This is a genomic window from Saccharothrix deserti, from assembly GCF_009769385.1.
GTDB lineage: Bacteria > Actinomycetota > Actinomycetes > Mycobacteriales > Pseudonocardiaceae > Actinosynnema > Actinosynnema deserti.
Genome location: NZ_VKAB01000008.1, coordinates 1 through 57,551 on the forward strand (window position 1 = coordinate 1; position 57,551 = coordinate 57,551).

At 71.4% G+C, this 57,551-nt stretch carries 56 protein-coding genes and 2 pseudogenes (1 of these 58 running past the window's edge); 27 read left to right on the forward strand and 31 right to left on the reverse strand.

Going from position 1 to position 57,551, the window contains the following annotated elements:
- The coding region (locus FM051_RS17295) for an adenosylhomocysteinase (protein ID WP_162470722.1) at positions 1-148 on the reverse strand (148 nt) is incomplete at its 3' end.
- 81 nt (positions 149-229) lie between these two features.
- Here FM051_RS17295 and FM051_RS17300 point away from each other — a divergent pair.
- Positions 230-2,704: a hypothetical protein gene (locus FM051_RS17300; protein WP_158844237.1), complete on the forward strand. Its 2,475-nt coding sequence runs from the start codon at positions 230-232 to the stop codon at positions 2,702-2,704.
- On the opposite strand, the gene FM051_RS17305 is transcribed toward FM051_RS17300, so the two are convergent.
- Positions 2,607-3,950: a glutamate mutase L gene (locus FM051_RS17305; RefSeq protein ID WP_158844239.1), complete on the reverse strand. Its 1,344-nt coding sequence runs from the start codon at positions 3,948-3,950 to the stop codon at positions 2,607-2,609. The genes FM051_RS17300 and FM051_RS17305 overlap by 98 nt on opposite strands.
- Before the next feature lie 77 nt (positions 3,951-4,027).
- Between FM051_RS17305 and FM051_RS17310 the strand changes: the two genes are divergently transcribed.
- Positions 4,028-5,548 carry an amino acid permease gene (locus tag FM051_RS17310; RefSeq protein ID WP_158844241.1) on the forward strand — a complete coding sequence of 507 codons (1,521 nt, stop codon included), beginning with the start codon at positions 4,028-4,030 and terminating at the stop codon, positions 5,546-5,548.
- A gap of 118 nt (positions 5,549-5,666) precedes the next feature.
- Here the strand turns inward: FM051_RS17310 and FM051_RS17315 are convergent, their stop codons facing one another.
- The 6 genes from FM051_RS17315 to FM051_RS17340 form a co-directional block, all read right to left on the reverse strand.
- The gene (locus FM051_RS17315; RefSeq protein WP_158844244.1) at positions 5,667-6,587 is read right to left on the reverse strand and encodes a cation diffusion facilitator family transporter; all 921 of its coding nucleotides are present in this window, start codon (positions 6,585-6,587) and stop codon (positions 5,667-5,669) included.
- A 43-nt stretch (positions 6,588-6,630) separates the two neighbouring features.
- Positions 6,631-7,848, reverse strand: coding sequence for a mannose-6-phosphate isomerase, class I (gene manA, locus FM051_RS17320; RefSeq protein ID WP_202918913.1), 1,218 nt, complete (start codon positions 7,846-7,848; stop codon positions 6,631-6,633).
- Between the two features lie 10 nt (positions 7,849-7,858).
- Positions 7,859-8,935: an SIS domain-containing protein gene (locus tag FM051_RS17325; RefSeq protein WP_158844247.1), complete on the reverse strand. Its 1,077-nt coding sequence runs from the start codon at positions 8,933-8,935 to the stop codon at positions 7,859-7,861.
- A 6-nt stretch (positions 8,936-8,941) separates the two neighbouring features.
- Complete coding sequence (locus FM051_RS17330) at positions 8,942-9,139, reverse strand: Trm112 family protein (protein WP_073886315.1); 198 nt, start codon at positions 9,137-9,139, stop codon at positions 8,942-8,944.
- Between the two features lie 5 nt (positions 9,140-9,144).
- Positions 9,145-10,497, reverse strand: a complete 1,353-nt coding sequence (locus tag FM051_RS17335) for a phosphomannomutase/phosphoglucomutase (RefSeq protein WP_158845268.1) — start codon at positions 10,495-10,497, stop codon at positions 9,145-9,147.
- A 78-nt stretch (positions 10,498-10,575) separates the two neighbouring features.
- Positions 10,576-10,935, reverse strand: coding sequence for a DUF3499 domain-containing protein (locus FM051_RS17340; protein ID WP_158844249.1), 360 nt, complete (start codon positions 10,933-10,935; stop codon positions 10,576-10,578).
- 164 nt (positions 10,936-11,099) lie between these two features.
- Between FM051_RS17340 and FM051_RS17345 the strand changes: the two genes are divergently transcribed.
- Positions 11,100-11,546 carry a metallopeptidase family protein gene (locus FM051_RS17345; protein ID WP_158844251.1) on the forward strand — a complete coding sequence of 149 codons (447 nt, stop codon included), beginning with the start codon at positions 11,100-11,102 and terminating at the stop codon, positions 11,544-11,546.
- Between the two features lie 149 nt (positions 11,547-11,695).
- Here FM051_RS17345 and FM051_RS17350 read toward each other — a convergent pair whose 3' ends face one another.
- The gene (locus FM051_RS17350) at positions 11,696-14,980 is read right to left on the reverse strand and encodes a glycosyltransferase family 2 protein (RefSeq protein ID WP_158844253.1); all 3,285 of its coding nucleotides are present in this window, start codon (positions 14,978-14,980) and stop codon (positions 11,696-11,698) included.
- A 117-nt stretch (positions 14,981-15,097) separates the two neighbouring features.
- Entirely contained in the window at positions 15,098-15,403 is a 306-nt protein-coding gene (locus FM051_RS17355) for a WhiB family transcriptional regulator (protein ID WP_053723270.1), read from the reverse strand.
- 280 nt (positions 15,404-15,683) lie between these two features.
- Between FM051_RS17355 and FM051_RS17360 the strand changes: the two genes are divergently transcribed.
- From FM051_RS17360 to FM051_RS17375, 4 genes are read left to right on the forward strand one after another with little or no spacing between them, the layout of a single operon-like run.
- Positions 15,684-16,436 carry a site-2 protease family protein gene (locus FM051_RS17360; RefSeq protein WP_158844255.1) on the forward strand — a complete coding sequence of 251 codons (753 nt, stop codon included), beginning with the start codon at positions 15,684-15,686 and terminating at the stop codon, positions 16,434-16,436.
- Between the two features lie 24 nt (positions 16,437-16,460).
- Positions 16,461-17,426 carry a 2-phospho-L-lactate transferase gene (cofD, locus tag FM051_RS17365; RefSeq protein ID WP_158844257.1) on the forward strand — a complete coding sequence of 322 codons (966 nt, stop codon included), beginning with the start codon at positions 16,461-16,463 and terminating at the stop codon, positions 17,424-17,426.
- Positions 17,419-18,753 (forward strand): coenzyme F420-0:L-glutamate ligase, encoded by a 1,335-nt coding sequence (locus FM051_RS17370; RefSeq protein ID WP_158845272.1) that lies wholly within the window; start codon positions 17,419-17,421, stop codon positions 18,751-18,753. Before cofD ends, FM051_RS17370 begins: the two co-directional genes overlap by 8 nt.
- The gene (locus FM051_RS17375) at positions 18,750-19,289 is read left to right on the forward strand and encodes an NUDIX hydrolase (RefSeq protein WP_158844259.1); all 540 of its coding nucleotides are present in this window, start codon (positions 18,750-18,752) and stop codon (positions 19,287-19,289) included. The genes FM051_RS17370 and FM051_RS17375 overlap by 4 nt, the downstream gene beginning before the upstream one ends.
- Before the next feature lie 174 nt (positions 19,290-19,463).
- On the opposite strand, the gene FM051_RS17380 is transcribed toward FM051_RS17375, so the two are convergent.
- The gene (locus tag FM051_RS17380) at positions 19,464-19,850 is read right to left on the reverse strand and encodes a hypothetical protein (protein ID WP_158844261.1); all 387 of its coding nucleotides are present in this window, start codon (positions 19,848-19,850) and stop codon (positions 19,464-19,466) included.
- Between the two features lie 157 nt (positions 19,851-20,007).
- On the opposite strand from FM051_RS17380, the gene manB reads away from it, so the two are divergent.
- Positions 20,008-21,084: a mannose-1-phosphate guanylyltransferase gene (gene manB, locus FM051_RS17385; protein WP_158844263.1), complete on the forward strand. Its 1,077-nt coding sequence runs from the start codon at positions 20,008-20,010 to the stop codon at positions 21,082-21,084.
- Between the two features lie 31 nt (positions 21,085-21,115).
- Positions 21,116-22,000, forward strand: a complete 885-nt coding sequence (locus tag FM051_RS17390) for a DNA-3-methyladenine glycosylase family protein (RefSeq protein WP_158844265.1) — start codon at positions 21,116-21,118, stop codon at positions 21,998-22,000.
- Here FM051_RS17390 and FM051_RS17395 read toward each other — a convergent pair.
- The 5 genes from FM051_RS17395 to FM051_RS17415 all read right to left on the reverse strand — a co-directional run bounded on the left by FM051_RS17395 (position 21,985) and on the right by FM051_RS17415 (position 26,039).
- On the reverse strand, positions 21,985-22,401 hold the full coding sequence (locus FM051_RS17395; RefSeq protein WP_158844267.1) for an NACHT N-terminal helical domain 7-containing protein: 417 nt from the start codon (positions 22,399-22,401) through the stop codon (positions 21,985-21,987). The two genes, FM051_RS17390 and FM051_RS17395, sit on opposite strands and share 16 nt — an antisense overlap.
- A 25-nt stretch (positions 22,402-22,426) precedes the next feature.
- Entirely contained in the window at positions 22,427-23,320 is an 894-nt protein-coding gene (locus tag FM051_RS17400) for a glycosyltransferase family 2 protein (protein ID WP_158844269.1), read from the reverse strand.
- Positions 23,289-23,714 carry a DUF4396 domain-containing protein gene (locus FM051_RS17405; protein ID WP_158844271.1) on the reverse strand — a complete coding sequence of 142 codons (426 nt, stop codon included), beginning with the start codon at positions 23,712-23,714 and terminating at the stop codon, positions 23,289-23,291. The genes FM051_RS17400 and FM051_RS17405 overlap by 32 nt, the downstream gene beginning before the upstream one ends.
- Before the next feature lie 85 nt (positions 23,715-23,799).
- Positions 23,800-24,924, reverse strand: a complete 1,125-nt coding sequence (locus FM051_RS17410) for a glycosyltransferase family 4 protein (RefSeq protein ID WP_158845275.1) — start codon at positions 24,922-24,924, stop codon at positions 23,800-23,802.
- 80 nt (positions 24,925-25,004) lie between these two features.
- Complete coding sequence (locus tag FM051_RS17415; protein ID WP_158844273.1) at positions 25,005-26,039, reverse strand: glycosyltransferase family 4 protein; 1,035 nt, start codon at positions 26,037-26,039, stop codon at positions 25,005-25,007.
- 26 nt (positions 26,040-26,065) lie between these two features.
- On the opposite strand from FM051_RS17415, the gene FM051_RS17420 reads away from it, so the two are divergent.
- From FM051_RS17420 to FM051_RS17435, 4 genes are read left to right on the forward strand one after another with little or no spacing between them, the layout of a single operon-like run.
- Entirely contained in the window at positions 26,066-26,980 is a 915-nt protein-coding gene (locus tag FM051_RS17420) for a glycosyltransferase family 2 protein (RefSeq protein ID WP_238412492.1), read from the forward strand.
- A gap of 58 nt (positions 26,981-27,038) precedes the next feature.
- On the forward strand, positions 27,039-27,443 hold the full coding sequence (locus FM051_RS17425; RefSeq protein WP_158844275.1) for a CU044_2847 family protein: 405 nt from the start codon (positions 27,039-27,041) through the stop codon (positions 27,441-27,443).
- A 47-nt stretch (positions 27,444-27,490) separates the two neighbouring features.
- Positions 27,491-29,983, forward strand: coding sequence for a glycosyltransferase (locus FM051_RS17430; protein ID WP_158844277.1), 2,493 nt, complete (start codon positions 27,491-27,493; stop codon positions 29,981-29,983).
- Positions 29,976-31,061 carry a glycosyltransferase family 4 protein gene (locus tag FM051_RS17435; protein WP_238412458.1) on the forward strand — a complete coding sequence of 362 codons (1,086 nt, stop codon included), beginning with the start codon at positions 29,976-29,978 and terminating at the stop codon, positions 31,059-31,061. Before FM051_RS17430 ends, FM051_RS17435 begins: the two co-directional genes overlap by 8 nt.
- On the opposite strand, the gene FM051_RS17440 is transcribed toward FM051_RS17435, so the two are convergent.
- A complete protein-coding gene (locus FM051_RS17440) occupies positions 31,037-31,327 on the reverse strand; it encodes a hypothetical protein (RefSeq protein WP_158844279.1) in 291 nt (96 codons plus the stop codon). The genes FM051_RS17435 and FM051_RS17440 overlap by 25 nt on opposite strands.
- Before the next feature lie 114 nt (positions 31,328-31,441).
- On the opposite strand from FM051_RS17440, the gene FM051_RS17445 reads away from it, so the two are divergent.
- From FM051_RS17445 to FM051_RS17460, 4 genes are all read left to right on the forward strand, one after another.
- A complete protein-coding gene (locus FM051_RS17445; RefSeq protein ID WP_158844281.1) occupies positions 31,442-32,293 on the forward strand; it encodes a DUF5753 domain-containing protein in 852 nt (283 codons plus the stop codon).
- A complete protein-coding gene (locus FM051_RS17450; protein ID WP_158844283.1) occupies positions 32,275-32,463 on the forward strand; it encodes a DUF397 domain-containing protein in 189 nt (62 codons plus the stop codon). The genes FM051_RS17445 and FM051_RS17450 overlap by 19 nt, the downstream gene beginning before the upstream one ends.
- Before the next feature lie 278 nt (positions 32,464-32,741).
- Positions 32,742-33,182, forward strand: coding sequence for an Imm1 family immunity protein (locus FM051_RS17455; protein WP_158844285.1), 441 nt, complete (start codon positions 32,742-32,744; stop codon positions 33,180-33,182).
- 285 nt (positions 33,183-33,467) lie between these two features.
- Positions 33,468-33,683, forward strand: coding sequence for a GNAT family N-acetyltransferase (locus FM051_RS17460; protein WP_274383638.1), 216 nt, complete (start codon positions 33,468-33,470; stop codon positions 33,681-33,683).
- Between the two features lie 5 nt (positions 33,684-33,688).
- Here FM051_RS17460 and FM051_RS17465 read toward each other — a convergent pair whose 3' ends face one another.
- The 3 genes from FM051_RS17465 to rfbB all read right to left on the reverse strand — a co-directional run bounded on the left by FM051_RS17465 (position 33,689) and on the right by rfbB (position 36,829).
- Complete coding sequence (locus FM051_RS17465) at positions 33,689-34,840, reverse strand: pyridoxal phosphate-dependent aminotransferase (protein WP_238412459.1); 1,152 nt, start codon at positions 34,838-34,840, stop codon at positions 33,689-33,691.
- 103 nt (positions 34,841-34,943) lie between these two features.
- Positions 34,944-35,837: a dTDP-4-dehydrorhamnose reductase gene (rfbD, locus tag FM051_RS17470; RefSeq protein WP_158844289.1), complete on the reverse strand. Its 894-nt coding sequence runs from the start codon at positions 35,835-35,837 to the stop codon at positions 34,944-34,946.
- Positions 35,837-36,829 carry a dTDP-glucose 4,6-dehydratase gene (rfbB, locus tag FM051_RS17475; RefSeq protein ID WP_158844291.1) on the reverse strand — a complete coding sequence of 331 codons (993 nt, stop codon included), beginning with the start codon at positions 36,827-36,829 and terminating at the stop codon, positions 35,837-35,839. Before rfbB ends, rfbD begins: the two co-directional genes overlap by 1 nt.
- A 253-nt stretch (positions 36,830-37,082) precedes the next feature.
- Here rfbB and FM051_RS17480 point away from each other — a divergent pair, with 253 nt between their 5' ends.
- The 3 genes from FM051_RS17480 (at position 37,083) to FM051_RS17490 (ending at position 40,722) form a co-directional block, all read left to right on the forward strand.
- On the forward strand, positions 37,083-38,528 hold the full coding sequence (locus FM051_RS17480) for an LCP family protein (RefSeq protein ID WP_238412460.1): 1,446 nt from the start codon (positions 37,083-37,085) through the stop codon (positions 38,526-38,528).
- A gap of 88 nt (positions 38,529-38,616) precedes the next feature.
- A complete protein-coding gene (locus FM051_RS17485) occupies positions 38,617-39,813 on the forward strand; it encodes an LCP family protein (protein WP_158844295.1) in 1,197 nt (398 codons plus the stop codon).
- A 213-nt stretch (positions 39,814-40,026) separates the two neighbouring features.
- Positions 40,027-40,722 (forward strand): TIGR03089 family protein, encoded by a 696-nt coding sequence (locus tag FM051_RS17490; protein ID WP_158844297.1) that lies wholly within the window; start codon positions 40,027-40,029, stop codon positions 40,720-40,722.
- Between the two features lie 211 nt (positions 40,723-40,933).
- On the opposite strand, the pseudogene FM051_RS53690 reads toward FM051_RS17490, so the two are convergent.
- Positions 40,934-41,020: pseudogene (locus tag FM051_RS53690) on the reverse strand (DoxX family membrane protein); the annotation flags it as partial.
- Positions 41,021-41,286: 266 nt separating this feature from the next.
- Here FM051_RS53690 and FM051_RS17500 point away from each other — a divergent pair.
- Together FM051_RS17500 and FM051_RS17505 are read left to right on the forward strand one after the other, a co-directional pair.
- Positions 41,287-41,619 carry an ArsR/SmtB family transcription factor gene (locus tag FM051_RS17500; RefSeq protein ID WP_158844299.1) on the forward strand — a complete coding sequence of 111 codons (333 nt, stop codon included), beginning with the start codon at positions 41,287-41,289 and terminating at the stop codon, positions 41,617-41,619.
- The gene (locus FM051_RS17505; RefSeq protein ID WP_158844301.1) at positions 41,616-42,092 is read left to right on the forward strand and encodes an SRPBCC family protein; all 477 of its coding nucleotides are present in this window, start codon (positions 41,616-41,618) and stop codon (positions 42,090-42,092) included. Before FM051_RS17500 ends, FM051_RS17505 begins: the two co-directional genes overlap by 4 nt.
- A 67-nt stretch (positions 42,093-42,159) precedes the next feature.
- Here FM051_RS17505 and FM051_RS17510 read toward each other — a convergent pair whose 3' ends face one another.
- From FM051_RS17510 to FM051_RS17540, 7 genes are all read right to left on the reverse strand, one after another.
- On the reverse strand, positions 42,160-43,320 hold the full coding sequence (locus tag FM051_RS17510) for an acyl-CoA dehydrogenase (RefSeq protein WP_158844303.1): 1,161 nt from the start codon (positions 43,318-43,320) through the stop codon (positions 42,160-42,162).
- A 52-nt stretch (positions 43,321-43,372) separates the two neighbouring features.
- A complete protein-coding gene (gene purE, locus FM051_RS17515; protein WP_274383613.1) occupies positions 43,373-43,879 on the reverse strand; it encodes a 5-(carboxyamino)imidazole ribonucleotide mutase in 507 nt (168 codons plus the stop codon).
- On the reverse strand, positions 43,876-45,063 hold the full coding sequence (locus FM051_RS17520) for a 5-(carboxyamino)imidazole ribonucleotide synthase (RefSeq protein WP_158844305.1): 1,188 nt from the start codon (positions 45,061-45,063) through the stop codon (positions 43,876-43,878). The genes purE and FM051_RS17520 overlap by 4 nt, the downstream gene beginning before the upstream one ends.
- Positions 45,064-45,211: 148 nt before the next feature.
- On the reverse strand, positions 45,212-46,210 hold the full coding sequence (locus tag FM051_RS17525) for an ABC transporter permease (protein WP_158844307.1): 999 nt from the start codon (positions 46,208-46,210) through the stop codon (positions 45,212-45,214).
- Positions 46,207-47,079, reverse strand: a complete 873-nt coding sequence (locus FM051_RS17530; RefSeq protein ID WP_238412461.1) for an ATP-binding cassette domain-containing protein — start codon at positions 47,077-47,079, stop codon at positions 46,207-46,209. Before FM051_RS17530 ends, FM051_RS17525 begins: the two co-directional genes overlap by 4 nt.
- Positions 47,076-47,492: a GntR family transcriptional regulator gene (locus FM051_RS17535; protein ID WP_158844309.1), complete on the reverse strand. Its 417-nt coding sequence runs from the start codon at positions 47,490-47,492 to the stop codon at positions 47,076-47,078. The genes FM051_RS17530 and FM051_RS17535 overlap by 4 nt, the downstream gene beginning before the upstream one ends.
- 224 nt (positions 47,493-47,716) lie before the next feature.
- A complete protein-coding gene (locus tag FM051_RS17540) occupies positions 47,717-48,523 on the reverse strand; it encodes a GGDEF domain-containing protein (protein ID WP_158844311.1) in 807 nt (268 codons plus the stop codon).
- Positions 48,524-48,669: 146 nt separating this feature from the next.
- Here FM051_RS17540 and FM051_RS17545 point away from each other — a divergent pair, with 146 nt between their 5' ends.
- Genes FM051_RS17545 through FM051_RS17555 form a run of 3 tightly spaced genes read left to right on the forward strand, consistent with a single transcriptional unit; the run spans position 48,670 to position 52,162 of the window.
- Positions 48,670-51,024 carry a sigma-70 family RNA polymerase sigma factor gene (locus FM051_RS17545; RefSeq protein WP_158844313.1) on the forward strand — a complete coding sequence of 785 codons (2,355 nt, stop codon included), beginning with the start codon at positions 48,670-48,672 and terminating at the stop codon, positions 51,022-51,024.
- Positions 51,025-51,059: 35 nt separating this feature from the next.
- The gene (locus FM051_RS17550) at positions 51,060-51,575 is read left to right on the forward strand and encodes a GtrA family protein (RefSeq protein ID WP_202918914.1); all 516 of its coding nucleotides are present in this window, start codon (positions 51,060-51,062) and stop codon (positions 51,573-51,575) included.
- Positions 51,576-51,610: 35 nt separating this feature from the next.
- Entirely contained in the window at positions 51,611-52,162 is a 552-nt protein-coding gene (locus FM051_RS17555; RefSeq protein ID WP_158844315.1) for a GtrA family protein, read from the forward strand.
- A 6-nt stretch (positions 52,163-52,168) separates the two neighbouring features.
- On the opposite strand, the gene hisN is transcribed toward FM051_RS17555, so the two are convergent.
- Positions 52,169-52,954, reverse strand: a complete 786-nt coding sequence (gene hisN / locus FM051_RS17560) for a histidinol-phosphatase (protein ID WP_158844317.1) — start codon at positions 52,952-52,954, stop codon at positions 52,169-52,171.
- A 33-nt stretch (positions 52,955-52,987) separates the two neighbouring features.
- Between hisN and FM051_RS17565 the strand changes: the two genes are divergently transcribed.
- Complete coding sequence (locus FM051_RS17565) at positions 52,988-53,659, forward strand: response regulator transcription factor (protein WP_158844319.1); 672 nt, start codon at positions 52,988-52,990, stop codon at positions 53,657-53,659.
- Positions 53,659-54,933, forward strand: a complete 1,275-nt coding sequence (locus FM051_RS17570; RefSeq protein ID WP_158844321.1) for an ATP-binding protein — start codon at positions 53,659-53,661, stop codon at positions 54,931-54,933. The genes FM051_RS17565 and FM051_RS17570 overlap by 1 nt, the downstream gene beginning before the upstream one ends.
- A gap of 91 nt (positions 54,934-55,024) precedes the next feature.
- Here FM051_RS17570 and FM051_RS17575 read toward each other — a convergent pair.
- A pseudogene (locus FM051_RS17575) lies at positions 55,025-55,273 on the reverse strand (hypothetical protein); the annotation flags it as partial.
- On the reverse strand, positions 55,270-57,551 hold the 3' portion of the coding sequence (locus tag FM051_RS53180) for a TNT domain-containing protein (RefSeq protein WP_158844323.1). It continues 412 nt past the right edge of the window; only the last 2,282 of its 2,694 coding nucleotides appear in the window; the start codon falls outside the window, past its right edge; the stop codon is at positions 55,270-55,272. The pseudogene FM051_RS17575 and the gene FM051_RS53180, both read right to left, overlap by 4 nt.

A 57,551-nucleotide genomic window follows, 5' to 3' on the forward strand; every position in this document is an offset into this window, starting at 1 on the left:
AGACCTCCGAGTACTCGCGGCGCAACGCCATCAGGCCGGGCATCTCGTGCTCGGCCAGGCGGATCTCCTTGCGGCCGAACTCGGCCAGGGACAGGTCCGCCACGGCGAAGTCGATGCCGTTGCGGGTCTGGAGCCTCTCGGCGGTCATCGCGGGTTCCTCCATCTCGGGTTCGCCCGACCCTACCGCCCGCCACGCCGGTCCACGGACGTCGCCTGCATGTGGCTTCGGATGGACCACTATGACGAGGCTGACGTGAGGTTCGCGGGAGGTTTTGTGCTGATTCCCGGCCCCGACACACGGGTGGTCGAACTGCGGGTGCACGGTGTGCAGGGCACCACTCCGCAGTCGCTGGTCGACGCGGTGGCGGCGGTGGACGTGGCGGGCGACGGGCTCGGCCGCGTCGTGCGCCCGGCCGACCGCCTGCGGAGACCCGCACCGGGCCCGGTGTTGCAGGCCGCTGGTCGCCCGGTGACGCGGGTCGTCGAGGGCTACGTGTGGGGCGGGATGACGTCCGGCGGCTGGGCCAAGGCGACGTGGGCGCTGCTGTTCCCGTTCTCGCTGGCGAACGTGGCGCACTGGATGCTGCCGCCGACGCCCACCGGGTCCGTGCCCGCCCACCTGCTGGGGATCGGGCTGCGCGCACTGCTGCGGCTGGCGGCTCTGCTGCTGACCGTGCTGCTCGTGGCGCAGCTGGAAGTGATCAGCCTGGACCTGGTGGCGGCGCAGTGCCTCGCGCCCGGTGCGGCGTGCCTGTGGGGTCCGTCCTGGCTGAGCACGACGCCGTGGGTGCGTGCCGTGGTGGGTCTGGCGCCGATCGCGCTGGCCGTGCTGGTGCTGCACCGGATGTCCAGCGTCGACTGGCGGATCGAGCGCAAGGAGGTGCCCGCCTCGGAGAACGGGCCGTCCGGGCTGCCCGGCGCGCACGTGGCCACGGACCCGGACACGCCGGCGTTGCGGGTGCTGCACATCGTGGCGGGGTTGGGCACGGCCGTGGTGATCGCGTTGGGCGGACCGCCGGGTCCGCTGCTCGCGCCCGGCTGGCACGGGGTCGCGATCACGGTGTGCTGGACGTTGGGTGTCGCCCTGGTGGGGGTGGCCGCGTTGGGCGCGATGCTGCTGGACGACCCGACGGGCGGCGCGCCGCACCGGGGTGGGCGGTGGCTGCGGGCGGCGTTGGGGCGTGGGCCGCGGCGGGTGCTGCAGGTGGTGTCGTGGCTGTCGTTGCTGGTCGCGACCGGGTTGCTGGTCCGGTTGCCGGTGCGGCTGCCGGGCGCGGACCTGGCCGTGCAGATGGTGGCCGCGCTGGTGGCGCTGGTGTGCGTGCTGATCGCGTTGCTGCTGGTGCCCGCCGCGTTGCTGGCCCGGCGCACGTGGTCCGCCCAGCCGCGTGACCTGCGGCCGTGGGCCGGTGGCTGGATGGCCGCACCGGTGGTGGCGCTGGCCGCGCTGCTCGGCGGCGGGTTCGGCGCGGGCGTGGCGCTGACCGTGCAGCGGGTGCTCGGGCACGGTGTGCTGCCGCGCGGGTACGACTACATCGCGCTGCTGTGGGGCGTGGCCGGGGTGCTGGCGTTCCTCGCCGGGGTGGCGATGGCGGTGACCACCGGGATGATGCGGTGGAGTTCGCTGCGGCGGAACAAGGAGTGGGCGCGTGAGGCGTCCCTGTTGCACGCGGGGCGCGCACGGGACGTGAAGCGCGCTGCGCGGGCGTGGTGGTGGGCGCGGTGGCAACGGCGGCACAGCCACCACGTGGTGCTGATCATGTCGTCGGTGCTGGCGGTCGGCGCGGTGCCGGCGGCGGTGCTGCGGCTGCGCGAGGTCGACCCGCCGGGGTGGACGCGGCCGATCTCCGGGTTCGGCGTGGTCGTGCTGGCCGTGTTGGCGTTGTCGCTGCTGCGGGCGGTGTACCTGGCGGCACGGCAGCCGGACAAGGCCAGGCAGGTCGGGGTGTTGGCCGACCTGGCGGCGTTCTGGCCGCGCGAGGCGCACCCCGTGGTGCCGCCGTGCTACGCGTTGAAGGTGGTGCCGGAGCTCGTGGCGCGGGTGCGTGAGCACCTGGCCGATCCCGGCACGCGGGTGGTGCTGGCCGGGCACAGCCAGGGCAGCCTGCTCGCGGCGGTGGCGGCGGCCCGGCTGCTGGAGGAGCTGCCCGCTGCCCAGGCGGAACGGGTGGGTCTCGTCACAGCGGGGTCGCAGCTGCAGTGGGCGTACCCGCGGGCGTTCCCGGCGGTCGTGCCGCACAGCTCGTTGGAGTCGCTGGCCGGCGGGTTGGCGGGTCGGTGGCGCGCGCTGTGCCGGGGCACGGACGCGTTGGGCGGCGCGGTGATGACGTGGAACCGGCAGGTGTTCGACGGGATGCTGCTCGGCGCGGGCTTCCGGCCGGACGGCACGTCGGGCGCGCTGCCGCCGGCGTTGCGCGGTCCGACGGGCGCGCTGGTGCTGGGCGGTGACCACTGGCTGCCGGACCCGCAGCGCGGGCCGTTCCCCGGTCGGCGGTGGGCGGCGGGCGTGAACCGGCACGCCGACTACACGTCCGATCCCGAGTGGGACCGGGCGGTCGCCATCGCGGCCGGTCTGGAGACGACCGACCCGCCGCCGCCCGTGCTGCCTATCGCGCGGCAGGCGCCTCCGATGAGGCTGCCCTCGCCCTCGCCCTCGCCCTCGCCCTCGCCGTCGCCGTCGCCGGAACCGAAGCGAGGTGGTTGAGCAGGCGGTCGGCCGCTGACGTGCGACCGGTCTCGGCCAGGAGTCCGGCCGGAGCCAGCACGTAGTCGCGGTCGACCGTGATGGCCGCCGTGCGCAGGATCGGGCGCAGCACCGGGTCCGCGCGCAGCGCGCGTTCGACGTCCACAGTGGACTCGGCGTGCCGGAAGACGCCGCCGGACAGCACCAGCAGGCCCGCGCCCCGCGGTCCGAGTTGGCCGTCGACCAGCCTGAGGTGGCGGCGGATCGCGAGCACGGCGGCGAGGGCGGCGAGCCTGAGGTCCACGGTCGGGTCGTCGGGCAACCACGTCACGTCGGCGGCCCGTGCGGCGGCTTCCCCTTGCAGAACAGCGGCTTCCGCCTTGTCGATCAGCTTCTCCGCCACCGCCTCGGCCACCACGCCGGGCGCGGACCAGCGCATACCCAGATCGCCCTCGACGGTGCGGCGGTCGGGCGGCAGCGCCACCGTCCGCTCCGGGCCGTCTGCAGTGGACACGGCAGAGTAGACGTCGGTGGTCGCGCCGCCGACGTCCACGACCAGGACCGCGCCTTCCCGGTCCCGCATGGCCAGCCGGGAGACGCCCTGGAGGACCGCGTCCGGCGTGACGGCGCGGACGAGTTTGCGGAACCTCGGCCCGCGTGACAGGCCCTTGCCGCCGATCACGTGCTCCAGGAACACCTCGCGGATCGCGGCACGCGCCGGGCCCGGTGCGAGTTCGCCGACATCCGGCAGCACGTTCGCGGTCGGCACGACGGTCCGGCCGCCGAGCAGGTCCAGCGCCTCCGGTCGCGCCTCGACGTTGCCCGCCAGCACGATCGGGCAGGCGATCCGGTTCGCGCCGAGCTTGCGGGCGTTGTGCAGGAGCACCGACGTGTCGCCGCCGTCCGTGCCGCCGACCAGCAGCACCAGGTCCGGTCCGGCCGCGCGCAACGCCCGGATGCCCGCGCCGTCGAGCGGGCCGGCCGAGACGTGCACCACCCTCGCGCCCGCCGACAACGCCACCCGGTACCCGGCCTCGGCGCTGACCAGCCGTTCCTGCCCGACAACAGCCAATCGGAGGCCGCCACCGGCGGAAGAACACGCGATGGTGTTCCCGGCGGGACCGAGGGCTTGTGTGACGACGTCGACGCCTTGAAGCACCTCCGGCGGGGTAGTCGTGTGCTGCGCGGTACCCAGCAGGTCACCGGCTTCCGACACCAGGGCGCCCTTGGTCCAGGTCGAGCCGATGTCCAGGCAAAGCACCGTCATGCAGGCAAAACTACCGGTGGCGCCGATTGTCGGACCCCACCTCTAGGCTGATCGGACCAATCAACGCAGGAGGAGCTGTGCCGGGGAACGGGCTGTGGCGCACGAAGTCGATCGAGCAGTCGATCGCCGACACCGACGAGCCGGAGACCAGACTGCGCAAGGACCTCACCGCGTGGGACCTGACGGTGTTCGGTGTCGCGGTGGTGATCGGCGCGGGCATCTTCACGCTCACCGCGTCCACCGCGGGCAACCTCGCCGGACCGTCGGTGTCGTTGGCGTTCGTGCTGGCCGCCGTGGCGTGCGCGCTGGCCGCGTTGTGCTACGCGGAGTTCGCCTCGACCGTGCCGGTGGCCGGCAGCGCGTACACGTTCTCGTACGCCACGTTCGGCGAGTTCATGGCGTGGATCATCGGCTGGGACCTGGTGCTGGAGTTCGCGGTCGGCGCGGCGGCGGTGGCCAAGGGCTGGTCGGTGTACCTCCAGACGGTGCTCGGGCAGCTCGGCGTGACGGTGAAGACCACCGCGTCGGTCGGCGGGCTCGACGTCGACTGGGGCTCGCTGCTGCTGATCGCCGTGCTGACCGTGCTGCTCGTGGTCGGCACGAAGCTGTCGTCGCGGGTCAGCGCGGTGATCACGGCGGTGAAGGTGGCCGTGGTGCTGCTGGTGATCGTGCTCGGCATCGGGTACATCAAGGCGGCGAACTACACCCCGTACATCCCGCCCGCCGAGTCCGGCGGCACGACCGGGTCCGGCTTGGAGCAGTCGCTGTTCTCGCTGGTCACGGGCTTCGAAGGCAGCACGTACGGTGTGCTGGGGCTGCTGGCCGCCGCGTCGCTGGTGTTCTTCGCGTTCATCGGCTTCGACGTGGTCGCGACGACCGCCGAGGAGACGCGCAACCCCCAGCGCGCCGTGCCGCGCGGCATCCTCGGGTCGCTGGCGATCGTGACGGTGCTGTACGTGGCGGTGTCGCTGGTGATCACCGGGATGCTGCCGTACGACCAGCTCAAGACCCAGCCGGACGGCACCCGGGCCACGTTGGCCACGGCGTTCTCGCAGAACGGCGTGGACTGGGCGGCCACCGTCATCTCGGTCGGCGCGCTGGCGGGCCTGACCACCGTCGTGATGGTGCTGATGCTGGGCCAGTCGCGGGTGCTGTTCGCGATGTCCCGTGACGGTCTGCTGCCGCGCGGCCTGGCCCGCACGGGTCAGCACGGCACGCCGTTCCGGATCACCATCGCCATCGGCGTCCTGGTCGCCATCGCGGCCGGTTTCTTCCCGGCGGGCAAGCTGGAGGAGATGGTGAACGTCGGCACGCTGTTCGCGTTCATCCTGGTCTCCGCCGGTGTCCTGGTGCTCCGCAAGACCCGCCCCGACCTGCCGCGCGGCTTCCGCGTGCCGTGGGTGCCGGTGGTGCCGATCCTCGCGATCCTGGCCTGCCTGTGGCTGATGCTGAACCTGACCGCGCTCACCTGGGTCCGGTTCCTGGTGTGGATGGCCCTGGGCGTCGTCGTGTACTTCGCATACAGCCGACGGCACTCCCTGCTGGGCCAGAAGGGCGCCACCGCCGTGCCCGTGGTGAAGCACGACGAGATCCCGTAACACCTCCGCAAACGCCGAAGGGCGACGAGCGCAACGGCTCGTCGCCCTTCGACGTCGACTGTGTCTTTGAAGACCGTGTCTTTGAAGGTCTTTGAAGGTCTTTGAAGGAGGGGAGGAACTACGACTTGGCCAGCGACCGGTCCAGGTCGGGCTCCAGGTAGATCAGCCGGGCGGCGGGCACCTTGTTGCGCACGCGCTGCTCGGCGTCGTCGATGGCCTCGGCCACCTCGGTGATGCTCAGGCCCGGGTTCAGTGCGATCTTCGCCGCCACCAGCAGCTCGTCCGGCCCGATGTACTGGGTCCGGATGTGGATGACGCGCTGCACCTTGCCCGCCGCCAGCTCGCCCACGATCACGTCCAGCTCCGCCGGCACCGCGCCCTCGCCGATCAGCAGCGACTTCATCTCCACGATCAGGATGACCGCGATCACGCCGAGCAGCACACCGATGCAGATGGTGCCGATCGCGTCCCACACCGGGTCACCGGTGATGGTCGACAGCCCCACCCCGAACAGGGCCAGGACCAGGCCGAACAGCGCGCCGGCGTCCTCCAGCAGCACGACCGGCAGCTCGGGCACCTTCGACTGGCGGATGAACTGCCACCACGTGGCGTCACCCCTGATCTTGTTCGACTCGACGATCGCGGTGCGGAAGCTGTAGATCTCCAGGCCGATCGCGACGACCAGGATGATCACCGCGACGATCGGGCTGCTCAGCTGCTCGTGGGACTCCAGCTTGTGGATGCCCTCGTACAGGGCGAACACCGAGCCCAGGCTGAACAGCATCAGCGCCACGATGAACGAGTAGAAGTACCGGTCCCGACCGAACCCGAACGGGTGGTTGAGGGTGGCCTTGCGCTGCGAGGTCTTCTGCCCCAGCAGCAGCAGGCCCTGGTTGGACGTGTCCGCCACCGAGTGCACCGACTCGGCGAGCATGGACGACGATCCGGTGATCAGGAAGCCGACGAACTTCGCCACGGCAATCCCGGCGTTGGCCACCAGTGCGGCGATGATCGCCTTGGTCCCGCCCCCTGCTGACACGGTTGCTCCCTAAGCGCCCAAGTCCGATTGGTCGGGTGTGACCCTACTCAACCCCGGGGGTGGCGCGGAAAAGCTGGGTGTCGACGTCCGCCGTGACGACCACGGCCGGGTCCTGCGCGGGCAGCCACACGGACTGGCCGCGTTCCAGCACCAGCGACTCGCGCCCGGTCGACAACCGCGCCCGGCCACGCGTGCAGAGCAGGATCTGCGGCCCGCTGTGGTCGACCCGGACCTCGGCCGAAGCCGAAGGCCCGACCTCGATCCGCGACAGCTCGAACTCCGGGCACCCCGTCCGGTACGCCCACAGCCCCGGTGACGTCCGCACACCGCTCTGCACCGGCATGTCGCCGCACCGGAAGTCGAGCACGCGCATCAGCTCGGGCACGTCCACGTGCTTGGGCGTCAGCCCGCACCGCAGCACGTTGTCCGAGTTCGCCAGGATCTCCACCCCGGTGCCGTGCAGGTAGGCGTGCAGGTTGCCGGCGGGCAGGTAGATCGCCTCGCCGGGCTGGAGCACGAGCCGGTTGAGCAGCAGCGCGGCCAGCACGCCCGCGTCACCGGGGTACGCCTCGCCCAGCTCCAGGATCGTCCGGCACTCCAGGTCGAACTCGCCGTGCTCCTTCACGTGCAGCACGCACGCGTCCAGCACCTGCGGCAGGAGCATGCCCAGCGCGGTCTGCGGCAGCGTGATGAGGGTCGTGAACAGCGCCCGCAGCCCGCTCGCGTCCGGCTGGGCGGCCAGCAGCTCGGCGTACGGGGCGAAGTCCGGCGCGTCCAACGACCGCAGCAACGCCACCGTGCGCTCCGGCTCGCGGAACCCCGCCAACGCGTGGAACTCGGTCAACGCGCAGATCAGCTCGGGCTTCGCGGACGGGTCCTTGTAGTTGCGCACCGGCGAGTCCATCGGCACGCCCGCCGCGTCCTCGGCGGCGAACCCGTTCGCGGCCTGCTCGGCCGACGGGTGCGCCTGCAGGCTCAACGGCTCGTCCGCGGCCAGCACCTTGAGCAGGAACGGCAACCGGCTGCCCCAGCGGTCGGCGTGCCGGGTGCCCAGCTGCCCCTCCGGGTCGTCGGTGAGCATGTCGAGCAGCGAGCGGTACTCGCCGTCCGGGCCCACCACCCGCGACGGGTCACCGGGGTGGGCGCCCATCCACAGCTCGGCCTCGGGGTGCGGCGTCGGCACCTCCCTCCCGAGCAGCTCTGCGATGGCGGTGCGCGATCCCCACGCGTACGCGCGCACCGCGTTGTGCAGCAGGTCCACAGTCATCCCTTCACATGGCCGGCGCGTACAGGCCGGGCCCGCCCAGCGTGCCCGCCGCCAGGCCCAGGTACAACGCGGCCAACTCGAACCGCAAGGCGAGCAGCGCGGCGCACACGGCGTCCCCGCCGCTCACCTCCTCGGCCGGTTCGAGCACGTCGGCTCCGGACAAGGTCTCCATCGCGACCCGCCGGGCGAACTCGGCCTGCGGGCCCTGGCGCACGGCCAGCAGCATCACGCGGACCATGCCTTCCGACTCGTCGTCCGGGTCGGCGAACAGGTCGTCGCCGGACGTGCCGCGCACCGCCCGGCGGTGCAGCACCGACCGGGTCAGTGCCTGAGGATAGCCGGCCACGTCGCTCACCACGCCCGCGTAACCGGCCAACGCGCCCGCGCCGTGCACGGCGACGGCCGTCGCCAGGTCGTCCAGACCCCACAGCAGCGGGGTGCGCTCGGCGACCCGCAGCGCGAGCGTCTTGGCCGGGTTCACGAACGACTCGTGCATCGGGTGGCACCGCTCGGCCTCCCGGTCCAGCTCGTCCGCGATGGCCTGCACGTCCACGTCGAGCAGGCCCAACGCCTTCAACGCGACCAGCCACGCGGCGAGGCAGCGGGGGAAGCCGAAGCCCGCCGGCACCGGCACCCGCGGCGGGATCAGCAGCGCGTGCTGCGCGGCGGACGCGGCCACCGGGCCGTCCGGCTCGGCGGTCAGCAGCACCCGCGCGCCACGGCGGGCCGCCCGGTGCACCGACTCGGCCAGCTGCACGTCACCGGGGTCTTCGGTGTGCGCGAGGACCACGTCCAGCGCGCCCACCCACGTCGGCACGTCGTCGGTGACCACGACCGGCACCGGGCAGCGCGGCCCGAGCAGAGCCGTCACCAGACCGGCCACCGCCGTGCCCACGCCGGGCCGGGTGACCAGCACCAACGCCCGCGGGCGTTCCTGGAACACCCTGGTGACGCCGAGGTCTTCCGCCGCCTCGGCGGTCGCGCGGACCTGCGCGCCCGCACGTGCGGCCGCGCGCAGCAGACCCTCCCGGTCAGCTTCGCTGAGCCGGGACTGGTCGTCGAGGAGGCTGTCGTCGAGCACTCGGCATCACCCTGCCGTCGGCTCGACAGCTTCGTCGAGCAGCAACACCGGGATGCCGTCCCGAACCGGGAACGACCGGCCGCACGAGGTGCAGGTCAGGTAGTCCGCCAGCGGGTCGGACGCGGTGCCGACCTTCAGCGGCGCGTGCTCCGGGCACGGGCACGCCAGGATCTCCAGCAACTGCGCGTCGAGTTGGACAGCCACGGTGCTCATCCCCTCACGATCGACAGGACCTCGTCGCGCAACGCCGCGACCGAGGCCGCGTCGGCGGCTTCGACGTTGAGCCGGAGCAGCGGCTCGGTGTTGGACGCACGGAGGTTGAACCAGGAGCCGTCCGGCAGGTTCACCGTGAGGCCGTCCAGCTCGTCCAGCTCGACGCCCTCGCGCCCGCCGAACTCGGCCTTGATGGCGGCCAGCCTGCCCTTCTGGTCGTCCACCGTGGAGTTGATCTCACCGGACGCGGCGTAGCGGGAGTAGTCGCTGGTCAGAGCGGACAGCGTACCGTCCTGCTCGCCGAGTGCGGCCAGCACGTGCAGCGCGGCCAGCATGCCCGTGTCGGCACGCCAGAAGTCGCGGAAGTAGTAGTGCGCGGAGTGCTCGCCGCCGAAGATGGCGCCGGTCTTGGCCATCTCCTCCTTGATGAAGGAGTGGCCGACGCGGGTGCGCACCGGGACGCCGCCGTGCTCGCGGACGATCTCCGGCACGCCGTGCGAGGTGATCAGGTTGTGGATGATCGTGCCGCCCGGGTCCTTGGCCAGCTCGCGCACCGCGACCAGGGCGGTGATGGCGGACGGGGACACCGGCTCGCCGCGCTCGTCCACCACGAAGCAGCGGTCCGCGTCGCCGTCGAACGCCACGCCCGCGTCGGCCTGCTCCTCGCGGACCCTGGCCTGGAGGTCGACGATGTTCTTCGGGTCGAGCGGGTTGGCCTCGTGGTTCGGGAAGTTGCCGTCCAGCTCGAAGTACATCGGGACGATGTCGATGGGCAGGCCCTCGAAGACCTTCGGCACGGTGTGGCCGCCCATGCCGTTGCCCGCGTCCACCACGACCTTCAGCGGCCGACTGGAGCTCAGGTCCACCAGTTCGCGCAGGTAGGCGGCGTAATCGGTGAGCATGTCCTGCTCGGTGACCGTGCCCTTGGTGACGCCCTCGGCGTCCGGGACGCCCTGCTCGGCGTCCGCTCGGATCTGCCCGAGGCCGCTGTCCTGGCCGACCGGGGCGGCGCCCGCGCGGCACAGCTTGATGCCGTTGTACTTCGCCGGGTTGTGGCTCGCGGTGAACATCGCGCCGGGCAGGTCCAGCTTGCCGGAGGCGAAGTACAGCATGTCGGTGCTGGCCAGACCGATGCTGATGACGTCGACGCCCTGCGCGGTGACGCCCTCGGCGAACGCCGCGGCCAGGCCCGGCGAGGAGTCGCGCATGTCGTGGCCGATCACCACGGCGGGGCCGCCGACCAGGCGGGCGAACGCCGCGCCGAAGTCGCGTACGACGTCCGCGTCGAGCTGTTCCCCGACGACACCGCGGATGTCGTAAGCCTTGACGATGCCGGACAGATCGCGCACGGCCACACTCCCAAGTTGGCTCTTGACACTGCCTTGGGAAGCCTACCGGCGCGCGCCTGAGCGTCGTGTCCGGTCCGTTCAGTCGTCGTTGGGATCCGGGAGTACACGCAGGTGGCCGCGCCTGATGGTGCCCGCGGGCATCTCCGGCACCTCGATCGGCGGGGTGGCCCGGCCGGCCTCGCGGACCGCCTCGGCCAACGCGGTCAGGTCGTCCACGGTCGGCTCGGGCGCCCGGAACTCGCCCTGGTGCCGCACGACCTCCCAGCCGCGCGGCGCGGTGAGGCGCAGGGCGTGCTCTTCGCAGAGGTCGTAGGAGTGCGGTTCGGAGTACGTCGCCAGGGGTCCGACCACCGCGGTCGAGTCCGCATAGGCGTACGTGAGCGTGGCGACTGCCGGGTTCGCGCACCCGGTTCGCGAGCACCGTCTCACGCTCCGCACGGCGGGGACGATATCGCGTCCCGCACGGCGTGTGTTGGATTACCTCCGGCGCGGCGCTGGAGGTGGTGCCGGACTTCGGCAAGTTGCCTGGTCGCGGAGGTACCCCGTGCGGTCGGGCGGCGTACGTGGCCCGGCGGCGGACAACTACCCTCTACCCCGTGGTGATGGCTCGGGGTTCACGGCGGCAGGGCACTCCGCGACGACGCAACCGCGACCGGCACGGGCGGGGGTTGCGCGGTCCGCTGTACCCGGCCACGTTGCCCGCGGCCCGGAGCCGGGCGGAGAAGTTCGACGCGCTGGTGCTGGAGGCGTTGGAGCCGATCGAGGCCCGGTGGCGGACGGAGCTCACGCAGCTGGACGTCGCGGTGGACGACGTGCCGGACATCGAGCCGCCCGGCGACGACGGTGACGTGGTGGAAGACGGCAACGTGCCGTTGGCGCGCCTGGTCCCGGCCGGCGCGGACCGCCGTGCCCGCATCGTCCTGTACCGGCGGCCGCTCGAAGCGCGTGCCAAGGACGGCGCCGACCTGTCCGACCTGGTCCACGACGTCCTCGTCGAACAGGTGGCCAACTACCTGGGCCTGGACCCCGACGTGATCGACGGCGACTGACCCTCACCCCGCCCGTCCTGAACGTAGGACACACCCATCCCGAACGTAGGACACGCGCAACCTGAGTGTTCGACTCTCGCGAGAGTCCTACGTTCAGGACGCGAGAGTCCTACGTGCAGGAGGCCTGAGTTCTACGTTCAGGTTGAGCGTCAGGTGCGGCGGCGGGAGGGGATGGCCGTCAGGAGGGTGAAGAGGGCGGCGGCGGCCTGGAGGACCAGGAGGAGTTCGCGCAGGGTTGAGGAGGCTTCTACGCGGACCTCCGAGGCTGTTGTGGGGACCGTCACACCGACCAGGTGGCCCCACGCTCGGACGACGGTCACCTCGCGGCCGTCGACCCACGCCCGCCAGGTTGGTTCCTCCTCCGCGGCCAGGACGAGGAGCCGTCCTTCGGGGCCCTCGGAGACGCGGACTCCCACCTCGGGCGGTGCGGCTTCGACGGGGGCGATGCCGGGCGCGCCCAGCTCCACCGGCGGGTTGCCGCCGGTCCGGGCACGCCGCGCCAGCTCCGGTGACAGCAGCACGGCGTTCCCCGCCGCCAACTGCACCCGCAGCACCGGCCGCCCGTCCGACATCGCTGGCGTCACCCCCACCAGGTCACCGACGGCATCACGCAGCCGCTGAGCCGTCCTCAGGTCCGGCACCACGATGAACGCCACCCCGGACGCCGCCGCCTGCGCCAACGCGATCCGCGCGGCCTGCGAAGAACCGCCGGTCAGGTCACGCGTCCACCGCTCCAACCGCGTGGTGGCCGTCGGCACGGGCACGTAATCGTCATCCCCGAACGCCGGCAGCCGCCCCGCCACCAACCGCGTCGGCGTACCCAGGACCAGCACCGACCGCCCGGTCCGCGGCACCTCCTGCGCCAGCGTCGACGGCAACCGCACCGCGTCCGCCGTCAACTCCCCCGACCGCAACCCGACGAACCCGGCACCGGCCATCCCGACGACCGACAACACCCCGAGCACCGACATCACCCGCTGGAACGGCACCGGAGCCGAGTCACGCCGGAACGCCGACAGCACCACCCACAGCAGACCCCACCCGACCACCACCAACGGCGCACCGGTCCACCCCGGCGACGACGTCCCGCCGGGCAACGGCGTCACCGACACGGTCCGCAGCACGATCACCGTGAACCCGCCCAGCACCACCAGCCCCAGCCCGGCCAGCATCGACCGGGACGTCCGCAGCACCAGCGCCGCCAGCGCGAACCCGACCACCAGGAGCCCGACGAACGGCAACGCCCCCGTCCCACCGGGCCGCAGCGACAGCAGGTCCACCAACCCGACCGCGGGCGACTCCACGAACGCGCCCACCCCGTGCAGCACGACAGACGGGTTCTGCAACACCACCGCGGGCCACGGCAGCAGCAGCGCCATCGGCAGCAGCACGATCATGAACAACGACGCCACCCGCCGCCGCCCGTCACCGGGCCGTCCGGGCACCGCCACGAACCCGACCAGCGCCGTCAACGCCACCAGCCCGTGCACCAACGGCGAGAACGCGCCGACCACCGCCATCGCCAACGCCGTCCCAGACGCCACCGGCAGCCACGACGCACCCGCCACACCCCGCAGCACGGACGCCACCCCGGCGAACACCACCGGCGCCATCACGTGCACCACGACGACGTCCAGCCGCCCCTGGCTCACCGCCGACGTCGCCGCCGGCAGCAACGCGTACGCCGCCGCCACCACCGCGCGCACCGGCCGCGCCACCGGCATCCGCCGGGACGCCACGTACGCGAACAACCCGGCCAACGGCGCGTCACCGATGAACAGCACCGCCACCAGCACGGCAGGCGACCCGAACAGCACACCGAGCGTCCCCAGCACGGCCAACGCCGCCGGTGCCGGCGCCGTCGTCCCACCCGCGACCGGATGCCAAGTGGCCAGGTACGACGACCAGGTAGCCGCGAGATCACCCACCGGCAGCAGCCGCCCACCGGCCAGATCAAGCCCGATCCGCGACGCGTTGGCCAGAATCCCGAACACGGCGAGCCCGAGGACCAGCAGCAACGGCGGTCCGACCACCACCGACCGCAGCACCCGAGCCCGGTCGACCTCCAAGAACACGACCCCCGGCGCGGTCGAGCCACGCGGCACCGGTGAAGGCTGCCCCGGTGAAAGACGTGGCCGGGGCGAGGGCCGCAGCGCGGACGGCGACGCCTCCACCGGCACGGTCACCGCGGGCCGTCGCAACCCACCGGTCGCCCGCACGGGCCGACGCCGTGACAGCACACCGGCGGGCAGCGCCGCCGGACCCACCCGACGCTCCACTTCGGACGGAAGCGACCACGCGCCCGGCCGCGCGTCGTCCTCCGGCAACCGGCCCAACGCCAGGTCGGCCTCGACGCGTCGCCTGATCAACGCCGCCGACGCACCCCGGATCGCGTTGCGGAACCGGGTGATCCTGCTGGTGAACAGGCCGCGCACGACCCCGTGCACCGGCCGCTCGGCACGTCCGGCCAGCAACCGCGCCCGCCCGCTCAGCAGGTACCGCAGCGCGCCGATCTCGGCGTGCGCGTCGGAAAACCGCCGCAGCAACAAAAACCCGCAAGAACGCAAGAAAGCGAGCACCGCGATCCGCGGCAGCCCCAAAACGAACGAGAACGTCCCGCAGTTGACCAGGAAAGTCCGCAGCCCGTGCGCCCGATCCACGCCCCGCAACGCGGGCCCCGGCCTTGCCGCCACCGCGTCCAACCGCCGCGCACCCCGGCCGGCCGCGCGCGCGTGCCGCATCCGCGCCACCGGAACCGACAACACGAGATGACCGGCGAGATTCACGCGCCAGCCGAAATCGATGTCGTCGCGCAACAACGGCATCGTCCGGTCGTAACCGTCGAGCGATTCCCACACCGCGCGGCGGATCAGCGACCCCGCCGACGACACCGCCAACGCCTCGGTGCTCTGCTCGAACGACCCGGCCAACTCGACCCGACCCATACCGGTCTGCCGGTGGCCGGACGCGTCGGTCGACAGCCCCGCCTCCACCACCAGGCGCGGGTCGGTCCAGTCGAGGCTCAACGGTCCCAGCACGGCCGCCGAGGGCGAGACCTCGGCCGCGGTCAGCAGAGCGGACAGGCAATCCGATTCCGGTGCGCAGTCGTCGTGCAGCAACCACAGCCAGGCACCCGGATCGCCCCACCGCTGCACGGCGTGCTCGACGGCGGCGTGCACGGCCGCGCCGAACCCCGTGCCCCGAGGCAGGGTGAGCACACCGTCGACCACCTGGTCCGGACCAACGGCGGCCTCCGCGAGCAGCTTCGCCGTGCCGTCCACCGAACCCGTGTCGACCGCGATCACGTGCCGCGGGCGCGGCTGTTGACGGCGCAGCGCGGACAGCGCCGTGCCCAGCCACCGGTCGCCGTCGTGGCACACCAGCACCGCCAACACCGGCGCGGTGCGCAGCCGCGGAGTGGCCCCGCTCGTCAAGTGCCGCTCCTAGTTGCTCCGACTACGCCGTGGGACGACCACGGTAAGCCAGAGCGGCTCGCCCACGAGGTCGGACTCCGCCGATCACACCTCGCGGACGATCACCCGCGCTGACGGTCACACCGCGCGCTTCTTGAGCTTCCTCCGCTCGCGTTCGGACAACCCGCCCCAAATGCCGAAGCGCTCGTCGTGCTGCAAGGCGTACTCCAGGCATTCGGAGCGCACCTCGCAGCCGAGGCAGATCCGCTTGGCCTCCCTGGTCGAGCCGCCCTTCTCCGGGAAGAACGCCTCCGGGTCGGTCTGCGCGCACAGGGCGCGCTCCTGCCAGTCCTGCTCATCGGCCGCGTCGAACAGGTCGAGTACGACCGGCTCCGGTGCCGGGACGTCCCCGTCCACGATGCGACCCCCGTCGAATTCCTGCATAGTCCGCCTCCTCGCCTTCCGCTCTCCCCGGTTGGCGGACACCACTCGCCGTCCCCACAACGATGAATGACACCGATGTGATTACACCTGTGTCACAACACGCGGTCAAGCCGAGTCCACAGGTCGGGGGATATTCGCGCGAATGGCCGGAAAAGCCTTGACTAGCAGTACAGACGGTGAGTACACGACCGCCTTGAGCGATAACCGCTGCGCGGATCGCCTACAGGGCTGGGTGACGGCGGCCTGTGGAGCACCGGTTCGGGGAGGCCACACTGGAAGGGTGAAGCGATCAGCGGTGCGTCCGAGTCCACTGTTCCTCAGCCTGCTCGCGGTGACGGTGGCAGGCGCCGTGTTGACCCTGTTCGACGGCTCCAGCGCCGCGGTGACCGCGGGCACGGTGCTGTTCGTGCTGGGCGGCTGGGCGGTTTCCCTGTGCCTGCACGAGTTCGGCCACGCCGTCGTCGCGTACCGCGGCGGCGACTACGCGGTGAAGGCGAAGGGTTATCTGACCCTGGACATCCGCCGGTACACCGACCCCGTGTTCAGCATCGTGCTGCCGTTGGTGCTGTTGGCGTTCGGCGGCATCCCGCTGCCCGGCGGCGCGGTGTGGATCAACCACCACGCGCTGCGCGACAAGCGGGTGGAGTCGATGGTGTCGCTGGCCGGGCCGCTGAGCAACCTCGTGCTCGGCGTGCTGCTGGCGCTGTCCGTGATCCTCTTCACGCCGCCGTTCGGCCTGGCCGCCGCGCTGTCGTACCTGGCGCTGCTCCAGATCCTGGCCTTCGTGCTGAACATCCTGCCGATCCCCGGTCTCGACGGGTGGGGCGCGATCGAGCCGTACATGTCGTACTCGGCGCGGCAGTTCGGCGCGAAGGCGCGGATGTGGGCGCCGTTCGTGCTCTTCGCGGTGCTGATCGGGTTCCCGACCATCGGCGCGCTGTTCTTCAACGCCGCCTACTCGGTGTTCGAGCTGATCGGCGGCAACCCGGCCGACGCCGGGGCCGGCGCGAGGACCTTCCGGTTCTGGCAATGACGCCAGGTGGGAGGATGGCGACCCGTGAAGGTCGTCGTACTGGTTGGCGGGGTTGGCGGGGCGCGGTTCCTGGTCGGGCTGAAGAGCCTCCTGGCCGGTCCGGAGCACGAGATCACCGCCGTGGTGAACACGGGTGACGACGTGTGGATGCACGGGTTGCGGATCTGTCCCGACCTGGACACCTGCATGTACACCCTCGGTGGCGGGATCGACGCCGAGCGCGGGTGGGGCCGTGCGGGCGAGACGTGGGCGGTCAAGGAGGAGCTGGCCGCCTACGGCGCGGACCCGACGTGGTTCGGGCTCGGCGACCGGGACGTGGCCACGCACCTGGTGCGGACCCGGATGCTGCGGGCGGGCTACCCGCTGTCCGCGGTGACGGAGGCGCTGTGCCACCGCTGGGAGCCCGGCGTGCGGCTGCTGCCGATGTCGGACGACCGCGTGGAGACGCACGTCGTCGTGACGACCGAGGAGGGCGAGCGGGCGATCCACTTCCAGGAGTGGTGGGTCAAGCACCGCGCCCAGCTGCCCGCGCGGTCGTTCGCGTCGGTCGGTGTGGAGACGGCGACGGCCGGGCCCGGTGTGGTGGACGCGCTGCTCGCCGCGGACGCGGTGTTGATCGCGCCGTCGAACCCGGTGGTGAGCGTCAACACGATCCTCGGTGTGCCCGGTGTGAAGGACGCGTTGCGCAAGACCGAGGCGGGTGTGGTGGGGCTGTCGCCGATCGTCGGCGGCAAGCCGCTGCGCGGGATGGCGGACGCGTGCCTGTCGGCGATCGGCGTGGAGACCTCCGCCGAGGCCGTCGGCCGGTTCTACGGCTCGCGCAAGACCACGGACGGCGGCGTGCTGGACGGCTGGCTCGTGCACACCGGTGACCGTTGTGACGTGCCGGGTGTCGCGGTGCGCGCGGTGCCGCTGCTGATGTCCGATGTGGACGCCACCGCGGCGATGGCGCGGGCGGCCCTGGAGTTGGCCGGTGTCGACGTTGGCTGACCACGCTTCGCCCTCGGGGATCACGCTGCTGCCGGTGACCGGGCTGCCGGAGTTCCGGCCCGGTGACGACCTGGCTTCGGCGCTCGCGTCGGCCGCGCCGTGGCTGGAGGACGGCGACGTGGTCGTGGTGACGTCCAAGGTCCTGTCCAAAGTGGAAGGTCGGCTGGTGCCGGTGCCCACCGATCCGGAGGCGCGGGACGCCGTGCGGCGGGAGTGGGTCGAGGCCGAGTCGGTGCGCGTGCTGGCGCGGCGCGGGCGGACCTTGATCACCGAGAACAAGCTGGGGATCGTGCAGGCGGCGTCCGGAGTGGACGCGTCGAACGTGGCCGGTGACGAGATCGCGTTGCTGCCGGTGGACCCGGACGGGTCGGCGGCGGCGTTGCGGGCGGCGTTGGCGTCGAGGTTGGGCGTGTCGGTCGCGGTCGTGGTGACGGACACGATGGGCCGGGCGTGGCGGGTCGGTCAGACGGACGCCGCGATCGGGTCGTCCGGGTTGGCCGTGCTGCACCGGTACGCCGGGTCGGTGGACCGGCACGGCAACCCGCTGGTGGTGACCGAGGTCGCGGTGGCCGACGAGATCGCCGCGGCGGCGGACCTGGTGAAGGGCAAGCTGGGCGCGGTGCCGGTGGCCGTGGTGCGCGGGCTGCCCGTGTCCGACGACGGGTCGACGGCGCGTGACCTGGCCCGTCCGGTCGAGGAGGACCTGTTCCGGTTGGGCACGGCCGAGGCCGTGGCGCAGGGGCGTGCGGAGGCCGTGCTGATGCGCCGTTCGGTGCGGTCGTTCACCGGTGATCCGGTGTCTTCGGACGCCATTCGTCGTGCGGTGGCCGCCGCGCTGACCGCGCCGGCGCCGCACCACACGCGGCCGGTGCGGTTCGTCCGGTTGGACGTCAGGCGTGAGGCCCTGTTGGACGCCATGCTTGATCGCTGGCGGTCGGACCTGCGGGCCGACGGGTGGTCGGACGAGCGGATCGCCGCTCGGGTCGCGCGGGGTGATTTCCTGCGGAACGCGCCGGAGATCGTCGTGCCGTTCCTGGTGCGGACGGGGGCGCACTCGTACCCGGACGAGCGGCGGGCGTCGGCGGAGCGGACGATGTTCACGATCGCGGGCGGCGCGGCGGTGCAGGGGCTGTTGGTGGCGTTGGCCGCCGAGGGGCTGGGGTCGTGCTGGGTGTCGTCCACGATCTTCTGCGCGGACGTGGTGCGTGACGTGCTCGACCTGCCGGCCGACTGGGAGCCGTTGGGCGCGGTGGCGATCGGGCACCCGGAGTCGGAACTGACGCCGCGCGTTCTGGGTGATCTGGACGAAAGGTATCTGGAACGGTGAGCCTGCACGCCGACACCGCGTCGACCTTGGGCGCTTGGCGTCCCGCCGACCGGACGCAGGAGGCGCTGCGGCAGGCCTACCTGGGGTTCCTGGCGGCGCGCGAGGACGCTTGCGAGCGGTCGTGCGAGCCGGGGCACATCACGGCGTCGGCTCTGGTCTTGAACGCGACGGCGGACCGGACGCTGCTCACCCTGCACCCCAGGGTGGGCCGGTGGCTCCAGTTGGGCGGGCACTGCGAGCCTTCGGACACGACTCTGGCGGCCGCCGCGCTGCGTGAGGCGACGGAGGAGTCCGGCATCCAGGGTCTGCGCATCGAGCCGGTGCCGATCCACCTGGACGTCCACCCGATCACGTGCTCGCTGGGCAAGCCGACCCGGCACTTCGACGTCCGCTTCCTGGTCCGCGCCCCGGTCAACGCCCAACCACGCCGCAGCGCCGAGTCACTGGACCTCCAGTGGTGGCCCCTGGACGCCATGCCCTCGAACGTGGACGACCTCCGCCCCATGATCGAAGCCGCCCTAACCCGCCTCCGCTAACCCACCCCACGCGAGAGTCGAACCTCCAGGACCCGAGAGTCGAACGCTCAGGTACCCCGAATTCAACGTTCAGGTACCCCACGAACCGACGCGAGTGTTGAACTCAGGGGTCCTGGAGGTTCGACTCTCGCGGTCTGAGGGTTCGACTCTCGCGGGGGTGTGGGTGGGGTGGGGTCAGGGGTTGCCGTTTAGGCGTTGGGAAAGGCCTGGTGGGCGTTGGTCCGGGCCGCCCGAGAGGCGTTGGGACAGCGTTGGGCGTGAGGTCGGGACCTGCTGGACCGTCGGCACGGGGCCGGGGGCTACGCGCAGTTCCGGCTCGGGTTCGGGTGTGGCGGGTGGGTGCGGGGGTGGCGGCGCCGGCTGACCTGCGGCGACGTGCGCGGCCAGCACCATGGTCGAGTCGGGGTCTTCACGTGGGTCGACCGCGTTCACCATGGCGCGCGGGATCTGCTGGGTCGCCGAGGAGTCCATCGGCGAGGTCATGTTGTCCGGCGTCACGACGTGGATGCCACGTGCACGAGCACGGGCCAGCGCCGCGTCGGCCCGAGCGCGGGGGTCCATCCGGATCTCTCCTGCGGGTGCCTTGGGCCGGCTGGGGAACGCCGGCGTGCCGATCGGTGACGCTCGCCGACACGGGACCACTGCCCGTGTCACCCGAGTGCTCATGCCAGAGTATTCGCAAACTACGGGTGGAAGTAAGCGGAGGAGGAAAAACGGCATGTCGGAGCTGCAAGGCGCCGAGGCAGTGGTTCTGGTCGGGGGCAAGGGAACCCGACTCCGACCACTGACCCTGTCCGCCCCCAAGCCCATGCTGCCGACCGCCGGGGTGCCGTTCCTCACCCACTTGCTGTCGCGGATCCGGGAAGCGGGCATCACCCACGTCGTGCTCGGCACGTCGTACAAGGCCGAGGTCTTCCAGGAGCACTTCGGTGACGGCGCGGCGCTCGGCCTGGAGCTGGAGTACGTGGTCGAGGACGTGCCGCTGGACACGGCGGGCGCGATCCGCAACGTCTCCCACAAGCTGCGCGAACGCGACGTGATGGTGTTCAACGGCGACATCCTGTCGGGCGTCGACCTGCGCGCCGTGGTCGACACGCACCGTAAGGCCGAGGCCGACGTGACGCTGCACCTGGTCCGGGTGGACGACCCGCGCCGGTTCGGCTGCGTGCCGACGGACGAGGACGGTCGCGTCACGGCGTTCCTGGAGAAGACGGAGAACCCGCCGACGGACCAGATCAACGCGGGCTGCTACGTGTTCCGCCGCGAGGTGATCGAGGACATTCCCGCTGGTCGGCCGGTTTCGGTGGAGCGGGAGACGTTCCCGGGGCTGTTGGCGGCGGGCGCGCGCGTGCAGGGTTACGTCGACGCGTCGTACTGGCTGGACCTCGGCACGCCGGCCGCGTTCGTGCAGGGTTCGGCGGACTTGGTGCGCGGTGTCGCGCCGACCGCCGCGCTGGCGCTCAAGGGCGACGCGGTGCTGCTCGACGGCGCGAAGGTCGACGGGAGCGCGGTGGTGACGGGCGGCGCGACGGTCGGTGCGGGCTGCACGGTCGCGCCCGGTGCGGTGGTGGACGGCTCGGTGCTGTTCGACGGCGCGGTGGTCGGCGAGGGCGCGCGCGTGGAGCGCAGTGTGCTCGGGGTGAACTCGCTGGTCCAGGCCGGTGCGGTGGTGTCGGACGCGGTGATCGGTGACGGCGCGGTGGTCGGCGCGCGGTGTGAGTTGATCAACGGGGCCCGGGTGTGGCCGGGTGTCGTGCTGCCCGAGGGCGGGGTGCGGTTCTCCGCTGATGTCTGATGTCCGATGTGCTGGTGTCTGATGTGTCGTGATGCGTAGGACGTGGTCGCCGACGTTCCCGTTGGACCTCGGCGCGGTGCTGGGGTCGTTGCGGCGTGGGCCGGGCGACCCGACGTTCCGCGTCGAGGACGGGGTGTGGCTGACCGCCAACACCCCGGTCGGGCCGGGCACCCTGCACGTCCGCCGCACCGATGTGGTGGAGGCGGACGCGTGGGGTGACGGCGCGGAGTGGCTGCTCGACCGCCTGCCGGCGCTGTTGGGCGCCGGGGACGACGACTCCGCGTTCGAGTGCCACCACCCGTTGATCGCGGAGGTGCGGCGGCGTCGGCCGGGGATTCGGCTGGGCGCGACGGGACGGGTGTGGGACGCGCTGCTGCCGGCGGTTCTCGAGCAGAAGGTCACCGGCATCGAGGCCTACCGGTCGTACCGGGAGCTGTGCCGCCGGTTCGGCACGCCCGCCCCCGGTGTGACCGGCATGTACGTCCCGCCGACACCGCGAGCGATCCTGGGCATCACGGATTGGGAGTGGCACCGGGCGGGCGTGGACGGCGGACGTCGACGTGCGCTGATCGCGGCCGCACAGGTGGCGCACCGGTTGGAGGGCGCGTTCGACCTCGGCGGGGAGGACGGCCGGAACCTGCTGCGGAAGGTGCCGGGCATCGGTGTCTGGACGGCGGCCGAGGTCGCACAACGGGCCTGGGGCGACCCGGACGCGGTGAGCTTCGGCGACTACCACCTGGCCGGACATGTCGGGTGGGCGCTGACGGGCGGGCCGTTGGACGACGACGGCATGGCCGAAGTGCTGGCCCCGTACGCGCCCCAACGCCACCGCGCAGTCGTCTACATCCTCGCCTCAGGCGTCACGAAACCCCGCCGAGCCCCCCGCTTCTCCCCCCGCGACTACCGCGCCATGTAATCCCCCATACCGGCCGTGTAATCATCCATACCGATCGAAGCCACCGAGGAAGTCGATGAACTCATCGACCATGGTCCGGTAGAAAACGAGACTTCCCTGACGATGACGTCCGGTGGTTGTTCGGCGCTCGGCAGCGGAGTCGCGGTGCCCAGCAGGGCCCTGACCAGGTCCGACCTGCGCTTCGACCCGGGCCGGCCAGCGCCGGCAAGGGTGAGTTGCTCGCCCTTGCCGATCTTGATCTTGAACGGGGGCCCCACGTCGTCGATCGCCTCGAAGAACGAGGTCATCACGAGGATGCCGTGTGCGGCTTCGAGCAGCCGGGTCCGGTCGACGCGGTGCAGTCCGCCCAGCAGCTTCACCGCGTCGCCATAGGAGAAAGAGCGGCGCATCGGGTCATCCACTGAACGACCCAAAGCGAAGGCGCAGTTAGCGGGTCATCAGGCGAAGCCGCAGGGACAGGCCCGCGCGCACGGCCAGCATCAACGGCGCCCAGAACAGGCCGCGGTGGCGGTCGGCCAGGTACCGGTACGCGCTGGAGTGGTGGGCGGCCAGCATGCGTCCCGAGGTGCGCTGGGTGGAGTGGCCGCCGATGTGCACGACCTCCGCCTCCGGCACGTACACGTTCAGCCAGCCGGCGCGGCCGAGGCGGTCGCCCAGGTCGACGTCCTCGAAGTACATGAAGTACCGGGGGTCGAAGCCGTCGACCGAGTCGAACGCCTCACGCCGCATCAGCAGGCACGACCCCGACAGCCACTCGGCGGTGCGCTCCTCCGGCGACGCCGCCGCCTGCCGGTAGTCGCGCGACCACGGGTTCGACGGCCAGACGTGCGCGAACACCGCGTGCCCCAGACCCCGCCCCAACGACGGCAGCAACCGTGCCGACGGGTAGACGGCCCCGGACGGTTCCCGGATCAGCGGGCCGAACGCGCCACCGCGCGGCCACCGCTTGGCGGCCTCCAGCAGCGCGTCCAGGCTCCCGACGCCCCAGGACAGGTCCGGGTTGGCCACCACGACCCAGCCGACCGACGGCGGCAGCGACGCGACACCGCGGTTCGCGCCCGCCCCGTACCCGAGGTTCCCGCCGGTCGGCACGAACGTCACGTTCGGGTGCTCGGCGGCGGCACGTTCCGGTACGCCGTCGGTGGACCCGTTGTCCGCCAGCACCACCGACACCGGTCGTGTGGTCGCCGCGGAAAGGGTGGACAGGAAGGTGTCCAGGGTCTCACCGGGCGAGTAGGTGACGGTCACCACCGCCAGCTCGTCTCCGTAACGCGTCACGCCGGCCACCCTAGTGGTGGTGTGCGTGGTGCACGACGGCATGTCCCTTGCCGCGCGAGATCAACCACCGGTTCACCGGCACGGTCAGCACGAACGCCACCGCCAACGAGAACGCCAGCGCACCCCAGAACAGCAGGCTCGACACGCCCGCCTCCATCGCGCCCGGCACCACCAGCATGATCGCGTTGTCGACGATCTCCATGACCGTGATCGACACGGTGTCGGCGGCCAGCGCCACCTTCACCGCCGCACCGAAGCCCAGACCGGTTTTGAGCACGCCACGCAGGGTCAACGCGTAGCCGAAGAAGAACGCCAGCGCCACGGCCAGCACGACGGTCCCCCAGTTCGGGAGGCCGATCGCGGTGCCGATGACCATGCCCAGGACCTCGCCGATCGCGCAGCCGGTGAGGCAGTGCAACGTCGCGGAGATTGCCATTGACCAGGTTGCCTTCATGCGGAGGATAATACCCCTAGGGGGTATCCAGAAGGCAAGAGCGGAACCAGCCCGAAGAAACAGAAACTTAACGACGGTGCGAGCGCGCGGCCCGCTCGTAGGCCAGCCGGTGCCGGGCCGCCGACGTGGACCACGAGAAGTCCTTCGCCCGCACCACCGCCGCCGCGGCCAACTCGTCACGCCGGGCGGGATCGTCCAGCAGCTCACCGAGAGCAGCCGCGATGTCACCCGCGCCGACACCGCAGTACGCCACCGCGTCGCCGCCCACCTCGGGCAGGCTCAACCGCCGGGTGGTCAGCACGGGCGCGCCGCAGGCCATCGCCTCCAGCACCGGCAACCCGAACCCCTCGCCGAGCGACGGGTACGCCACCAGCTCCGCGCCGCCGAGGAACCCGGCCAGCGACGAGAACGGCAGGTAACCGGCCCGGATCACGCGGATCCGGTGCGGCACGGCGTCCAGCGCCCGTTCCACCTGGCTGTCCCAGCCGGGCTGACCGGCCAGCACGAGCGCGGGCGGGTTCGGCCGGTCCCGGCACGCCTGCGCGAACCCGCGGATGAGCGCCGGAACGTTCTTCCGCGGTTCCAGAGCACCCAGAAACGCCACGTAGGGCGCGTCCCCGAGCGACAGCATCCGCCGGACCGAGGCGACTTCCTCGGGCGTCGGCGGGTGGAACCGCTCGGTCTCCACGCCGTGCTGGGCGATGTGCAGGAACCGCCGATCCGCACCGGCCACCCGCGCCAACTCGTCCGCCGTCGCCCGCGACGGCACGACGCACAGCGATGCCCGGCGCAGCGAAGCCCTGGTCCAGGCCCGGAAGAAGCGCGCCTTGACCGACGAGTGCAGCACCGCGTCGGTGAAGAACGTCGCGTCGTGCAGCGTCACGACCGACGCCGCGCGGTTCGCCAGCGGCACGGTGTAGTGCGGCGAGTGCACGACGCCCACACCCAGCCGGGCCACCAGCCGCGGCAGGGTCGTCTGCTCCCACGTCAGCCGGGCCGTGCGGGTCGCCACCGCGTCCGCCGCCGGGATGATCCGCGACCCCGGCGCCAGGGACGTGTAGAGCGCGGCGTCACGGGGTTGGCACACGACGCTGAGCCTGGCCCCGTCCGCGTCCAGCGCGGCCACCAGGGAATCCACGTACCGTCCGACGCCACCTCGGTCGGCTGGGACGGCGGTGGCGTCGATCAGCACGCTGGGTTCGACGGGTGACACAACGGTGAAGGGTACGGTGGCGGGCCGCCGGGTTGACCGGGAATGGCGCAAACGGTTCGTCAACGAAACAGTCCGAGGTGGATGTCCCACACCGATCTCGCGGCGTTTTCCCAGGTGAACACCTCGGCGCGAATCCGGCCGGCGGCGACCGAACGGTCAACCAGGGCGGAATCGGACAGCACCGAGCGCAGTCCTGTGACCAGCGCCGCACGGTCGCCGCGCGGCACCGCGACCCCCGCACCGCCGGCCACCTCGACCAGCGCCGGAGCGTCCGAGTGGACCACCGGCACACCGGCCGCCATCGCCTCGACCACCGGCAGCCCGAACCCCTCGGCCAGGCTCGGCGCGGCGAGCACTGCGGCCCGCCGCAGGACGAAGGCCAGCTGGGCATCGCTCAACCGTCCCAACAAGTGGACGTGCGGCGCGCGCAGGTCCACCCCGCCCCACCCCTGCGGCCCGACCACGACCAGCGGCACGTCCAGCTCGGCGGTCGCGGACGCCAGCAGGTCGAAACCCTTGCGCGGCTCGATCGTGCCGATCGCCAGCACGTACCGGGGCGGGACGTCCACCGGCTCCTCCGGCGGGAACGCCGTCACGCCGTTGCCCACCACGTGGACGGGGACCGGTCCGGGCGCGTACCGCCGGAGCTCGGCGGCCACCACCGACGTCGGCACCACGATCGCCCCGGCACGTGACGTGGCGCGGCTGATCACGCGCTGGTGCCACGCCACCCCGCGCGGCGTCAACGTCGACGGGTGGGTCCACGGCACGGTGTCGTGCACGGTCACCACCACCCGCCCGCGCGGTGGCGCGAACGGCGTGAACGCGTGCACGGAGTCACCACCGGGCCAGTACGGCACACCCCGCTCCCACGCCGCGATCAGCGCACGTCGGGGCAACGGCAGCACGCGGGGTCCGAGCACACCGGGCACCACGGCCGCCGAGACGTCCGGGTGCCTGCTCACCACCCCGGTCACGGTCCACCCGGCGGGCGCGGTCGCGGCCAGCGCGGCGGCCAGCTCACGGGTGTACCGGCCGGTGCCGCCGGGCACCGGCGCCAGCAACTGCTCGGTCAGCACAACCAGGTCGGGCACGTCGCGTACCGTCTCACGCCGTGTCGATCCCCAGCACGACGGTGGTCGTGGTGACGTGGCGGGGCCGCGAGCACATCACCGCGTGCCTCGACGCCCTCGCCCGGCAGCGTCCACACCGGACACTCGTGGTGGACAACGCCTCCGACGACGGCACGGCCGAGCTGGTCGCCGCGCACCCCAGCCGCCCGGAGACCCTCCGCCTGCCCGTCAACCGCGGTTACGCGGGCGGTCTCGCGGCGGCGTTGCCGAAGATCACCACCGAGTACGTGGCCTGGCTCAACGACGACGCGGTGCCCGACGACGGCTGGCTCGCCGCCCTGGAAGACGCCCTGGACGCCACCCCCGACGCCGCCGCCGCGACCCCCTCCATGCTGCTGGCCGACGGCTCGACCCAGTCCGTGGGCGTCAAGCTGACCGCCGACGGTCACGGCGCTGACCTGGTCCTTGCCGGTCGGGAGGTGTTCGGGTTCTGCGGCGGCGCGGCCCTGATCCGCTGTGCGGCGCTCGACCACGTGGGCGGCGTCCCGGGCGGTTTCTTCTGCTACTACGAGGACACCGACACGGCGTGGCGGCTGCGACTGGCCGGTCACCGGGTGTTGTCGGTCGGCCCGGCCCGCGTCCACCACCGGCACGGCGCCAGCACCAACCCCGGCTCCCGGCTGTTCCACCGCTGGAACGAGCGCAACCGGCTGTTGATGCTCCTGCGGTGCGCGCCCCTCGCCACGGCTCTCCGGGAACTGGCCAGGTTCGCGGTGATCACCGCCCTGCTGCCGTTCCGGAAGCACACCCCGGACGCCGGGAACTTCCGCGTCCCGCTCCGCCTCCAGGTGCTGGCGGAAGTGCTCCTCAGGCTGCCGATCACGCTCGTTCAGCGGACGGAGATCGGCCGACGTGCCAAGGTGGCCAGGCGCGTGGTGTGGCGCGAGTGGGCCGGCCGCTAGTCAGCCCGCGTGAACACCGACCGCCGGGGTCCGTGGACGAGGACTGGAGAGGACTGGGATGGCCGAGTACGTCGAGGTGCGCACGGAGAACGGTGAGCTGCTGCCGTTCGAGCTGGACGACGAGGACGACGGCCTGGTGCGCGCCGGCCGGCGGTGGGACGCCGCCGTCGAGCGGGCCGAGGAGACGCTGGAGAGCGGTATCGAGCGGGCGAAGAAGGTCGCCCAGTCGGTGGCGGCGAAGATCGGCAGCATGCCGTCGCCGCGACCGGACAAGGTGGCCGTGGAGATCGGCCTGAAGGTCAGCTCCAGCGCCGCGCTGGCGATCGCCAAGTCCTCCGCCGAGGCCCACGTCAAGATCACCGTCGAGTGGCACCGCGACAGCCTGCCCGCCGAAACCCCACCCGAGGACAACGAGTCGAAACCCGACCAGGAGCCCGACCGGGACCCCGGCGCAGAGGCGTAAGACACCTTCACCGCCCGCTGCGGAGCGTGATGAGGCAGAGTTAGCGCGTGGAGCAAGGGAGCCTGCCCGAAGTGTCGGTGGTCGTGGTCAACTACCGCGGCGCCGACGACACGATCACCTGCCTGCGCGCGTTGTTCGGCGACCTCGACTACCCGGGGGACAAACTCCAGGTCATCGTGGTCGACAACGCGTCGGGCGACGGCAGCGCGGACCGCATCCGGGCCGCCGCGCCGAACGCGGACGTGGTCGAGGCGCCGGCCAACCTGGGCTTCGCGGGCGGCTGCAACCTGGGCGTGCGCGGTGCGCGCGGCTCGGTCGTCGCGTTCCTCAACAACGACGCCCGCCCGCACGCCGGGTGGCTGCGCGAGGCGGTGCGGGTGCTGCGCGCCGAGCCCGCCGTCGGCGCGGTGGCGAGCAAGGTGCTCGACTGGGACGGCCGCCAGATCGACTTCGTGGACGGCGGCCTGACCTGGTTCGGCATGGGCTACAAGCGGCACGCGGGCGAGCCGGACGACGGCACCCACGACACACCGCGCGACGTGCTGTTCGGCACCGGCTCGGCACTCGTCGTGCGGACCGGCGTGTACCGCGAGCTGGGCGGGTTCGACGAGCGGTTCTTCATGTTCTACGAGGACGTCGACCTCGGCTGGCGGATGAACCTGCGCGGCTGGCGCGTCCGGTACGTGCCCACTTCCCTGACCTACCACAAGCACCACGCCTCGATGTCCAGTGTGGACACGAGCCGTGAGCTGTACCTGTTGGAGCGCAACGCCCTCGCGTCGCTCTACAAGAACTTCTCCGACGAGACGCTGGCCAAGGCGCTGCCCGCCGCGCTCGCCCTGGTGGTCCGCCGGGCCACCGCGCGCGGCGAGTTGGACGCCACCCAGCTGGAGATCACCCGCCGTCCCGAGAACCCCGCCAACGACCGCGCGCCGGTGCCGGTGTCGCGGCAGGCGCTGGCCGGGTTCCTCGCGATCGACCAGTTCGTGGAGCTGCTGCCGGAGCTGGCCGAGTCGCGCAAGCAGGAGCAGGCCGCGCGCCGGGTGTCGGACGCCGACCTCGTGCCGCTGATGCGCAAGGCGATGGAGCCCGCCTACCCGCTGCCCCGCTACCTGGCCGCGCACGACGTGCTGGTCGACGTGTTCGGGCTGGAGGAGGTGTTCGGCCGGCCGCGCCGGGTGCTGGTGATCACCGGTGACGCCATCTCGGAGAAGATGGCCGGTCCCGCGATCCGGGCCTGGAACATGGCCGACGTGCTGGCCGGCGAGCACGAGGTCCGGCTGGTCACGATCAACCCGCTGTGCGAGCCGCCCGAGTCGTCGTTCCCGGTGACCCGCGCCGCGCCGCGCGAGCTCGTCGAGCACGCCCGGTGGGCCGACATCGTCGTGCTCCAGGGCCACGTGCTGGAGAACCTGGGCTTCCTCAAGGAGCCCGGCAACACCAAGATCGTCGTCTGCGACATCTACGACCCGATGCACCTGGAGCTGCTGGAGCAGGGCAAGGACTCGACCGACGAGCAGCGCGAGCTGGACCTGGTGGGCGTCACCCGGATCATCGACAACCAGCTGCGGCGCGGCGACTTCTTCCTGTGCGCCTCCGAGCGGCAGCGGCACTTCTGGCTCGGCCACCTGACCGCGATCGGCCGGCTCACACCCTCGCTGTACGACAACGACCCCACCACGCGCTCCCTGCTGGCCGAGGCGCCGTTCGGGCTGCCCGGCAAGCCGCCGCAGCGCACCGGGCCGGGGTTGCGCTCGACGTTGGGCATCGACGACGCGGACAAGGTCGTGCTGTGGGCTGGCGGCGTCTACAGCTGGTTCGACCCGCTGACCCTGCTGCACGCGGTGGACCGGCTGCGGACCCGCCGGTCGGACGTGCGGCTGGTGTTCCTGGGCATGAAGCACCCGAACCCCGAGGTGCCGGACATGGACATCGCCGGGCAGACCCGCGCGCTGGCCAAGCGGCTCGACCTCGTCGGGACGCACGTGTTCTTCAACGAGACGTGGGTGCCCTACCACGAGCGGCAGAACTGGCTGCTCGACGCGGACGCGGGCGTGACCACGCACTACGAGCACGTGGAGACGACGTTCGCGTTCCGGACCCGGGTGCTGGACTACCTGTGGGCGGGGCTGCCGATCGTGACCACGGACGGCGACTCGTTCGCCGACCTCGTGCGGCGCGAGGGGTTGGGCGTCGTGGTGCCGTCGGAGGACGCCGCCGCGTTGGCCGACGCGCTGGAGAAGGTCATGTACGACGCCGAGTTCGCCGCCGGCTGCGTCGAGCGGATCGCGGCCGTGCGGGAGCGGTTCACCTGGGAGAACGTGCTCGCGCCGCTGACCGAGTTCTGCCGCAACCCGCGGCCCGCCGCCGACCGCCTGCCGGGGTCGTCGTTCATGGTGCCCAACCGGCCGCTCGGACGGCGGGAGAAGGTGCAGCGGGACGTGCAGCTGGTCAAGGAGTACTTGAGCGCGGGCGGCGCGGGCGAGGTGGCACGTCGGGCGACCGGTCGGGTGCTGAAGAAGTTGCGCGGCCGTGGCTAGGCCGTTGCGGGTGCTGATCGACGGCACGCCGCTGCTCGGGCAGCGGACCGGGATCGGCCGGTACACGGCGGCGTTGGCCGAGGAGCTGGCGTCGATGCTGGACGAGGTCGACGTGCGGGCGGTCGCGTTCACCCTGCGCGGGTGGCGTGCGCTGCGGACCGTGCTGCCGCACGACGTGGTGGCGCGCGGGTTGCCCGTGTCGGCGCGGTTGCTGCGGGAGTTCTGGCTGCGCATGCCGTTCCCGCCGGTGGAGTTCCTGGCCGGGCCGACCGATGTCATGCACGGGACGAACTTCGTCCTGCCGCCTGCCCTCAGGGCGGGTGGCGTGACGACCATCCACGACCTGGCGTTCCTGGACACGCCGGGCGACCTGCCGCCGTCCGACCGGAGGCTGCCGGAGCTGGTGGAGCAGTCGGCTTTGCGCGCGGATGTCGTCTGCACGCCGACGCGTGCCGTGGCCGAGGTGGTGATGGACCGGTTCGGCGTGCCGGAGTCGAAGATCGTGGTGACGCCGCTGGGCGTCGACCCCGCGTGGTTCGCCGCCAGGTCGCCGTCACCTGCTCTGCGTGCGCGGTTGAAGCTGCCGTCGGAGTACTTGCTGTTCGTGGGGGCCGGCGGGCCGCGCAAGGGCTTGGGGACGCTGCTGACCGCCCATGCCGCGCGGCCGTCGTTGCCGCCGTTGGTGCTGGCCGGGCCGCACGCGGTCGGTTCGGATGGTCGCGTGATGCGGACCGGGTACCTGAACGACGTCGACCTGCGGAGTGTCGTGGCGGGGGCGGCGGCGTTGGTGCTGCCGTCGCGTGACGAGGGGTTCGGGCTGCCGGTGCTGGAGGCGTTGGCGTGCAACGTGCCCGTGGTGTGCACGGATGTGGCGGCGTTGCGCGAGGTGGCCGGTGGGCACGCGGTGCACGTGCCGGTCGGTGACGTGGAGGCGTTGGCTTCGGCCATGGTCGACGCGGTGGAGGCCCCGCCCACGCCCGCCGACCAGGCGGCACGGCGGACGCACGCGGCGGAGTTCACGTGGCGGAAGACGGCGGAGCTGACCGTCTCGGCTTACCGGCGTGCCGCCGGGCAGTGACAAGCGCGGTTGCCGACCGAGCCAGGCGCCATGGGGACCCACTGCTCGCCGGTGTCGAGGCAGTCGTCGCAGTCGTAGCCGGCGGGGTCGAGGACCTTCAGCTCGCGCTGGACGGCTTCGAGCAGCCGTGACGCGCCGCTGATGGTGAGGCCGAGCACGACCTGCCCCGGCGGTGGACCGACGGAGAGACACACGGTCTCACTCTCGTCGTCCACCCACACGCGCAACGGCGTGTCCCCTCGCAGATAGGCCACTTCAACAGCCACAACACCCTCCCCGATCGACGGAATTTGGTTCTGCTAGGTTGCTCGCGCCCTCTTCTGGATGCAAGCATCATTGGAATCAAATTCCAAATCTTCACTCGATCGAGGGAACGCCCGATGACTCCGAAACAACGCCGCCTGGCCCGCCGCCTCCGCCAGCTCCGGGTCAACTCGGGCACGTCCCTCGAAGACGCCGCCAACCACCTCGGCTGCAAGCAGCCCAAGATCACCAAGATCGAGATCTGCCAGTTGGGCGCGAAGCCCGATGAGGTCCGGATGCTGTGCGAGCTGTACGGCGCGGGTCGGGCCACCGTCGAGAGCATGGTCAACCTGGCGCGGACCGCGAAGACGCGCGGCTGGTACCAGGTGTACGACGAGTCGGCGAACCCGGAGAACATCGACTTCGTGGAACTGGAGACCGACGCGGTAGCGGTGTCCAACTTCGAGATCGACCTGATCCCGGGCCTCCTCCAAACCGAGGACTACGCCCGCGCGGTGTTCCAGGTCGGACTTCCCGACATCAGCGCCGAGATCATCGACCAACGAGTCAAACTGCGGATCGCGCGCCAGCAGCGAGTGCTCGATGGCTATCTGTCCCTGTGGGCGGTCGTAACCGAAGCGGCTTTGATCCGCGCGGTGGGCGGCCGGGATGTGCACCTCAACCAGCTCACGCGCCTGCTCGAACTCGCCACCCTGCCGAACGTGCAGTTCCAGGTCATCCCGACCCGTGCCGGGGAGTACATGGCGATGGGTGTGCCGTTCTGGTGCTTCAGGTTCGACGACAACTACGGCACGGTGGCCCTGGACCATCTCAGCGGCACCACATTTCTCGAAGAAGAGGGCGATGTTGAGCGGTATAGGCTGGCGTTCCAGCACCTGTGCAGCACGGCGTTGAGCAAGCAGGACTCGCTTGCACTGCTGCGCAAGTACGTCAAGGAGGAGCACAGCGAATGGGAGCGTCGGAGCTGACCTTCGGGGTGTGGCGCAAGGCCAGCTACAGCGGTGCAAACTCCGGCTGCGTCGAGGTGGCGCACTCCTCCACAGGTGAAGTCGGCATCAGGGACAGCAAGGCACCGACCACCGGCGCCCTCACCGTCTCCCGTGCGGCCTGGACGGCCTTCCTGACTTCCCGGCTATGAATGGCCGCCTGGCTGCCGGTCGACCTGATGAGGGTTCTTGAGCTCGCTCCACGAGATCTGCCGTGAACCCGTCACGGCACAGACGCGACGCAGGAACCGCTGCCGCTCGCCATCAGGACGAGGTGCGGTCGCTTCAGGGGATCTCCCCAGCGCGGACATGGGCGAAAGGTTCTCGCACTGCTTGAGCGCAAAACCAGTGCGTTAATCCGAGTCCACCCCAACGGCCCAACAGACCCCTCGGGTGGTCACTCAGCGCGTCCACTGCGATGATGCCGGCCATGAGTTTCACGGCTGTGTGGCCGATCACCGACGAGAACGACGCCGACGCGGCCGACGAGCTGACCGTCAGCACGCCAGAGGACGTGGACACGCTCCTGAGCCGCCTGGCCGACCCCGGCGCGGGTCCGGCCGTGATCGAACACCAGGACCGCGAGCTCATCACCGACACCGAGGGCCTGCTGGGCGAGCCCGGCACCACCAAGATCCCCGACCACGACGTCGCCGCCGCCATCCACAACGGCTACGGCTACCTCACCTACGCCGACCCGGAGCACGACTACTCGACCCTGAAGGGCGAGCCGTCCTCCCCCGAGTACCGCTCCGAGTACGTCGACTACCCGGCCGGCGCGGGCGTCCAGCCGGAAGTCCTGGCCGCCGCCCTCAAGGACTTCCTGGCCACCGCCCAGCGCCCCACCTGCGTGGACTGGCAGCCCGCCTGAGCCGGCGCGCCGTGTCGACCATGGTCAGGGCAGCCGTGCGAGAGGACGTGCCCGCGCTCATCCGCCTGCGTCTGGCGAACGCCGAGAGGCACATCCGGCTCGACCCGGCCGTCTACCGACTGCCCGACGTCGACGCCGTCCGAAGGCACTTCGAGGACGTGCTCTCGGGCGGGTCGGACGTCCTGATCTTCGTAGCCGACGTGGGCGGCGAGATCGCGGGCATGGCGGAACTGGTCCCCCTGCCGGATCCGCCCGACCACCAGATCGCCGTGCCACGCCGCGCGGCTGACGTCCACACGGTCGTCCTGGACGGGATATCGCGGTCGCGGCGTGGGAAAGGCCTTGCTCGGAGAGGCGGAACGAGCCGCCTCGGAACGAGGTGTGTCGGTTCTCCACGCCGGCATCCTCACGCTCAACCAGGACGCCGTCGGCTTCTACGCATCGGCGGGGTACGGACCGCGCGGGACGATGCTGCGCAAGGAACTGGGCACCCCCGGCTGACGCGCTCAGGACACCAACGTCGGCCGTTCGACGTCCCAGCGTTGCTGCGAGAACGCCTTCATGCCGGTGACCAGGCGTTCCACGTCCGCCTCCGGCCGCACGACAAGTCTCAGGAACTGGCCGCTCAACCCCAGCTTGTTCGAGCACTCCCGCACGAACACCTGGTGCTTGAGCAGCAGGTAGTCGCGCATCTCCGCCCCGGTCACCTCACCCGACAGCTTCACCAGGATGAAGTTCGCCTGCGACGAGAAGACGTCCAGCTCCGGGATCCGCCCCAGCTCGATCCCCATCCGGTACCGGTCCATCGACAGCTTGACCAGGCTCTCCGCGTACTCGTCCAAGTGCTCCTTGAACATGAACACCACGGCCTCGGCCAGCGAGTTCAGGTTCCACTTCGGCAGCGACGAAGCCATCTTCCGCGCCAGCCCCGGGTTCGCCACCATGTACCCGAACCGGATCCCGTGCAGCCCGAAGTTCTTCCCCAACGACTTCAGCACCACCACGTTCGACCGGATGGCCGCCTCCGACGCCACCGAGGGGTTCCGCTCCACCTCGACGAAATCGATGAACGACTCGTCGACGATCACCAGGTCCAGGTCGGACAACTCGTCCAGGAACCGCACGACCTCGCGCCGCGGCAGGTACCCGCCGTCGGGGTTGTTCGGGTTGCACAGCACCGCCACCCGCGACCCGCGCGACCGGATGAACTTCACGTACGCGTCCAGGTCCAGCTCGAACCCGTCGCTCTCCGGCAGCAGGAACATGTCCACCCGCTTGCCGGTCTCCAGGAACTGGTCGGTCCACCGCCCGAACGTCGGGATCGGCACCGCGATCGAATCGTGCACCCACAGGTGGTCTATCCACGTGATCAGCTCGGTCGACCCGTTCGACATCGCCACCGTCGCCGGGTTCAACCCCAGCACCGACGACAGCTGCCCGGCGATCGCGCCCGCGTCGCTCGGGTAGAACTTCAGCACCGATTCGAGGTTGCGCCCCAGGAACTGGAACATCTCCTGACTGGGGAAGTACGGGTTGCACGGGATGCAGAAGTCCACCAGCTCCCGCGCGCCCTCCCCGAGTTTCCGGCTCAACTCGAAGTACGACGGGCTGTGGGCGGTCTGCCGAAACACGTCCGTGTCCATGCTGCTGTGCCGCACGCGACCTCCCAGCTCATCCGTGAATCCGTGAATGACTCACTGGGGTGTACGGCCCGTTCACACCGCCGGTTCAGGACCTCAGGACCTGAGGATCTCAGGGACCTCAGGGCACGGCGTGCGCCGCCACCGCGGCGGCCAACGCCTCCTGCCAGTGCCGCAGCGGCGTCAGCCCCGCGTCCGCCCACGCCCGGCCGGACAGCACCGAGTACGCCGGGCGCGGAGCGGGCCGGGGGAAGTCGGCGGTCGTGCACGGGCGCACGCGTTCCGGGTCCAGGCCCAGCTCGGCGAAGATCGCGCGGGCGAACCCGCACCACGTGGTCTCGCCGCCGCCGGTCGCGTGCAGCACCCGTGCCGGCGTGCCGCCGGAGGACACCAGTGCGGCCAACGACAGCAGGCCGTGCGCCAGGTCGAGCGACCACGTCGGCGAGCCGACCTGATCGTCCACAACGGACAACGTCTCGTTGGTGGCGGCCAGGCGCGCCATCGTCTTCACGAAGTTCGCGCCGTGCTCGCCGTAGACCCAAGCGGTGCGCACCACCCACGCACGGTCCCAAGTGGACAGAACGCGTTCCTCGCCGGCGAGCTTGGTCCGCCCGTAGGCCGAACGCGGCCCGGTCTCGTCGGACGGCTCGTACGGCCGCGTCCCGTCACCGGGGAACACGTAGTCCGTCGACACCTGCAGCAGCGGCACGTTGTGCTCACGGCAGCTCGTGGCCAGGTACCCCGGCCCCAGCGCGTTGACCGCGAACGCCCGGTCGAAGTCGGTCTCCGCCGCGTCCACCGCCGTGTAGGCCGCCGCGTTCACGACCACCGGCCGGAACCCGGCGTCACGCGCGGTCGAGGCGAACACGGCCACCGCGTCCGCCACCGCCGACGGGTCGGTCAGGTCCAGCTCGGCCGACGACGGCGCGTGCACCAGACCGTCCTCGGGCGCCGCCGCCACGATGTCCTGCCCGAGCTGCCCGCGACCGCCGGGCACCAGGAGTGCGAGCGCCATCAGCCGGCCAGGGCCGCGCGCTGCTTCAGCGGCTCCCACCACGACCGGTTGTCCCGGTACCACTGGACGGTGGCCGCCAGGCCCTCGGTGAAGTCGACCCGCGGCGTGTACCCCAGCTCGGTGCTGATCTTGGTGATGTCGACCGAGTACCGCCGGTCGTGGCCCTTGCGGTCGGTGACCGGCTCGACGAACGAGTCCCAGTCGCGGCCGGTCGCCTCCAGCAGGCGCTCGGTCAGCTCGCGGTTGGTCAGCTCGGTGCCGCCGCCGATGTTGTAGATCTCGCCACCGCGACCGCCCTCCAGCACGAGCTGGATACCGCGGCAGTGGTCGTCCACGTGCAGCCAGTCGCGCACGTTCAGCCCGTCGCCGTACAGCGGCACCTTCTTGCCGTCCACCAGGTTGGTGACGAACAAGGGGATGACCTTCTCCGGGAACTGGTACGGACCGTAGTTGTTCGAACACCGGGTGATGCACACCGGCAGTCCGTGCGTGCGGAAGAACGACCGGGCCAGCAGGTCGGACGACGCCTTGGACGCCGAGTACGGCGAGTTCGGCTCCAGGATGTGGTCCTCGGTCCACGAACCCTCGTCGATCGTGCCGTAGACCTCATCCGTGGACACGTGCACGAACTTCGCCACGCCGGCCTCCAGCGCGCCTTGCAGCAGCGTCTGGGTGCCCAGCACGTTGGTCAGCACGAAGTCGGCCGAACCGGAGATCGAACGGTCCACATGCGACTCGGCGGCGAAGTGCACCACCACGTCCGTGCGGCTCATCAGGTCGGCGACCAGCTCGCGGTCGCAGATGTCGCCGCGGACGAAGGTCAGCCGGGGGTCGTCCGCGACCGGCGCCAGGTTCTCCTCGTTGCCCGCGTAGGTGAGCTTGTCCAGCACCACCACCTCGGCGTCGGCGTAGGCCGAATACGCGCCGCCCACCAATTCCCGCACGTAGTGCGAACCGATGAACCCGGCCCCACCCGTAACCAGTACGCGCATGCTCAGTGCCCTCCCGCAAAGCGTTGCCCGATGAAGTCTGTCACGAGGCTTAACCGTGCAACCCACCCGGTTGTTACAACGTCTCCCGTATAAGAGGAGTGTCGGGTGCGGTTCGCCGCTCCGCCACAGATCTCGATCAGACGGCCTGAGCGCACGGGGGAGGCAGGCAGTGGACCGGAGTCCGCCTGGAACAGCCGGTGGATCGACTGCTCTTCGTGTGCTCGCGCTCACCGGTCGTTCACTGTTGGCACTGGTGTCGGCGGCTGTGCTCCTCGTCACGTGGTACGGCTGGTACCACCTGAGCGATATCGACGACGACATCACGACGACGGACGTCATCGCCTCCTCGGTCACCGAGCAGAGCGACGGCGAGACCCGCAAGCCGCTCGACGGCGCGGTCGACATCCTGCTGGTCGGCGTCGACAGCCGCACGGACGCGCAGGGCAACCCGCTGTCCGACGAGGTGTTGGCGCTGCTCAACGGTGGTGTGGCGGACGGAACGCTGAACACCGACACGATGATCCTGGTGCACATCCCCCAGGACGGCACGCGTGCGGTGGCCATCTCGTTCCCGCGCGACGCGTACGTGGAGATCGCGGACGGGTTCGGCAAGCACAAGCTGAACTCCGCGATGGCCCGGCAGAAGAACGAGACGGCGCAACGGCTGCGCAACGAGGGCGTGACCGACGAGGCCCGCATCGAGTTGGAGTCGACGCTGGCCGGGCGCCGGACGTTGATCAAGACGATCGAGGGCATGACCGGCGGCTCCGTCACCGTCGACAACTACGCCGAGGTCAACCTGGCCAGCTTCTACGAGGTCACGAAGGCCATCGGCGGCGTCGAGGTGTGCCTGAACCAGCCGGCGCGCGACCGCGCGTCGGGTGCGAACTTCCCGGCGGGCCGGCAGACCATCGCGGGCGCGCAGGCGCTGTCGTTCGTGCGCCAGCGCAGCGGGCTGCCCGGCGGCGACCTGGACCGGATCGTGCGGCAGCAGGTGTTCATCGGCGCGCTGGCCCGCAAGGTGCTGTCCACCGGCACGCTCACCGACCCGGCCCTGCTGTCCGGGCTGATGGACGCGGTGAAGAAGTCCGTGGTGCTCAACGAGGGGTGGAACATCACCGAGTTCGCCGGTCAGATGCAGGGGCTGGTGTCGGGCAACATCCAGTTCCGCACCATCCCGGTCGGCGACCCGACGGACACCTGGAGCGACGGCAACGTGCTGCCGGTCGACCCGGCGCAGGTGCGGCAGTTCATCAAGGGCCTGGCGACCGACAACAACCCGTCGAAGGCGCCCACCACCACGACCCCGGTCGGGCCGCCGAACTCGGCGGTCACCGTCAACGTCTACAACTCCGCCGGGGTGAACCGGTTGGCCGCGAGCGTGCTGGACATGTTGGCGGAGAAGGGGTTCCGCCGGGGTGACGCGGACAGCGCGGCGTACGCGGACACGACGTCCGTGCGGTACGCGCCGGGTGAGCGGTCGAGCGCCGACAACGTGATCTCCGCCCTGGGCGGTAACGCCGAGGCCGTCGAAGACGACTCCGTGCCAAGAGGGCAGGTTCAGGTGTACGTCGGTGCCGACTACGCACCGCCGGACCAGTCCGACCCGGCGTCGGCAGGCGACACCGGGACGAAGATCACGCCGACGACCACCTCCGCCCCGCCGATCACGGCCGACGGTGTGGTCTGCGTCAACTGAACACCCGCCTGCCGGTGAACCCGGACGTCCGACCGGCTGAAGGTGGTTAGCCTGACCGGACATCCCCATCCGTAGGAGGAACGCGTCGGTGAAGGCCGCGGTGATCGTCGGACGCACGCTGGTCGTGCTGCTGTCCGCGGCTGTGTTGGCGGCGGCCGGGTACGGGTGGTCGACGTTGAAGCGCGTCCAGGAGAGCGTGAACACGACGGACGTGCTGGCCGAGCTGTCGGACGTGCCCAACGCGCCGCCCGTGGCCGACGGCGCGACCGACATCCTGCTGGTCGGCAGCGACAGCCGCACCGATGCCCAGGGCAGGCCGTTGCCGGATCGGGTGCTGCGGCAGTTGCGCACCGAGGCGACGGACACGCTCAACACCGACACGATCATCGTCATGCGGGTGCCGCACAACGGCGGCAAGGCGCGCGCCGTCTCCATCCCGCGGGACACTTACGTGCCCATCCCGGACCACGGCGAGGAGAAGATCAACTCGGCGTACGGGCTGACCAAGTTCTTCACCATGCAGCGGCTCCAGGCGGAGGGCGTGGGCGACCTGGAGGAGCGGTCGAAGCAGGGCGACCAGGCGGGGCGCCGGGCGTTGGTGCAGGTGGTGCAGGACCTGACCGGGGTGCGGGTCGACCACTACGCGGAGATCAACCTCTACGGGTTCTACCTGCTCACCGAGGTGATCGGCGGCGTCGACGTGTGCCTGAACCAGGCCACGTCCGATCCGGACTCCGGTGCGAACTTCCGCGCCGGTGTGCAGTCGATCTCCGGTGGTGACGCGCTGGCGTTCGTGCGGCAGCGCAAGGGCATCCCGAACGGTGACCTCGGGCGGATCACCCGGCAGCAGGTGTTCATGTCGGCGGCGATGACGAAGCTGATGTCGGCCGGGACGCTCACCGACCCGGCGCGGCTGTCCGGGCTGCTGGACGCGGTGAGCAAGTCGGTCGTGGTGGACGAGAAGCTGGACCTGGCGACGTTCGCGAACCAGGCGCGTGGGCTGGCCGGCGGGAACGTCGAGTTCGCGACCATCCCGGTGACCGGCGTCGGCGCGCGCAACGAGCGCGGCCAGAGCGTCGTCACGGTGGACCCGGCGCAGGTGAAGGCCTTCGTAGCCCAACTCCTGGGCGAGAAGACCACCACCCACACTCCCCCTCCCACAACGGCCCCCACCACCGTCCCCACCACGGCTCCCACCACCCAAAAGCTCACCGGAGACCGCCTGGTGACCCTGGACGGCCGCCCCCGCGCAACCGCCCTCCAATCCCCACCCTGCATCGACTGACCCGAGAGTCGAACCTCCAGGTACCGAGAGTCGAACCCTCAGGTGCGCCGAATTCTGCGTTCGGGTGGGTCGAGGCGCGGGTGCCGGTGTTGTCCGAACGTGGAGTTCGAGGTACGTGAGCGTTCGACTCTCGGCACCTGAGCGTTCGACTCTCGGGAGGGCGTGGGCCAGGGCCGGCGGGTGTGCGCGGGCGGGGCGTGGCAAGGTTGGCGCATGACCGTCACGGATGCCCTGTTCGCGCCGCTGTTCGCGGCGAATCCCGGCCGTCCCCTGATCACGCACTACGACGACGCGGCGGGCACCCGGGTGGAGCTGTCGCGGGCCACCGTCCGGAACTGGGCGGCCAAGACGGCGAACTGGCTGCGTGACGAGCACGACGTGGAGCCGGGCGACCCGGTGGCCGTGCTGCTGCCCGCGCACTGGCAGACGGCCGGTGTCCTGCTGGGCGCGTGGTGGTGCGGCGCGGCGGTGACGAACGACCCGGCGGGCGCGAAGGTGGCGGTCGTGGCACCCGGCGGTGAGGCGCCCGGTGCGCTGGTGACGGCCGTGGCGTCGTTGCACCCCATGGGGTTGGGCAGCGGCGCGCCGGTGGACTACAACGACGACGTGCGCGTGTTCGGTGACGATTTCGCGCCGTGGGAGCCGGTTCCCGGCAACACCCCGGCACTGCTGCAGTCCACTGTGGACGAGGTGGTCGAGGAGGCGCACCAGCGGGCGGCGACGTTGGGCATCACCACGACGTCCCGCGTGCTGTCCACTGTGGAGTGGACGCTGCCGGACGGGGTGCTGAACGGTTTCCTCGCCGTGCTGGCGGGCGGCGGTTCGCTGGTGCAGTGCAGCAACGCCGCACCGGACCTGCTGGCCGCACGCCGCGCCGGCGAGCAGACGACCCTCGACCTGGTCGGCTGACTCCCGCCGTCAGGCGGGCTGCTCGGCCTTCTTTGCCCTTGACCAGGCGGCCGACGGTCAGCGACCCGCCGTTGAACCCGACCGCGATCGCGGCCACGCCGAGCACGAGGACCAGTTCGTAGCCACCCTGCCCGAGCAGACCGTTCGGCAGGTGCACGAGGACCAGCGCGCCGAGCATGTTCGCGGCCAGCAGCACGGCCACCACCGGCATCGCGACGCCGAGGACCAGCAGTGCGCCGCCGGCGAGTTCGACGATCGCGGCGAACCAGGCGGACAGCGTCGGCAGCGGCACGCCCATGCCCGCGAAGGCGGTGGCGGTGCCGTCGAGCCCCCACTCGGTGACCTTCTACCAGCCGCGGGCGATGAACACCACGCCCACGCCGAGCCGGCCGATGAGTGCTGCCACGTCCTTGAGCATGTGCGATTTCCCCTTCGCATTGACGATCAGTCACGACGAAGTTATATGAAATTTCAACCAATCCGCGCGCCGAGAAGGGGTGTTGACAGCCAGTCGGCAGGCGCGTAGAAAACCAATCAGTTAGATAACCAAGTGGTTAGGTAGACATGGCGGACGATCCACTGAGCATCACCTTCGCGGCCCTGGCCGACCCGACGCGCCGAGCCATCCTGGCCCGACTGGCCGAGGGTGCGGCCACCGTGAAGGAACTCTCCGAACCGTTCGCGATGAGCGGCCCGGCGGTCTCCAAACACCTGCGGGTGCTGGAGCGGGCCGGTCTGATCACGCGCGGTCGTGATGCGCAGTGGCGGCCTTGCACGCTCGACGCGACGCCGTTGCGCGAGGTCACCGAGTGGGCCGACGGCTTCCGCCGGTTCTGGGACGACAGCTACCGACGCCTGGACACCTACCTGGAACACATGAAGGAGAAGGGGACATGACCACTAAGACCGCGCTGTGGACCACGCCGTCCGACGTGGAGGTGGCCGCTACGAGGACGTTCGACGCGCCGCAGGAGCTCGTGTTCGACGCGTTCACCAAGCCGGAGCACATCGTGCACTGGATGCTCGGCCCCGAGGGCTGGACCATGCCGGTGTGCGAGATCGACCTGCGGCCGGGAGGTCGGTGGCACATGGTGTGGCGGCGGGCCGACGGCACCGAGATGTCGATGACCGGCGAGTACCTGGAGGTCACGCCGTCGTCGCGGACCGTTCAGACCGAGTCGTGGGGCCCGGAGTGGCCGTCGACCGTCAACACGACCGAGTTCATCGCCGAGGGCGACCGCACCACCGTCGTCCAGACGATGAAGTTCCCGTCCAAGGAAGCCCGCGACCGTGCGACCGAGACGGGCATGAAGGACGGCGCCGACATCAGCTACGACCGGCTGGCGACGTACCTGGCGACGCTGTCCTGATCACGGCCTGGAGGCGGCCTGATCAAGGAGATCAGGTGCCTCCAGGCCGCGTGGCGAAGGGGCCGGGTCAGCCGAGCAGTGAGCGTGACATCACAACCCGCTGGATCTGGTTCGTGCCCTCGTAGATCTGGGTGATCTTGGCGTCACGCATCATGCGCTCCACCGGGAAGTCGCGGGTGTAGCCGGCGCCGCCGAACAGCTGCACGGCGTCCGTCGTCACCTCCATCGCCACGTCCGACGCGAAGCACTTGGCCGCCGCGGTGATGAAGCTGATGTTCGGCTCGCCCCGCTCGGCCTTCGCGGCGGCCACGTAGACCATGTGCCGGGCGGCCTCGATCTTCATCGCCATGTCGGCCAGCATGAACTGGACGCCCTGGAACTCGGAGATCGACTTGCCGAACTGCTTGCGGTCCTTGACGTAGGCGACGGCGGCTTCCAGGGCGCCCTGCGCGATGCCCACGGCCTGCGCGCCGATCGTGGGACGCGTGTGGTCCAGGGTCCGCAGGGCCGTCTTCAGGCCGGTGCCGGGTTCGCCGATGATGCGGTCCGCCGGGATCGTGCAGTTCTCGAAGTGGATCTCACGGGTCGGTGAGCCCTTGATGCCGAGCTTGCGCTCCTTCGAACCCACCACGAAACCGGGGTCGTCCTTGTGCACGACGAACGCCGAGATGCCCTGGGACTTCTTCGGGGCGTCGGGGTCCGTCACCGCCATGACCGTGTACCAGGTGGATTCACCCGCGTTGGTGATCCAGCACTTGGTGCCGTTCAACACCCAGTGGTCGCCGTCGAGCCGGGCCCGCGTGCGCATCGACGCGGTGTCCGAACCGGCCTCCCGCTCCGACAGCGCGTACGACGCCATGGCCTCGCCCGACGCGACGGACGGCAGCACCTGCTGCTTCAGCGACTCCGACGCCGACAGCAGGATCGGCATCGTGCCCAGCTTGTTCACCGCCGGGATCAGGGACGACGACGCGCACACGCGCGCCACCTCCTCGATCACGATGCACGTCGCCACCGAGTCGGCACCCTGGCCGTCGTACTCCTCGGGCACGTGCACGGCCGCGAAACCTGACTTGACCAGCGCGTTCAACGCCTCGACCGGGAAGCGCTCCTGCTCGTCCACGTCCGCCGCGTGCGGTGCGATCTCCTTGTCCGCAAGCGACCGGACCGCCTCGCGCAGCGCCTCGTGCTCCTCGGCGAGCTGGTAGGTACCGAAGCTCGGGTCCACGTTAAGTTACCTCCCGGTAGGGCGTCCTGCCAGGATGTTAGCGCGCGTTCACTCAGTTGTCCGCTGTGCCGTCCGCAACAGCCCGCAGCGCCTCGTCCTTCTCCAGCACGAGGTCCGAAAGGGACGCCTGGAACGCCGCCATCCGCTTCTGCAGGACCGGGTCGGAGGCCGCCAGCACCCGCACGGCCAGCAGCCCCGCGTTGCGCGCGCCACCCACGGACACCGTGGCCACCGGCACACCCGCCGGCATCTGCACGATCGACAGCAGCGAGTCCATCCCGTCCAGGTACTTCAACGGCACCGGCACGCCGATCACCGGCAGCACCGTCGCCGACGCCACCATGCCCGGCAGGTGCGCCGCCCCGCCGGCACCGGCGATGATCACCTGCAACCCGCGGGACGCGGCGGAAGACGCGTAGTCCAGCATCCGCTGCGGCGTGCGGTGGGCCGAGTACACGCCGACCTCGTAGGTCACGTCGAACTCGGCCAGCGCCTCGGCCGCCGCCTTCATCACCGGCCAGTCCGAGTCGCTGCCCATGATCACGCCGACCTGCGTCACTGCTGTCCTCCGTGGATGTCGTACCCGTCCAGCCACACGCCGTCGGACAGCCAGTGCGCGGCGAGCCGAGCCCGCTCGCGCACCTCGTCCATCCGCTCACCGAGCAGCGTCACGTGACCGATCTTGCGTCCCGGCCGCTCCGCCTTGCCGTACAGGTGCACGTGCGCGTCGGGGAACCGGGCGAACAGGTGGTGCAGCCGCTCGTCCGGCCCCATCTCGGGCGTGTCCGAGGCGCCCAGGACGTTCGCCATCACGACGGCGGGCGCGGCGAGGTCCGTCGCGCCGAGCGGGTAGTCGAGCACGGCACGAAGGTGCTGCTCGAACTGCGAGGTCCGGGCGCCTTCGATGGTCCAGTGGCCGGAGTTGTGCGGGCGCATCGCCAGCTCGTTGACGACCAGCCCGTCGGCGGTGTCGAACAGCTCCACCGCCAGCAGCCCGACCACGCCCAGCTCGGCGGCGATCTTCAACGCCAGCTCCTGCGCCTGCTCGGCGGGCCCGTCCGGGGCCGGGGCCAGCACCTCGACGCAGATCCCGTCCGCCTGCACGGTCTGCACCAGCGGCCACGACGCGCCCTGCCCGAACGGCGAGCGCGCGACCAGCTGGGACAGCTCGCGGCGCATGGGCACGCACTGCTCGACCATCAACGGCGTGCCGGCGGCCAGCAACTCGGGGACGACCCGCTGCGCGCTCTGCGGCGTGTTGAGCATCCACACACCACGACCGTCGTAGCCGCCGCGCACCGCCTTCAGCACGCACGGCCACCCGTGCTGGGCGCCGAACTTCAGCACGTCGGCCGCCTCCAGCACGGCGGAGAACGGCGGCACCGGCGCGCCCATCTCGGCCAGCCGCACCCGCATGACCAGCTTGTCCTGCGCGTGCACCAGGGCGTCGGGCCCGGGGAACACCTTCACGCCGTCGGCGACCAGCGCGTGCAGGTGCTCCTGCGGCACGTGCTCGTGGTCGAACGTGACGACGTCACACGACTTGGCGAACGCACGCAGCGCGTCCAGGTCGGTGTGCTTGCCCAGTTCGACATCGCGCGCGACGAGTGCGGCGGGGTCGGAGTCCGACTCGGCGAGCACCCGCAGCGACTGGCCGAGGGGGATGGCGGCCTGGTGCGTCATGCGGGCGAGCTGGCCGCCACCGATCATGCCGACGACGGGGAGACGAGTTCGGGAGTCCACGGTTCGGTGAGTCTACCTGCACAAACACAACGCGCCGCAGCGGAGGCGTCGGCACGCTCCCCCGTTGGGGAAGTCCCGCACGCCCGGAAGCGTGCGAGACCCCCTCAGCAGGGCCGCCGCGGTGCGAAGGCGGCAGGCCCGGTGCTGATTAGACCCCACGTGACCGGCGCACCCACACGAAGGTCAGCGCGAACAGGCCTGCGGCGAGCAGGGCGAAGACCCCGAACTCGAACCACTGGAACGACACGAGCCGGTCGGCCGGGTGGTAGTCGCTGAAGGTCTGCACGCCGTTGTCGGCCATGCACTTCGCGTACTCCGTGTTCGACTGGGTGCCGCCACACACCTGGGGAAAATCGATCTCGTTGCCCGCGGCGTCGGCGTAGCCGGAGTTCACCGTCCAGGAGCCGTCGTTCCCGGCGCTCCAGTACAAAGGCGATTCGTCATACGGCTCCACCTTGCGCAGCGGCTCCTGGAAGTACGGCCGCCAGAACCCCGCCACGAAGGCCCGCACCAGGAAGAACCCGCCGAGGGCGAGCCCCATCGACAGCACCGTGCGCCGGGTGATCGCGCTGAACGCCAGGCCGAGCGCGAAGCCGAACACCGCGTACCCGACCTGCACCTGCGGCGCCGCCTCGAACGCCGCGCCCTCGAACGGCCGGAACGGCACGTAGTCCGTCGTGACGGCGTTCATGCTGTTCATCAGCTTGATCAACGCCGTGCCGAGGCCGGCGGCGAGCACCACGGTGATCGCACCGAGCAGGACGACCTTGCCCACCAGCCAACGGATCGGGGTGAGGTCCTGGCTCCACACCACGAGGTGCGTGCGCTGCTCGTACTCGCGGGAGAGCAGGGGCGCGGTCCAGAACACCGCGATGACCGCGCCCAGCGCCATCGGCGTCAGCGTCAGCATCTGGCTCACGTCGAGGTAGCTCCACCGGCCGAGCAGGTCGTGCTTTTCGCCCGTGGCGTCGGTGTGCCAGGCGATGCCGAGCGCCACGGCGGCGGCACCGACGACGACCACGGCCGTGCCGAGGATCGTCCAGCGGTGCTGTCGCCAGGTCAGCCACAGCAGGTCACCCCAGCCGACGCGGGTGCGCGTGGCCACCGGTGCGGCGGTCGTGACGTCGGTCGTCGTGATGGTGGTCATGCGCGGGCCCCCTTCCTGGTGGCTTCGAGCTGCGCGAGCACGTAGTCCTCCAACGTCAGCGGGCGCTCGGTCCACTGCCCCGCCACCACCGGCCGCGGCTGCCCCTCGGGCAGTTCGACCAGGAACGTCGACTGGTTGCCGGTGTGCCGCGCCTCCACGACGTCGCCCAACGCGGGCGGCACGTCCGAGCGCGGGCCGGTGTAGCTGACGTGCCGGCCGAGCAGTTCGTCCAGGTCACCGCCCGCCAGCAGCCGACCGTGCGCGAGCAGCAGCAGGTAGTCGGCCACGCCCGCCAACTCGGCCACGACGTGCGTGGACAGCAGCACCGTCATGCCGGTCTCGTCGACCTCGCTCAGCAGCTCGGCGGTCACCTCGCGGCGGGCCAGCGGGTCGAGGTTGGCCAGCGGCTCGTCCAGCATGAGCACGCTCGGCCGCGAGCCGATGGCCAGCGCGAACGCCACCTGGGCCTGCTGGCCGCCGGACAGCTTGCCGCACGCCTTGTCCAGCGGGATCTCGAAGCGCGCCAGCCAGCGGCGGGCACGCGCCTCGTCCCACACGACGTTGAGGTGCGCACCCAGGCGCAGCATGTCGGCCGCGGAGAAGTGCCGGTAGACCGGCTTCTCCTGCGACACGAACGCCACCCGGCCCGTCGCGCCCGCCGACCCCTCGTCGGCGTCGAGAAGGCCCGCGAGGACGGTCATCAACGTCGTCTTGCCGGCGCCGTTCGCGCCGACCAGTGCCGCCACCCTGCCCGCGGGCAGGTCGAACGTGCACTCCCGCAACGCCCACTTGTTGCGGTACCGCTTGCCCAGCGCCTGCGCGCGCACCGCGATCGCGGTGCGGTCAACAGGCTCGACCGCAGTAATCAAAGGACCGCCACCCCATCCCCCGCTGTTATCTGATTGCCGTCTTCGTCGGCGGCGAGGACAGACCGCACCAGCGCGTCGATGTCCTCGATGTCCAATCCGGCCTCACGCGCTTCGCGGACCCACTCGGCCAGGCGCGCCCTGAGCGCCGCCATCACCTCGGGGTCGGTCGAGCCGAGCCCGGCCTTGATGAACGTGCCCGAGCCCTGGCGTGCCTCCACCAGGCCGGACAGTTCCAGTTCGCGATAGGCCTTGAGCACGGTGTTCGCGTTCACACCACTCCTCGCGACGACGTCGCGGACGGTCGGCAACCTGTCTCCTGGTCCCAGCCAGCCCAGGCGCAGCGCTTCGCGCACCTGTCGCACCAGCTGGAGGTACGCGGGGAGGCCACTGGACCGGTCGATGCGGAACTCCACCCGGCGCCTCCAAAGTGTTCTAGTCAACTAAGACACTAGAAGACCATCACGCCCGGAAGGCTGTCAAACGCGCAGGCACGGCGTGTCGCCCGATCGGGTACAGAAAGTGAGAAGCCCGGTGCACTGGGGGGAGGCACCGGGCTTCTCGGGGGGAGGGGAGTTGGTGACGGACGCCGGACAGGGGATCGGTGTGCTCGGCGCCCGACGTTCAGCGCCCGAGGTCGTCAGCGTCCGAGGTCGGCGACCAACGCCACCGCGTCCTCGCACGTCTCGGGCAGTTCCTCCAACCAGACCCGGACGGGTCCGGTCGGCGCGATGTGCGGGTCGACGGCCAACCGGTCCGCCGTGAGCACCCGCAGGTTGGCCAGGGCCCGCGCCAGGTGCCGGTCACGGCGCAGCAGCACGCACGCCACCGACGGCCCGACCGAGGCCACCGTCTCGCCCGCGTCGAACACCTCCATCAAGACGTCCGCCAACAAGGTCATCGCCACCACGCGCGACCAGCCGGACGTCCTGGTCAGGTCGAGCGCGACCAGCACCAGCACGTGCTCCTGGCGGCCGACCGTCCGCGTCTCCGCGTACACCTCGCGCAGCCTGGTCCGCAGGTACGCGGCGGTGGCCAGGCCGGTCAGCGGGTTGTCCGCCGCGCAGTTCCCGGCCTGCTTGCTCATCACGTCACCCCAGCCCAGCGCGGTGACCCGGAGCATCCGCGCCGGGATCGCGTCGACGTTCGGCGACACCATCCCGGTCGACCCCGGTGGCTCCGCCAGCACCGCGTGCAACGCCGCCAGGTCCAGCAGCGTCTCGGCCAACCCGGCGCCCGCCTCGGCGCGCGCCTTGCCCAGCCGGTACAACTGCGCGCTCGGATCGCCCGGACCCAGCACCGCCCGACAGACTTCGTCCACCTCGGCCAGCGGCCAGTCCGCCGGGAACGCCCAGCCCGCGGCCATCGTGGCGGTCCGCCACCTCGACCGCAGTGCGCGCGACCCGTCAGCGCCGGAACGCCGTGCGACTGCTTCCCGAACACCCACCCGGATGCCTCCTCGACGTCGGTTTCCGAATACGGGACGTCGCCGCGCCTAGTCCATGACGGCATCAGGCCACCCCGGTTGGGCGGTTTCAGGTGACGATCCGCGATCCGGTGCGTCAGACTGGCGCCGCGCGAGGAGGGAAACACGTGGCGACCGTTCCTGCCGAAGTCCAGGGACCGAGCGACGCGGAGCTGATCGACTCCGTGCGCGACGGCGCGATCGACGCCTACGGGCAGCTCTACGAACGCCACGTGTCCGCCGCCTACAACCTGGCCCGCCAGCTCGCCAGGTCCACCGCCGAGGCCGACGACCTGGTCTCGGACGCCTTCGCCAAGGTCCTCGACGCGCTGCGCGCGGGCCGCGGCCCCGACTCGGCGTTCCGCGCCTACCTGCTCACCGCGCTGCGCCACACCGCCTACGACAAGACCCGGCGGGACAAGAAGGTCGAACTGTCCGACGACGTCGCCGAGGTCGCCCCCGAGGCGATGAGCGTGCCGTTCAAGGACACCGCCGTGGCCGGGCTGGAGCGGTCGCTGGCGGCGAAGGCGTTCGCCCGGCTGCCCGAGCGCTGGCAGACCGTGCTCTGGCACACCGAGATCGAGGGCCAGTCGCCCGCCGACGTCGCGCCGCTGCTCGGCCTGACCGCCAACGGCGTGTCCGCCCTGGCCTACCGGGCCCGTGAGGGCCTGAAGCAGGCCTACCTGCAGGTGCACCTGGCCGAGACCCAGGCCGAACGCTGCCGCGCCACCGTCGACAAGCTCGGCGCGTGGACCCGCGGCGGCCTGTCCAAGCGGGAGACCACGCAGGTCGAGGCGCACCTGGACGAGTGCACGGACTGCCGCGCGCTGGCCGCCGAACTGGCCGACGTCAACGGCGCGCTGCGCGGGGTCATCGCACCGCTGGTGCTCGGGGTCGGCACGTCCGGCTACCTGGCCGCCGCCGGGGCGGGCACCGCCAAGGCCGCCACGGTCGCCGCCGCCGCTGCGGGTACGGGTGGTGCCGCGAGCACCGCCAATGCCATCACGTCCGCACCGCGCCAGTTCCTCGGCGCCGCCGCCTCGGTCGCGGCCCTGGCGATCGCGGTGGTGATCGGCCTGGCCTCCGGCGGTAGCGACCAGGATGCGCCCGCGGCGCAGATCGCGCCGGCTCCGACGACGCAGATCGACTCGACCACCCAGCCCCGGATACCCACCCCGCTGCCACCACCGCCGGAGCCGGAGCCCACGCCGGAACCCACGACCGAACCGGCACCTACCACCGAGCCGGAGCCCACCACCGAGCCCGTGCCGACCACCGAACCGACGCCCACCACCGAACCCGTGCCGACCACCCAGCCCGCACCGGTCCCGACGCCGGAGCCCGAGCCGGAGCCTCAGCCCGAACCTCCGCCGGAGCCGGCGACCCTCGTGCCGACCGTGCCCAGCGGGTTCGCGCTGACGCCCGGCGACGAACCGGTGGACCTGCCGATCACCGTGCGCAACTCCGGTGAGACGGCCTCGGAGCCGGTGAGCGCCGCGCTGGACCTGCCACCCGGCGTCCGGTCCGTCGGCGCCGCGTCGTCGTTCACCGGCACGCGCCTGGCCAGGCTCGACGGCGCCCCCGACCAGTCCGTGACCTGCCCGGCGGGCGCCGGCGCGGTGACGTGCACGACCACGCAGGGCATCGCGCCCGGCGGCACGGCGACGTTCGTGTTCCGGCTCCAGGCCGACTACGAAGCGATGAGCGGCCGGATCTCCGGCACGGTCAGCGCGGGCACGTCGCTCAGCGTGTCGATCGAGTTCGCGGTCGAGGTGCGGCCGGTGCACGACAACCTGGAACTGCTGGTCCGCAAGTGGCACCACGGGTTCTGGGACCCGCGCCTGGACATCAAGGCCACCAACACCGGCGGCCGGGCGGGCAACCTGCGGCTGGTCGTGGAGTCCGACGAGCACGTGACGCTGGTCGCCCTGTGGTCCGGCTGCGAGCGGTCGCTGCACCGGGTGGTGTGCGAGGTGCCGCTGGCGCGCGCCGAGTCGTTCCGGCTGATGGTGTGGGCGTTCGGGTCGCCGTACCGCGACGGGGTGGTGCGGGTCAGCGCCACGCTCGGCACCGCGTCGAGGAGCGTCGAGGTGCCCGTCTCGCTGCGTCCGGGCGGTGGTGACGGTCAGCTGCCCGAGCCGCCGATCAACTGGCCGACGACGCCGCCGCGGCCGACCACCCCGTGGCCGCTGCCGACGACGACCAACCCCACGACGCCCAAGCCGACCACACCGACGACACCGACGACACCGACGACACCGACGACGACCACCGAGCCGCCGCTGCCCACCGAACCGTCAACGCCCGGGTCGACGCCGAGGATGGAACCGATCCCTGCCGACCCTGCCGACCCTGCCGACCCGACCGACCCGCCCCCGACGGAACCGCCACCGACCTCGAGTGAACCGTGTCAGCCCAGGTCACCGCTGCTGCCACCGTTGCTGGACGACCTGCTCCCTGATCAGTGCCGCACCCCTTCGTGATCGTTCGATCACGGTGTCGGTAGCCTGCCCCGGTGCTGCCACTCGTGCGCAGGGTTTTGGGCCTCCTACCGGAACCGGTCCGCTTCCTGATCAACAAGCACCGTGAGCTGATCCGGTTCGCCGTCGTCGGCGGCACGACCTTCGTGATCGACAACGGTGTCTGGTACGCGCTGAAGCTGACCGTCCTGCAGGACAAGGTCGTCACGGCCAAGGCCATCGCGGTGCTGGTGGCGGTCATCTCGTCGTACGTGCTGAGCCGGGAGTGGTCGTTCCACACCCGCGGCGGCCGTGAGCGGCATCACGAGGCAGCGCTGTTCTTCCTGGTCAGCGGCATGGGTATCGGGGTGAACCTGCTGCCGCTGTACGTCTCGCGGCACGTGTTCGACCTGCACTCGGAGATCGCGGACTTCGCCAGCGGGTCGGTGATCGGGATGCTCCTGGCCACCGGGTTCAAGTTCTGGGCGATGCGGAAGTTCGTGTTCCCCGAGGCCGACGCGCGGCCGTCGGTGGAGCCGCTGCACGTCGTCGCGGAGCAACGCGAAGTCGCCTGAACAGGCCTTTTCACCCGTTTCCGTACACTGCCAGGGTGTCCGTAGTCGAAAACGTCGTCCTCCGCCTGCCCGAACCGCTGCGCTCGCTGGCCCTCAAGCACAGAGAACTGCTGAAGTTCGCCCTGGTCGGCGGCACCTGCTTCGTGATCGACACGGCCATCTTCCTCGGCCTCAAGACGCTCGTGCTGAGCGAGCACCCGGTCACCGCGAAGATCGTGGCGACGCTGGTGGCCACCATCGTGTCGTACGTGCTCAACCGCGAGTGGTCGTTCAAGACCAGGGGCGGACGTGAACGCCGCCACGAGGCGGCGCTGTTCTTCCTCGTCAACGGCATCGGCATCGCGCTCAACTCGCTGCCGCTGTGGGTGTCGCGGTACGTGCTGCACTTCCAGGAGCCGAACGTGAGCAGGCTCGGCGAGGAGATCGCCGACTTCGTCAGCGCGCAGATCATCGGCATCCTGATCGCCATGGCGTTCCGCTGGTGGGCCTACAAGAAGTGGGTCTTCCCCGAGGCCGACTTCCGGCCGCGCCGCGTGACCAGGGCTTACGACCGCCCGGACGACGAGGAAGCGCTCGGCCGCTCCTGACCGGTTTCAGCGGCCCTGGCCGAGCACCTTCAGCGCCGCGTCGTGCAGGTGCCCGTTGCTCGACAGCACGTTGCCGCCGTCGAAGCGCTCCACGCCGCCGAGGTCGCTGAACCGGCCACCGGCCTCCGTCACCAGCACCTGGAACGGCGCCACGTCCCACGGGTTCACGATCGGCTCGGCGGCCACGTCGATCGCGCCCTCCGCGACCAGGCAGTGCTGCCAGAAGTCGCCGAACGCCCGGTTCTCCCAGCACGCGTCGACCAGCGCCAGGTACGCCTCGCGGGAGTGGTACTCGACCCACGTGCCCAGGTGCGTGGTGGACAGGTAGGCGTCGGACAGGTCGCGCACGCCGGACACGCTGATCGCCCGCTCGCCCGACGCGTCCGAGGTGTGTGCTCCGCCACCCGTCGAAGCCCACCAACGGCGGCCCAACGCGGGCGCGCTGACCACACCGACGACCGGCACACCGTCCGCTACCAGCGCGATCAACGTCGCCCACACGGGCAAGCCGCGCAGGAAGTTCTTCGTGCCGTCGATCGGGTCGACCACCCACGCCCGCCCGGCGCCCGCCGTGCCGCCCCGCTCCTCGCCCGCGACCTGGTCTTCCGGCGCCTCGACCGCGAGCACGGCGCGGATCGCGTCCTCGACCGCCACGTCCGCGTCCGTCACCGGTGTGCGGTCGGGCTTGCGCTCCACCACGAGGTCCCGCGCGCGGAACCGCGCGGTGGTGATCTTGTCGGCCTCGTCGGCCAAGCGGAGGGCAAGGGACAAATCGGCACGTAGGTCTGACACGAAACGGATCGTGCCACGCCTACGCTTGGCGACGTGAGCGTGGTCTTGTTGGCCGAGGACGATCCGGCTATCGCGGAACCGCTGTCCCGTGCGCTGCAGCGGGAGGGGTACCAGGTGCTCGTGGTCGGCGACGGTCCGGGCGCGTTGGACGCCGCCGCGCACGGCGGCATCGACCTCCTGGTGCTCGACCTCGGCCTGCCCGGGATGGACGGGCTGGAGGTGTGCCGGCGGCTGCGCGCGGGCGGGCGGGGCATCCCGGTGCTGATGCTCACCGCCCGTTCCGACGAGGTCGACTTCGTCGTCGGGCTCGACGCGGGCGCGGACGACTACGTGGCCAAGCCGTTCCGGCTGGCCGAGCTGATGGCCCGCATCCGCGCCCTGCTCCGCCGCCGCGCCCCCGGCACGTTGGAGGTCAACGGCGTGCGCATGGACCTCGCCGCCCGCCGCGTCACCGTGGACGGGCTGGAGGTGCAGCTGGCGAACAAGGAGTTCGAGCTGCTGCGCGTGCTGATCCAACGCGCGGGCCAGGTGGTGCACCGCGACGAGATCCTGTCCGAGGTCTGGAACGACCCGGAGCTCAAGAGCAGCAAGACGCTCGACATGCACATGTCCTGGCTGCGCCGGAAGCTCGGTGACGCCCGCTCGGTGGAGCGCCGCATCGCGACCGTGCGCGGCGTCGGCTTCCGCTTCAACACCGCCGACTGATGCGCAGCCGGATCCTGCGGGCCATCCTGCTCGCCGTCGCGGTCACCGGGTTCGCCCTGGGCATACCCCTCGGCTACACGGCACTCCGGCTGGTGGACGACGGCGCGCGCACCGACCTGGCCGCGCGGGCGCAGCGGATCGCCGCGTCCATCGACGACCAGATCGCCGGCGGCCGGCCGATCGACCTCGGACCGGTCGAGGTGGGCGTGCCCGAGGGCGGGCACCTCGTGGTCACGTCGTCCAGCGGGACGCACGAGTTCGGCAAGACACCCGGCCCCGACCCGTTGGCGGTCGAGGTGCCGATCGCGCAGCAGGGCACGGTGCGGCTGGAGGTGTCGTCGGCCCCGATGCACACCGCGCAGTACCAGGTCGCGGCGCTGGTGGTGCTGCTGGTCGTGCTGTCGGTGAGCACCGGCACGGTGGTGGCCACGGTGACGGCGCGCAAGCTCGCCAAGCCGTTGCGGCACGTCGCGGCGCGGGCCGCCCGGCTGGGCGCGGGTGACTTCCGGGTGGACGAACGGCGGCACGGCGTGCCGGAGCTGGACCTGGTGGCGGACGCGCTGGACAAGTCGGCGGGCGCGTTGGCGGAGCTCGTGCAGCGGGAACGGGAGCTGGTCGGTGACGTCTCGCACCAGCTGCGCAGCAGGCTGACCGCGTTGCAGCTGCGCCTGGAGGCGTTGTCCCTGCACCCGGAGCCGGACATGGCCGTCGAGGCGCGGGCCGCGTTGGAGCAGGCCGAACGGCTGGCGGAAGTGCTCAACGAGATGCTGGCCGCCGCTCGGGCCGCCCGCGCGGTCGGCGCCGAACCGCTCGACCTCGGCGCGGAGTTGTCGGCCATCACCGAGGAGTGGCGTGAACCGCTGCGCAGTGTCGGGCGCGCGCTGCGGGTGAAGGTGCCGGACGGTCTGCTGGCGCGCGCCACGCCCGCACGGCTGCGCGAGGCGATCGGCGTGCTGCTGGACAACGCCCTGCGGCACGGTGAAGGTCAGGTCGTCGTCTCCGCGCGCCGTGATGACGGCACGGTGGTGGTCGAGGTCGCGGACGGCGGCGCGGGCGTGCCGGACGAGTTGGCGCACCACATCTTCGAACGCGGTGTGTCCGGCGGCGGGTCCACCGGCGTCGGGCTGGCGTTGGCGCGGGCCCTGGTGGACGCCGACGGCGGGCGGCTGGAGCTGTCCGCCGCCCGGCCCGCGACGTTCGCCGTGTTCCTGCCCGTGCCGAAGGCCGAGGACGTGGTGGGCGTGTCCTGGCGGACCGACCTCACGCCTCGGTAGGCGCCGTCTCCGGTCGTGTGGCCTGTGACTGTGCGACCTCTGGCTGGGTGGCCTCTGGCTGTGCGGCATCCGACTGGGTGGCCTCTGGTTGGGGCAGCACCCCGACCGCGCCGCGCACGACCTGCGCCCACACCAGCCGGCCGAACAGGTAGTGGCAGGCGACGTCCTCGCTGGTGAACGCCGCCCAGTCGTACCGGTTGCCCTGCTCGCGCCAGAAGACCTCGAAGCCCTCCTCGGTGGGCAGCAGGCACCACGTGTTGTCGGCTTCCGCCCCGATCGACACGACCTCGGCGGGCACGCCCACGGCCAGCAGCCAACCCTGGATCGACTCGGCGTTCATCCCATCTCCTCCAGGTAGCCCAGCGCGAGCAGGTCGGCGACCGGGTAGGTGGTGCGGAACCGGACGCCGCCGCCGGGCTGTCCGAACCACTCGGCGGACAGCGTGAACCACACCGGCAGGACCTTGACCACCCGGTAGCGGTGGTAGCCGGCGTCCACCAGCGCGGGCGGCAGCGAACGTGCGGAGTACGCGGTGCCGAGCTGGGACAGCACCCGGCCTTCCGGCGCGCCGAACCGGTCCAGCTCCACGCCGACGGCGAGCACACCGGCCTGGCCCGCCTCGTAACCACCCTCGGGGAACAGCTCACCGGGCGGCCAGGCGTACTCGGGCGGGTCGGCGCGGACCAGGAACCGGCGGTCCCAGTCACGTTCGTGCATACCCGCCAACGGGTCGTAGCCGTCGAGCAGCGCCGGGTCGGGCGCCGTGCCGGGCGTGAGGACGAGGCGCGGACGGTTGCGCGCGGGCACCGGGTCGGTCGACACCGGACCTTGAGCCGTGGTCGGAGCCGCGCCGGAGAGCCGTGACCGCAGCCCGTCCTGGCCGGGGGTCCGGAGGTCCAGGCCGAATTGGGCGGACGCGTCCACCAGGTGGCCGTCCGGGTGCCCCTGCGGCTCGAAGCGGAGGCCTGCCGCGAACGTCTCGTCCTCGGACGGCGGCGGCAGCTGGCGGGCGGGCTTGGTGCTGGGCTGCGGGAGCGTCCCGCCGGGGAACATGTGCAGCAGGAACAACGCGGCCACCTCGGTGGTCGGCTGCGCGGTCTGCGCTGCCTTGACCGGGGGTGGCGGCGGGGTGGCGGCCGTTTCCGTCGGCAGGACCGCCGACGTCGGGCCGGACAGCAGCGGCGAGCCGCCGATGGTGTCGCGACCGCCGGCCGGGACGGGGATGATCGCGAAACCGAGGTCGCCGTCCTTGGTCTGCTGGGCGATGGCCGCCAGGGCGTCCTTGAGGTCCTTCGGCTGGGCGTCCTTGACCTCGCCCTTGGCCGCAGCCTCGCCCTTCGCCGCACCGTCGCTCTTCGCCTGGCCTTCCGCCTTGGCCTGGCCCTCCGCCTTCGCGGCGGCCTCGCCCTTGGCCTGACCGGCACCGGCGTCCTTGGCCTGGCCGCCCTGCCCCTGCCCCGACTGGCTCTGGCCCGACTGGCCCGACTGTCCTTGGCCGGACTGCCCTTGACCCGCCGGTGCCTGACCGGGCTGAGGCTGTGCGGCTTGCGCGGCCTGGGCAGCACGCGCCTCGGCCTTCTGCGCGGCCTGCTGACCGGACTGCTGAGCCGGGGCCTGGGTGTTCGCGGCGGCGTTGGCGGCGGCATTCGCGGCCGGGTTCTGCGCTACGGCGGCAGCAGCCGCAGCAGCCGGGGCCGCAGCGGCGGGTCCGCCACCGAGAGACGGGCCGCTGAAGTTGGGTCCCTGCGGCGCGGGCTGGTTCGCGGCCGGAGCCGCAGGTTGCGCGGGCGCGTGCGGGGCATCGGTGGTGGGCAGCAGCGGACGGTCGAGAACCGCCGCCGACGACTGGGTGACCGTGCCCTCGGTCCGGGTGACGGCGTCCACGACCGGAGCCGCAGCGCCCGGGACGGCACCGAGGACCGGGTTCACCACGTCACCGAGCCGGTTGCCCAGGCCGGGCGGTGTGCCGCCGTGGCCGGGCGCGTTGTCACGTCCGGGTGCCACGGGGTCGGTAACGCCTTGGACCGTGTCCGCCGCACCCTGAACCGTGCGGCCGACCGTGTCGTCGACGGTGTCGCCGACGTCCTGCACGACCTCGCCGGCCGTGTCCAGCACCGGTTCCACCACGGCCGCGACCGGTGGCACGACCGCGCCGACCGTCTCCACGACCGGCTGGGTCACCGCGCCGACCGTGTCCGTCACGGCACCGAGGAGCCCACCGACCAAGCCACCCGACTGGCCACCACCAGGCGCAGCCCCACCAGCGGGAACGCCGCCGGGAACCCCACCTGGAACGCCACCGCCGCCACCGGCGGCACCGCCGTCGGACCCACCGGGCAGCAGACCGTTCAGCAGCCCACCGCCCTGGCTCGGCCCGCCACCCAGCAGACCACCGCCACCCAGCAGACCACCGCCACCGAGCAAGCCACCCGACCCCTGACCAGCGCCGGGACCTTGCGCCGGGCCGGCGTCACCAGGCGCGTGCACGCCGGGGTTGGCGTTGACCGGGGGCTGGTGCCCGCCGATCTGCACGCCGCTGTCCAACCGCACCGCGCTGGTCAACGTGTCGGTCAGGTGGGCGACGTTCGCCGCCGCACCGCGCACCGCCGTGTCCAGCC

What these genes read in the sequence shown, in the direction of transcription:
- FM051_RS17300 (WP_158844237.1), top strand. Translation starts at nt 230, where the DNA reads ATGGACCACTATGACGAGGCTGACGTGAGGTTCGCGGGAGGTTTTGTG.
- FM051_RS17305 (WP_158844239.1), bottom strand. Translation starts at nt 3,950, where the DNA reads ATGACGGTGCTTTGCCTGGACATCGGCTCGACCTGGACCAAGGGCGCC.
- FM051_RS17345 (WP_158844251.1), top strand. Translation starts at nt 11,100, where the DNA reads ATGGCTCGGGGTTCACGGCGGCAGGGCACTCCGCGACGACGCAACCGC.
- FM051_RS17355 (WP_053723270.1), bottom strand. Translation starts at nt 15,403, where the DNA reads ATGCAGGAATTCGACGGGGGTCGCATCGTGGACGGGGACGTCCCGGCA.
- FM051_RS17380 (WP_158844261.1), bottom strand. Translation starts at nt 19,850, where the DNA reads ATGGACCCCCGCGCTCGGGCCGACGCGGCGCTGGCCCGTGCTCGTGCA.
- manB (WP_158844263.1), top strand. Translation starts at nt 20,008, where the DNA reads ATGTCGGAGCTGCAAGGCGCCGAGGCAGTGGTTCTGGTCGGGGGCAAG.
- FM051_RS17390 (WP_158844265.1), top strand. Translation starts at nt 21,116, where the DNA reads ATGCGTAGGACGTGGTCGCCGACGTTCCCGTTGGACCTCGGCGCGGTG.
- FM051_RS17400 (WP_158844269.1), bottom strand. Translation starts at nt 23,320, where the DNA reads ATGCCGTCGTGCACCACGCACACCACCACTAGGGTGGCCGGCGTGACG.
- FM051_RS17405 (WP_158844271.1), bottom strand. Translation starts at nt 23,714, where the DNA reads ATGGCAATCTCCGCGACGTTGCACTGCCTCACCGGCTGCGCGATCGGC.
- FM051_RS17425 (WP_158844275.1), top strand. Translation starts at nt 27,039, where the DNA reads ATGGCCGAGTACGTCGAGGTGCGCACGGAGAACGGTGAGCTGCTGCCG.
- FM051_RS17445 (WP_158844281.1), top strand. Translation starts at nt 31,442, where the DNA reads ATGACTCCGAAACAACGCCGCCTGGCCCGCCGCCTCCGCCAGCTCCGG.
- FM051_RS17450 (WP_158844283.1), top strand. Translation starts at nt 32,275, where the DNA reads ATGGGAGCGTCGGAGCTGACCTTCGGGGTGTGGCGCAAGGCCAGCTAC.
- FM051_RS17455 (WP_158844285.1), top strand. Translation starts at nt 32,742, where the DNA reads ATGAGTTTCACGGCTGTGTGGCCGATCACCGACGAGAACGACGCCGAC.
- rfbD (WP_158844289.1), bottom strand. Translation starts at nt 35,837, where the DNA reads ATGGCGCTCGCACTCCTGGTGCCCGGCGGTCGCGGGCAGCTCGGGCAG.
- rfbB (WP_158844291.1), bottom strand. Translation starts at nt 36,829, where the DNA reads ATGCGCGTACTGGTTACGGGTGGGGCCGGGTTCATCGGTTCGCACTAC.
- FM051_RS17490 (WP_158844297.1), top strand. Translation starts at nt 40,027, where the DNA reads ATGACCGTCACGGATGCCCTGTTCGCGCCGCTGTTCGCGGCGAATCCC.
- FM051_RS17500 (WP_158844299.1), top strand. Translation starts at nt 41,287, where the DNA reads ATGGCGGACGATCCACTGAGCATCACCTTCGCGGCCCTGGCCGACCCG.
- FM051_RS17505 (WP_158844301.1), top strand. Translation starts at nt 41,616, where the DNA reads ATGACCACTAAGACCGCGCTGTGGACCACGCCGTCCGACGTGGAGGTG.
- FM051_RS17525 (WP_158844307.1), bottom strand. Translation starts at nt 46,210, where the DNA reads ATGACCACCATCACGACGACCGACGTCACGACCGCCGCACCGGTGGCC.
- FM051_RS17570 (WP_158844321.1), top strand. Translation starts at nt 53,659, where the DNA reads ATGCGCAGCCGGATCCTGCGGGCCATCCTGCTCGCCGTCGCGGTCACC.